The sequence below is a fragment of the Burkholderia sp. WTPI3 genome, assembly GCF_021483755.1.
Lineage (GTDB): Bacteria > Pseudomonadota > Gammaproteobacteria > Burkholderiales > Burkholderiaceae > Burkholderia.
This window is the reverse complement of sequence record NZ_JAGIXF010000042.1, coordinates 1-56,619: the sequence shown is the minus strand read 5'-3', so window position 1 is coordinate 56,619 and position 56,619 is coordinate 1. Positions and strand designations below refer to the sequence as shown.

Below are 56,619 nucleotides of genomic sequence, written 5' to 3'. Positions count from 1 at the left end.
CACCGGCTTCGCGTCGAGCCCGCCGTCGGTGCGGTACACCTGCAGGCGCGGCGACTCCACTTCGTAGCTGTCGCGGTTCAGTTTCGTCGGATTGACGACGCTGTAGATCTCCTTGCCGTCCGGGCTCAGCCCGATCGAGAACATCGCGCGCGCACGCTCGTTGCCGGCTTCCGCGAGATCCGCGTGGAACACTGTCTTGCACGAATCGAGATCGATGCCGTACAGGTCGCCGTAGTGATTGTTCAGCACGTAGGCGCGCGTATGGTCCGGGCTGATCTGGATCGTGCCGGGGCCGAACGCGTCGGGCAGCGTGCAGGTCTTCGCGATGCTGTCGGTGCCCGTGTCGATCACCGTCAGGTTGTTGGGATAGTTCGTGACGGCGAGGTACTCGTGTCCGGCCTGCAGCGGCGCGTCGGCCGCGGCCGACAGCGACGCGGCCGATGCGAGCGCGGCGGCGAGGAGCGCGCGGCTCAGGGGTGTCGTGAATCGCATGGAGAATCCTTGATCGGTGCCGGGTGGATCACTTGTCTTTGGGGAACACGCTGCCGAGCTGACGCCAGTCCGCGCCGGAATCGGCCGCATGCTTGTTCCAGTCTGGATAGGTGCTCATCATGTCGGGCACCTGCGCCGGCCACCAGCACGGATCGGAGCAGCCGTACAGGTCGGCTTCCATCGGCTGGCACAGCGACGCAACCCCGCCGAACACGTCCGTTTCCCAGCCGGGATCGGTCGTCGACGTGCAGCCCGCGACGGATGTCATCGCAACGACTTCCTCGAGGCGATCCTGCTGCACGGCCTCCTCGAGCTTTCTCGCCTTGTTGTTGAGCGGCTTCAGATGTTTCATGTCAGTTCGCCTTGCGCGGAGTGATGTGGTTGTCGATGAACGCCGGGTTGCCGGCGATGATCCGGCTGTAGACCTCGATACCGAAATCGATCCAGTCGCGCATCAGCTCGCAGTAGTGATAGGTCGGATGCGCGGGGTCGCCGTAGCGCGCGTAGCTCTCGTGATAGCAACCGCCCGAGCACAGGTTGCGGATGCGGCAGGTCTCGCAGCCGGTGCCGCTGCGATCGAGGCGTTGCGACAGGAAGTCGTTGAGCTGCGCCTGCGCGACGCCTTCGCGCACGTTGCCGAAAGTCGGCAACGTCGAGCCCGTGAAGCGGTGGCACAGGTTCAGGTCGCCCTTGTGATCGACCGCGAGCATCTTGAGCCCCGCGCCGCACGGCAACGACTTCTTGTGCCCTTCGTGCAGGTCGGTGATCAGCTGATGCAGGTTCGAGAAACCGATGTTCCGGTTCTCGAGCGCGGCGGCCAGGTAGCGGCGGCCGAGCGCCTTCATGTTCTCGAACACCTGCGCGAGTTCGGCCGGCTGCAGGTTGAACGTGTCGAGCTGCCCCGACGTGACCGGCGCGAAGCCGACTTCCGCGAAACCGAGTTCGTTGAACAGGTGATCCCAGATGCCTTCGATGTCGGTCACGCCGCTCGTGAGCGTCACGCGCGCGCCGACCGGACGGCTGCGATAGCGCTTGAGCAACATGTCGACCTTGCGGCGCACGACGTCGTAGGTGCCCGCGCCGCCGACCGTGCGGCGGTTCAGGTCGTGAATCGAGCGCGGCCCGTCGATGCTGATCGACAGCCCGAAGCGATGCGCGTCGAGCCAGTCGATGATGTCCTCGGTCAGCAGCGTCGCGTTGGTCGTCATCACGAACTCGACCTGCTTGCCGAGCGCGCCGAAGCGCAGCTCGCAATACTCGACCATGCACTCGATCAGCTTGCGGTTGCTGAGCGGTTCGCCGCCGAAGAACACGACCGTGTAGCGCGGCAGGTCGGGCGACTCCTTCAGCAGCATCTCGACCGACGCCTTGGCGGTGTCGATGTCCATCCGCCGCCCGGCGGACGGCGTGTCGAGGTCTTCCTTGTAGCAGTACGTACAACTCAGGTTGCAGCCGGTGTTCACGTTCAGCACGACCGTATCGATCGCGGTGCGCTCGACGCGCTTCACCGCGATCTCGGGTGTGAGCGGCGAGCCGTCGCTGACGACCTCGAGGGCCATCAGCTCGCCGAGCGTCTCGGCGAGTTCGCCGTGCGGCGAGCGGCCGGCCAGCCGCGCGAACAATTCGTCGGCCGTGCAGCTGCTCGCGCGCAGCGCGTCGATGATGTCGGCCGTCACGCGATCGGCCGCGAACAGCGAACTGCTCGGCACATGGAACATCAGGCGCTCGTCGTCGACGCGCACTTCGTGCACGTTACGTTCGACCACGTTCAGCAGGGCGCTCATCGGATTCTCCTTGCATTCGTCGGATTCGGACCGGGCCGCGTCGCAGCCCGGCGCAAAGGCATGCGGACCGGTCAGGGCAGCGGCGGATTGTTCCAGCGCTGCACCGCGACGATCATGTGCCCGGTGCCCGTCACCGTGCGCGAGCCGTCCGTCACCGTCGCGACGACGTTCAGGTTGCCCGTGTTGTTGGTGCCCATCCGGCGCGCGGGGTTCGGGCCCGCGTTGCCCGGCGTGAAGATGCCCGTCGACGCCTGCATCGTGCCGGCGAACTGCGTGTCGCGATCGCTCTTCGACTGATCGTCGAACGGTGCCACCGACCATTGCGCGGGCACGACGCCGATGCGGAACGGCTTGCCCGCGCCGTCGACGCCCCATGCCACCGCGTCGAAACGCCCTTCGACCTTCGGCGTCGATCCGCCGTTACCGCCGATGCGCGCAACCGCGAAGTCGGGCTCGACCTTCACGCTGCGGATCTCGCGATAGACCGCGAAGCCTTCCGCGTGCGCCGCACCGACGCGCACGCTGCGCGGGCCGGCCGTGCTGCCGTCGGCGGCCTTCACGCGCACTCGCACAAACTCCGGCGTGCGCTCGAGCACCGATGCGACGGTCACGCCGGCGCCGAACGCGGGCGTGCCCTGCAGGTTCGCGCCGACGATCGTCACGTCGGTCTCGCCGCCCGCCTTCACATACGCCGGCTGCACGGCGACGATCTGGGCGTTGCCGAGCTTCGCCGCATTGAAGTCGAGGCCGCGCTCGTCGTGCGCATCGTCGAACATCCGGCCGCGCAGCGTGCCGTCGCTCGCCATCAGCACCTGACGCATCGTCGTGTCGCCAACCTTCACGCTCGCGCGCCACTCGTAGCCCGTATAGAGCACTGCGGTGCCGGTGCCCGCGAGCGGGCTGCCGTCCGCGAAGCGGCCCTTCAGCTCGACGTCGAAGCGATCGCCCGCGCCGCCCTTCACGGTCATCGTGCCGTACGCGTCGCCCTTGCCCGGCATGTGGCCGCCGAAACTCCAAGTGCCGGCGAGCGCGGTTGCGGGCGGATGATGCTGCTTCCAGTCGTTCCACGCCTTGCTGTCGTACGGGTAGTCCTTCGCGAGCATCGGCGCCATTTCGGTCAGCGCGATCCTGAACCAGTCGCGGTCGCGGCCCATCGCCGAATACTCGATCGACGGCCACTGCCCGAGGTGGAAGTTCACGAGCTTGTCCCATTCGGCGACCGGGCGGCGCTGCAGCAGCAGACGCGCAGCCGAGTGGCAGCGCGCGCACATCTGCTTGAATTCCTCGTTGTTGACGGTCTCCTGCGTGTTCAGGCGGCGCTCGGGCGCATAGCGGAAATCCTTCGTCTCCGACGGCGCGAGGCCCTGCGTATCCGACAGATACTTCACGAGGATGCGGCGTTCGTCGTCGCTGATCGTGAGGCCGTGCATCGTCTGCATCCGCGCGATCGTCATCAGCCAGCCTTCCGGTGTCTTGCGCTGGTGGCTGATGCGGCTCCACGAATCCTTCGACTCGGCCGCGTGACAGGCCGCGCATGTCTGGCTCAGGATCGCGTGAGCGTCGCGCGGTGCCTGGGCCTGCGCCTGCACGGCGCCCGAGGCCAGCGCGAACGCACCGGCGGCCACGACGGCCGCGGCCGCGCGGGGCGGTCTGCTGCGTCGAATGAAAGTCTTGAACAAGGCTCTGCTCCTTTACGTGGGGTCTCGAATCGTCCGGCATGCAGCGCTGCGGCGCTTGTCTCATGCTCTTCAAGCACAGGCCGTGCCAATCGCTCGATCCGGGTCTGTCACAAGGAAAACACGCGCTTTTGCCGCCGAACGCTCGGGAAAATCCCGATTCAAACCGGCGCGCCAAATCGGCATTCGCGCGCCTTCGCGGCCGCTGCATCACGCCGGCCAACCGCGTGCGTGCCGCATGTCGCGTCTCACGTTGCATGCGAATTCTCAAATTGAGACGTCGCGCCGGGAACGCGGCGCACTGCCGATCGTGCGCGGCATCATCGACACGCATGCCGTGCGCCCCGCGCCGCATGGCGCGCGCGGCCCGCGTGCAGGCCGCACCGTGACCATTGGTACGGAAGCTGCTTTTCGCCTCGGCACCCGAACCCCGATGAGCGAGGAGCTTTCATGCCGGCAACGTTGTCGTTACTTCCGCAAACCCAGTCGTTCATCGCACGCGCGCCGTCGATGCTGATCGGCGATACGTGGCGCAGCGCCGAAAGCGGCGCCACCCTGGCCGTCCACAACCCCGCGACCGGCGACGAACTGTGTCGCGTGCCGGCGTCCGGCGCAGCCGACGTCGACCACGCGGTGCGCGCGGCGCGCCAGGCGTTCGACGATTCCGCGTGGAGCCGCATGCGGCCGCGCGAACGGCAGAACCTGCTGTGGCGTCTCGCGGATCTGCTCGAGCGCGACGCGCAGCAACTCGCCGAACTCGAGTGCGTGAACAACGGCAAGAGCGCACAGATCGCACGCGTGATGGACGTGCAGCTCGCGATCGACTTCCTGCGCTACATGGCCGGCTGGGCGACCAAGATCGAAGGCTCGACCGTCGACGTGTCGATGCCGCTGATGCCCGACAGCCAGTTCCACGGCTTCATCCGGCGCGAAGCCGTCGGCGTGGTCGGCGCGATCGTCGCGTGGAATTTCCCGCTGCTGCTCGCGTGCTGGAAGCTCGGCCCCGCGCTGGCAACGGGCTGCACGATGGTGCTCAAGCCCGCCGATGAAACGCCGCTCACCGCGCTGCGGCTCGCGGAGCTCGTGCAGGAAGCCGGTTATCCGGCCGGCGTGTTCAACGTCGTCACGGGCACCGGTGTCGAAGCGGGCGCGGCGCTCGCGCACCACCCCGACGTCGACAAGCTGACCTTCACCGGCTCGACCGAAGTCGGCAAGCTGATCGGCAAGGCCGCGATGGAATCGATGACGCGCGTGACGCTCGAACTCGGCGGCAAGTCGCCGACGATCGTGTTCGACGATGCGGACCCGGCCGTCGCGGCCTCGGGTGCGGCCACCGCGATCTTCTTCAATCACGGCCAGGTGTGCTGCGCGGGTTCGCGCCTGTACGTGCAGCGCAAGCACTTCGATCGCGTGGTGGGCGACATCGCGGGCATCGCGAGCAACATGAAGCTCGGCAATGCGCTCGATCCGTCGGTCGACATGGGCCCGCTGATCTCGGCGAAGCAGCAAAAGCGCGTGGCCGGCTACATCGAGCGCGGCCGCGAACTCGGCGCACAGCTCGCGTGCGGCGGCGAAGCGTATGGCCCCGGCTACTTCGTGAAGCCGACCGTGCTCGTCGACGTCGACCAGAAAGGCCCGCTCGTGCAGGAGGAAATCTTCGGCCCGGTGCTGGTCGCGATGCCGTTCGACACGATCGACGACGCGATCCGTCTCGCGAACGACACGCGCTACGGGCTCGGCGCGAGCATCTGGACCAACGACCTGTCGGCCGCGCACCGGATGATCCCGAAGATCCGCTCGGGCTCGGTGTGGGTCAACTGCCACAGCGCGCTCGACCCCGCACTGCCGTTCGGCGGCTACCGGATGTCGGGCTTCGGCCGCGAGATGGGCGCGGCCGCGATCGAGCACTACACGGAGTTGAAGTCGGTGCTGATGAACGTGTGATCGCGTCGCCGACGTGAGTCACGCTTGCGCCGCGCGGGGAGGTCGCGCGGCGCGCATGTTGCCCCGTGTTCGCATTCTTTCGCGCTGTTCCCCACCTATAACGACAAAGAGACACCTGATGCCCCGCCGCTCCGCTTCCCGCCGTACCTTCATGATCGCCGCCGCCGGCCTGCTGTCGGCCGCCGCGCTGCCGCGCGCCGCCTGCGCCGCGCCGGCGCTGCTCGACGAAACCGATCCGGCCGCGAAAGCGCTCGGCTATCGCACCGACGCCGCACACGTAGACCGCGCAGCGTTCGCGCGCTATGCCCCGGGCCAGGACTGCGGCCGCTGCAGCCTGTACCAGGGCAAGGCCGCCGACCCGAACGCGCCGTGCCCGCTGTTCGGCGGAAAACGGGTCGCGAACGGCGGCTGGTGCAACGCATACAACCCGCGGACCTGAGCGCCGCCGCCCCGCGAAATCCGCACCGCTCGCCCGCCATGCACGCCGCCCCGTCACGCTCGCCGAAGACGGCCCCTCCGCGAGCGCGAATCGCCCGCATCGCCGCGCCCCGCCTGGGTCTTAGGTTTTTGACCGGATGGATTTATGCCCGGGCTTATGCCAGACTCGGCGGGCCTTTTTGCGTGCGGCCGCGCCGGATCGGACGGCCCGACATTCTCCTGAGGAGGGGCGACGTGCAAGACTACTTCCCTTCCGGCCAACGACTTCCGGACCGGCTGCAGGCAACCCGCCTGATTCGCGAACGACTCAGTTCCGACGGCGTGCTGCCGCAAGGCTGCCTGCGCATCGAAATCGACCAGTCATGGCGGCGCAGCCTCGGACACGGCGTGCGCTGGGACGACGACGCGCGGCTGAACCTGCATGAATTCTGCAATCTCGACGAGTTGCGCGACGCGAACCGCCTGCTGCTCGACGCAGCGGCACCCGAACTCGAGTTCCTCGCCGAGCGTTGCGGACGCGACGGCATGATCCTGCTGGCCGATGCGCGCGCAACGATCCTGTCGGTCGACGGCAACGCGAGCCAGCTCGCCGCGCTCGGCATCGGCGACATTCGCGCCGGCGCGAGCTGGTGCGAATCGCTGCGCGGCACGAACGCGCTCGGCACCGCGCTCGTCGAAGGCCGCGCGGTCGCGATCGACAGCGGCGAGCATTTCCTCGGCCGGCTGAGCCGCTTCTCTTGCCGCTCGCTGCCGCTGTGCGATCCGCACGGCAAGCCGATCGGCGTGCTCGACCTCACGCGCGAAGGCGAGCTGCCGCTCACGCTCGACGGGATGTCGATGCTGATGAGCGCGGCAGCCACGCACATCGAGACGCGCCTGTTCGATGCGTATTTCCCCGAGCACGTCGTGCTCGTCTTTCATCCGCGCCGCACGTATCTCGGCTCCAGCTGGAGCGGCGTGCTCGCCGTGTCGGAAGACGGGCGCATCGTCGCCGCGAACGCACATGCGTGCGAGTTGCTCGGCGCCGCGCGCGACGCACTCGTCGGCCGCCGCTGCGAAAGCGCGTCGCTCGCGCGCACGCCGTCGTTCGTCGCTTTCGCCGAGCAAGGCGGGATGCTGCGCATCGAAGGCGTCGACGCCGCGTTCCACTGCAAGGCACTGCGCCTGCCGCGCACGATGGCCGTGCCGGCCGGACGCGAACGCGTATCGGCACAGGCAGCCAATGCGCGCGGCGAAGCCGGCACCCAGGCGCTCGCGGCCCTCGCCGGCCGCCAGCCGCGCCTGTTGCGCGCGCTGACGATGGCGCGGCAAGGACTCAACAACGGGCTGCCCGTGCTCGTGCAGGGTGAAACCGGCACCGGCAAGGAGGTCGTCGCGCGCGCGCTGCACGATGCGAGCGCGCGCGCCGGCAAGCCGTTCGTCGCGGTGAACTGCGCGTCGATCCCCGAAGGGCTGATCGAGTCGGAGCTGTTCGGCTATCGCGACGGCGCATTCACCGGCGCACGCAAGGGCGGGATGACGGGCCGGCTGATGCAGGCGCACGGCGGCACGCTGTTTCTCGACGAAATCGGCGACATGCCGCTGCACCTGCAGGCGCGCCTGCTGCGCGTGCTGCAGGAACGCAAGGTCGCGCCGCTCGGCGCGGGCGACGAGCAGGCCATCGACATCGCGGTGATCTGCGCGACGCACCGCGACCTGCAGACGATGGTGCGCGACAAGAGCTTCCGCGAAGACCTCTACTACCGGATCCACGGCGTCAACGTGCTGCTGCCCGCGCTGCGCGAACGCGACGACGTCGACCTGATCGTCATCGCGCTGCTCGCGCGACTCGGCGCGCCGCACGTGAGCATCGACGCGGAACTCGCCGACGTGTTCCGCCAGCATCGCTGGCCCGGCAACATTCGCCAGCTCGAGATGGTGTTGCGCACGGCGCTTGCGGTGCGCGACGAACACGACGACGTGCTGGGCCTCGATCATCTGTGCGACGGCTTCATCGACGGCGCGTGCCCGTCGCCCGATGCGTCGTTCGGGCTGATCCGCCGTCACGAGGACGACCTGATCCGCGAATCGCTCGCGCGTCACGACGGCAACGTCGCGGCCGCCGCGCAGACGCTCGGGATCAGCCGCGCCACGCTGTACCGCCGGCTCAAGCGGCTGCAATCATGACGGGGCGCGCACGTTCGTCCGCTGCTTGCCCCACGGATCGATCGCGCCGATGCTGAAACTCGTCCTGCGTTTCGTGAAGACCGACGACCGCGTGCAACTCGCGCGCGCGCTCGGCTGGCTATACGGTTTCGTGCGGCCGCACCGGCTTGCGATCGCGGGCCTGCTCGCGTTGTCCGCCTGCGCGTCGCTGCTGGCGCTCGCGCAGCCGTGGCTCACGAAGGAGCTGATCGACCGCGGGCTCGTCGGCAAGGATTTCCGGATGCTCGTCGCGATCGCGTTCGCGATGGTATTCGCCGGCTTCGTCGGCACGCTGCTCGGCGGCGTCAACCGCTACCTGCATACGCGGCTGTCCGGCCGCGTGCTGTTCTCGCTGCGCAGCGCCGTCTATGCGCATCTGCAGCGGCTGTCGCCGTCGTTCTACGGGCAGCGCCGCCTCGGCGACCTGCTGTCGCGCCTCGATGGCGACGTGGCCGAGATCCAGCGCTTCGCGCTCGACGCGCTGTTCTCCGCGGTATCGAACGTGATCGGGCTGGTCGGCACGCTCGCGCTGCTCGTGACGCTGTCGTGGAAGCTGTCGCTGCTCGCGCTGCTGCTGATTCCGTTCGAGATCCTGTGGCTGCGCACGATGCGCCGCAAGGTCGAACGCGATGCGCGCTCGGTGCGCGAAGGCGCGGCCGACGTGTCGTCGTTTCTCGTCGAGACGCTGCCCGCGATGAAGTTCATCCAGGCGGCCGGCCGCCAGCGTGCGGAACAGGCGCGGCTCGACGGCCTCGGCGATCGCTACATGGAGCGCCTGCTGAAACTGCAGGTCACCGAATTCATCACGCAGTCGGTGCCCGGCACGCTGACGTCGCTGTCGCGCGCCGGTGCGTTCATCGTCGGCGGCTACTGGGTGATTCGCGGCGACTGGCCGCTCGGCTCGCTGATCGCGTTCTCGAGCTATCTCGGGATGGCGATCGGCCCCGTGAAGAGCCTGCTCGGGCTCTACGTCGCGCTGCAGCGGATGACGGTCAGCCTCGGCCGCGTGATGGAACTGCAGCGCGCGCCGGTGGCGGTGCAGCCGCCGGCTGTCGTGCGCGAGCTGCCGCCGCGCGGCGACCTCGAATTCGTCGACGTGTGGTTCGCGCACGACGCGCGCGCGCAGCCGGTGCTGCGCGGCGCCGCCGCGCGCGTGCCGGCCGGCAGCAAGGTCGCATTGTCGGGACTGTCGGGCAGCGGCAAATCGACGCTGATCGACCTGATGCAGCGCTTCTACGATCCGCAGCGCGGCAGCGTGCGCATCGACGGCGTCGACCTGCGCGACGTCGATCTCGACGCGCTGCGCCGCCACGTCGCGGTCGTCAGCCAGGACATCGTACTGTTTCGCGGCAGCCTCGCGGACAACATCCGTTACGCGGCGCCGAACGCGACCCGCGAAGACATCGCCCACGCCGCGCGCGCCGCGCACCTCGACGAACTGATCGCGACGCTGCCGGGCGGGCTCGACGGGCCGGTCGGCGAGCGCGGGCAACAACTGTCCGGCGGCCAGAAGCAGCGCATCGCGATCGCACGCGCGCTGCTGCAGGCGCCGGCGATTCTCGTGCTCGACGAGGCGACGTCGGCCGTCGACGAAGCGACCGAGCGGCAGGTCATCGCGCAGATCGACACGCTGTTCGGCGATCGCACGCGCATCCTCGTCAGCCACCGCGCATCGACGCTCGCCGGCGTCGACCTGCATTTCGAGCTCGCGGACGGGCTACTCGCGCGGCGCACGCACCGGAATGCCGCGCATGCGTGACGATGCAAGCGTGCGCGTCGGTGTCGTCGACAGCGGCTATCCGCCGTCGCTGAGCGCGCGCGTGGCCGAGGCACGGCGCTTCTCGCTCGACGAAGCGTCGGTGCCACGGGCCAGCGCCGCCGAGCCGGACCGGCTCGGCCACGGCAGCGCGATCTGCGCGACGATCGCGGCCGCCGCGCCCGATGCGGCGCTGATTGTCGCGCAGGTGTTCGACGCGCGCGGCGTGACGAGTGCCGCGCAAATCGCGCATGCGATCGACTGGTTGCTGACACAACGTGTCCGCGTGATCAACCTGAGCCTCGGCGTGCGCGCCGATCGCGACGCGCTGCGCGATGCGTGCGCGGCGGCCGTCGCGCAACGCGTGACCGTGTTCGCGTCGAGCCCCGCGCAAGGCGCGCCGGTGTTTCCGGCCAGCTATCCGGGCATCGTGCGCGTGACGGGCGATGCCCGCTGCGCGCCGGGTCAATGGTCGTGGCTCGACAGCGCACAGGCCGATTTCGGCGCGGTCGTCTCGAGCGGCGCACCGCACGCGCCGGCCGGCGCGAGCATCGCGTGCGCGGCGCTCAGCGGCCATGCGGCGCGCTGGTTCGCGCGTCACCCCGACGCGGATACCGCCGTGCTCGTCGCGCATCTGCGCGAACACGCAGCCTACCTCGGCGTCGAACGGCGCACCCGCGCATCGTGAAGCGCACGCCGATCGCCGTGCTCGGTGCAGGCCCGGCGGGCGCCGCCGCCGCGCTCGGCCTCGCGCGGCTCGGCTATCCGGTCACGGTCGTCAGCGAATGGCGGCACTTCGATGCGGTCGAAGGTGTGTCCGATCGCGTGCTGCAAGGGCTGCGCCATGCCGGGCTCGTGCAGGCGGCCGCGTGCGCGCTGCCTTCGTGCGCGCGCACGACGCGCTGGAACGGCGACACGCGCACGCTCAATCACGAACACCTGATCGACCGCCGCCGCTTCGACGAAGCGTTGCGCCGCGATCTCGCCGAAGCGGGTATCGAGGTACGCGAAGCGACGGTGCGCGCGGTGCAGACCGACGGCGACGGGCATGCGATCCGCATCGATACGCCAGCCGGCACCGACACGCTGCACGCGGCGTTCGTCGTCGAGGCGCGCGGCCGACTCGCGCCGCTCGCGCGCGACGCGATACGCGGGCCGCAAACGCTGAGCCTGCTGAACGTGTGGCAAGGCACGCCCGGCGATCCGGCATCGGCAGTCGAGAGCCTGCCCGACGGCTGGGCGTGGATGGCGCGCCTGCCGGACGGCCGCTGCTACTGGCAGGCGACGCTCGACGTGGCAACCACGACGCTGCCGCCGCGCGACGCGCTGCCCGCGTGGTGCGCGACGCTGCGGCGCACGCCGCTCGCACGCGACTTCCTCGGGAGCGATGCCGGCGACGATGCACGTGTGTTCGCACGCACCAGCAGCGCGACGCTGTGCGGCGACACGGGCGGGGCGAACTGGCTGCGTATCGGCGACGCGGCGATGGCCGTCGATCCCCTGTCCGGCAACGGAATCTTCCAGTCGCTGTCGTCCGCGCTGCAGGCGCCGGCCGTCATCCATACGTTGCTCGCGCATCCGGAGCGCGAGGCACTCGCACTGCGCTTTCACGAGCGGCGCGTCACCGCGCTGTTCATGCGTTTCGCGAGAATCGGCCGCGACTTTTATGCGCTCGATACGCAATGGGCCGATCGGCCGTTCTGGCAGGCCCGCCGCGGGTGGCCCGACGATGCACCGTCGCATCGCACGCCCGATTTCGGCGCGCTCGCGATCGAGCGTGCGCCCGTGATCGACGGCGATACGATCGCCGAAGCCGACGTCGTCACGAGCCCCGACCAGCCGCTCGGGATCTGGCATCTGCAAGGCATCGCGCTCGCGCCGATCGTCGCCGCGCTGCGCGAGCAGTCGGCCGCGCAGGTGCTGGCGCGGTTCGCACCGCCGCAGGCCGCGCTGGTGCGGCGCTGGCTCGAGACGCAGGGCTATCCGTTCTCGCGCGCGTAACGCACGCTTTCCGCCCTTCGTCGCCCCGCTTCGCCATTCCGTCACGCCGCGACGCGCATGTCGCCTCAGGCGTGCTTTCGCGCGCACGATTCCTCTAAGTCGCATGTCGCGTCTCAAGTTGAGACGCGACATGCGACACGCGATGCGAATTGCTACGCGATCGATACGCGATCCGGCCTGAATCAACCGCATCGCTCAATGAAATGGAACGCAGCCCGCGCGTGGCGGTCCTGAAACGGGTGATGGCATGCCATCTGCTTATCGAAGGTCACGCGCCGCACACGTCGCGCGCCGGACCATCGACCGTTTCATCTTTCGAGCCCGCATCCCACATGAAAAAGACACCCCTCATCCTGTCGGCAGGATTCCTGATCGGTTGCGCGAACGCGCATGCACAAAGCTCCGTCCTGCTGTTCGGCGTCCTCGACGAAGGCATCAACTACACGAACAATGTCGGCGGGAAGTCGTCGTGGCAGATGGCGAGCGGCGATCTCGCGACCAGCCGCTGGGGCATCAAGGGCGACGAGGATCTCGGCGGCGGACTGCACGCGATCTTCGACCTGGAAAGCGGCTTCGCGGTCGAAAGCGGCCAGCTCGGCTATGGCAACCGCCTGTTCGGCTACCAGTCGTATGTCGGGCTGCAGTCGGCGCGGCTCGGCACGCTGACGCTCGGCCGCCAGTTCGACACCGTCGCCGACACGATCGGGCCGTTGACCGCGAACGGCAGCTGGGCCGGCTTCCTGTTCTCGCATCCGCTCGACAACGACAACACCGATGCGTCGTTCCATGCGAACAACGCGGTGAAGTACACGAGCCCCGCGTTCGGCGGATTCTCGGGCACCGTGATGTATGGGTTGAGCAATCTCGCGGGCGGCTTCGCGCAGAACCGGATGCTCGGCGTCGGCCTGAACTACACGTACCAGACGCTGTCGGTCGCCGCCGTCTACGAGAACATGTCGAACCCGGGCACCACGGCGGGCGGCGCACTGACGCCGGACGACACGGATTTCGTCGCGGGCAACCAGAAGATCTACGGCATCGGCGTGAACTACGGAATCGGTGCCACGACGCTCGGCGCGGTGTATTCGCACGTGAACGTCGGCCAGCCCGACGCGTCGATCTATGCCGGCAGTCTCGGCCTCGCCAATGCGCGGCTCACGTTCGACAATATCGAAATCAACGCGAAGTACAACGTCACGCCGGCCTTCCTGGTCGGCGGCATGGTCACGTACACGCGCGGCGGCCTCGATCAGGCGGGCGTGAAGTCGTCGCTGCACTGGAACCAGTTCGGCGCGATGGCGCAGTACATGCTGTCGAAGCGCACGTCGGTCTATACGCAGGTCGCTTATCAGCTGGTGGGCGGCAGCTCGACCGGCACGCCACTCGACGGCGCGCTCGTGCCGGGTTCGCCCGGCGCGTCGTCGAACGGGCACCAGATCGTCGCGCGCGTGGCGCTGAATCACACGTTCTGAGCGTTCGTGCCGCGCGCCGGGCCGTGCCGCACACGGCTGCGGCACGCGGCGCTCAGAAGCCCTGCATCGTCACCGTCGGATCGACGACCAGATGGACGACGCCGTAGATCACCGCGCCGACCAGCACCGCGAGCACGATCGCGACGAACGGCAGCATCGTGAAGTTGACGTTCGCGAGATCGGACGCGTGCGCCTTGCTGTTGCGCACGCCGAAGAAACTCCACAGAACCAGGCGGATCATGCTGAACAGTTTCATGATGCTGCTCCTTTTCTCTATCGGTTGACGCTATCGTCGATCCGACAGGCATCCGGAAAAAGAAGCAGTTGCGCGCGGTTTTTGCGCAGCACGGGCTGTGCGACCGCGTGTCGCATGGCGTCAGCACCGAGACGGCGCGCGCGTCAGAGATCGAGCACGAGCGGCTCCGTGGCCCCTTGCGCCGGCTGCGCGACACACAGCAGCGCGCAGCCCGGCCCGACCGGCGCATCGTGCGTCTGCACGTAGTCGACCGCGCCGGACAGCACGCGCGTCGCGCACGCGCCGCACGATCCGGACCGGCATTCGGACGGCACCGCGACCCGTTGCCCTTCGGCGAATTCGAGCAGCGTGCCGTCGGCAGGCGTCCATCCGGCATCGCGCGCCGAGCGGCGAAACACGACGGGCACGCTCGTCGCCGGCAACGCCGCTGCCGTGCGGGCCGAGCTGCGCGTGACGCTCGACGGCCCGAACGCCTCGAAGCGGATGCGTTCGTCCGGCACGTTCAGCGCGCGCAGTCCTTCATACAAATCGCGCATGAACGCGGACGGCCCGCACAGATAGAAGTCGTAGTCGTCGAGCGGCAGGATCCGCTTCAGTTGCGCGATGTCGATGCGGCCCGGCCGCGCCGCGCCGTCGCGTTGCGGGTGGCTGTCGAACCAGTGCAGCGCGACGCGTGCGTCGGTATCCGCGATGCGTGTCAGCGCTGCGGCGAACGGCCGGTCCGCCGTGTCGCGTGCGCCATGCACGAACACCACGCGGCGCGACGGTGCATCGTCGGCGAGCGCGCGGCGCAGCATCGCGATCATCGGCGTGATGCCGATGCCGGCCGAAACCAGCACGGCCGGGCGCGGGCTTGCAACGTCGAACGTGAAACGGCCGCGCGGCATCTGCGCGTCGAGCGTCATGCCGGCCTGCGCATGGTCGTGCAGCCACGCCGACACACGCCCTTCCCGCTTCACGGTGATCCGGTAATCCGCGCCGCCGGGCGCATCCGACAACGTATAGCTGCGGATCGCCGGCGCATCGTCGCCGGGCAGCACGACCCGCAGCGTCAGGTGTTGCCCGGCCTCGTATGCGGGCAGCGCGCCGCCGCCGGCCGGTTCGAAATGGAACGAGCGGATCGCGCGCGCTTCGTCGACGATCTTCGCGATGCGCAACGCTCGCCAGCCGGAGGCCGATGAGGATACGGCGGACGGCGATACCGCAACCGCTCCCGCATTCGCCGCCATCGCCGCAAACTGCGGTGCGCGCTCGACCGCCGACCACCGGAACGGCAGCACGCCCGGCGTGCGCCGCACTTCGCGCACATGAAACCGCACGACGCGCTGCGCGCCGTCGAACGACGCGACGAGCGGCCCGTCCCACACGATCTCCGCATCCGCGGCGACATACACGAGGTCGCCGCGGTCGAAATCGACGAACAGCAATCCGGCGCGCGGATCATGCCGCAGGTTGCCGAGCGTGTTGAAGAAGCGGTTGCCGCTGAAATCCGGCGTCGTCAGCGTATGCGCATCGTCGACGCGCACGAAGCCCGGCATGCCGCCGCGATGCGACACGTCCGCGCCGCGCGCGGCGCCCGCCCCGGCCGACGTGTTCGCACTCGCGACGAAGAACGTATCGGCATGCGCAAGCAGCGCGCGATCCGCGTCGTTCAGCCGGTCCGAGACGCCGGATGCCACGATCTCGGCCGACGCACCGCCTTCGCGCCGCACGAACGTCGGCGTACGGCCCTGGATGTACTTCGCGCAATTGCCGAAGCTCTGCTCGACCGCGATCGTAAGCGCGCCGCCGTCCACCGCGCGCACGACGCCATTCACGCGATTGCGCCGGCGCGTGTCGAACTCGATCCCAAGCCCGCCGAGCGGCGCGCCCGGCTGCCACGCACCGCTCAGCGGATCGCCCGGCAACGCGTCGCCGCCGATGCGCAGCGTGCGCGCATCCGGCGTCGTCACGAAACCCGGCATGCCGACCCGCAGCGTCGCCCACGGCTGTCCATGCGCATCGACGCCGCCGAGCACGAAGAACGGCAGCTGACCGAAAAACGTCCGGTGCTGCTCCGGCATGAACCGCCGGATCCCGCGCCGGCCGGCCGCGTCCGCGGCCTCCGTCACGCCCGCGCGCTGCTGCACGGCGAGCTCGCCCGCATGAAACGGCGCATCGTCCCATTCCCGGCCCGGTACGGCGGCGGTCGGCGCGTTCATCGCGTTCTCCCGAAACAGGCGTGTGGCGGCCGCGCCGCGTCAGGCGGCGAGCAGGCCGGCGCGGGTCGGCGGCATGCCGACGAAGCCCGGCAACGCCTCGACGCGCGCGAGCCACGCGCGCACGTGCGGATACGGCTCGAGCGATACGCCGCCCTCCGGCGCGTGCGCGATGTACGTGTACGCGGCGATATCGGCGATCGTCGGCTGCGCGCCGGCGGCGAACGGCTTGCCGGCCAGCTCGCCGTCGATCACGGCGAGCACCTTGGCGGCCGTGCGCTTCGCCGCGTCGTGATCCAGCGCCGCGCCGAACACAGTGACGAGCCGCGCGGCGGCCGGCCCCGACGCGATCGGGCCGGCCGCGTACGACAGCCAGCGCTGCACGGCTGCCGCGCCAGGCGCGTCGTCGGGCAGCCAGTGCGCGTCGCCGTAGCGCTTCGCAAGATAGACGAGGATCGCGTTCGAATCGGCGATCACGGTGCCGTCGTCGTCGATCACGGGCACCTGCCCGAGCGGATTGAGCGCGAGGAACGCGGGCTCGCGCTGCGCGCCGGCCGCGAGGTCGACGTCGACGATCTCGCATGGCAGCCCGAGCAGCGCCAGGAACAGCCGGGCCCGGTGCGCATGCCCCGACAGCGGGAACGAATAGACGCGAATCGGACGGGCGGGCTTGCTGACAACGGACATGGAAGGTCTCCTGAATCTCGCGCCGCCGGTAGTCGGCGACGAACGGCCCCAGCGTAGCGCTCGCCGTTCACGCGCAGAAGACGGATAATCGCGGAAATATTATCCGCTCCCATAGGACAATCGACGATGGCCGACCTGCGCGACGTGAACCTGAACCGGCTGGCGATCTTCGTCGCGGTGGTCGATGCCGGCTCGCTGACGGCCGCGGCCGAACGGCTCGGCCTCGCGAAGACGGTCGTCAGCACGCACATGCAGCGCCTCGAATCCGAGGTCGGCGCGAACCTGCTGGTGCGCACGACGGGGCGGCTGAGCGTGACCGATGCGGGGCGCGCGTTCTACGACGCGTGCCGCGACATCGTGCGCGCGACCGAAAGCGCGCTCGACGCGGTGTCGTCCGACGCGGGGCCGCTGCGCGGCACGCTGCGGGTCAGCGTGCCGATCGACTACGGCGCGCTGGTCGTCGCGCCGGCCATCGTCGCGCTGCGCGACGCGCATCCGGGGCTCGACGTCGAGCTGATTGCGAACGACCGTGTCGTCGATCTGGTCGCGGACAATCTCGACGTCGCGATCCGCATCGGCCGCCTCGCGGATTCGAACTATCGCGCGGTGCAGTTGGGCGAGTACGAGAAATGGCCGGTCGCGAGCCCGGCGTTCGTCGCACGGCACGGGCTGCCGCGCGAGCCGGACGCGCTGGCCGCGCTGCCGTTCGTGATGCTGTCGACGCTGCCGCGTCCGCACACGATCGAACTCGACCGTGCGGGCGGCGGCCATGCGTCGGTGCGCTGCGTCGCGCCCGTCGTGTCGAATACCGCGACCGCGTGCCGCGCGATCGCGCTCGCGGGCGGCGGCTTCGGGCTGCTGACGGATTTCTCGATCGCGGACGACGTCGCCGCCGGCCGACTCGTGCGGCTGCTGCCCGCGTGGCGCTCGGCGCCGGCCGGAATCCATGCGGTGTATCCGTCGACGCGGCTGCCGTCGCCAAAGGTGCGCGCGTTCATCGACGCGATGAAAACGCGGATCGCCGAAACGCGGCCGGGCGCACCGGCAGGCCGGGCGCAATCGAAACGCACGGCCCGCTGAAAGCCGGCCGCCGGATGCGCCGGGCGCTTCCGGCACACCGCATTTCAACGCGCCTTCAACTGCTTTTCACCGGGTTTCCACGCCCGAATTAATCACCCCATTTGTTCACAAAAAATCTCATATTGATTTTAGAGATTTTTGACTAACCTTATTCCCGGTAATACGCTGAATTGCGTTTACCGGAACGTTTCAATTCTCCGCTTCATTCCAATCAAGGAGTTTGAAAATGCAAACCGCCGCAATTTCATGGGGAAGCACGCCGTCGATCCGCGTCTACACGGCCAACGGCAACAAGATCACCGAACGCTGCTACGACGGCCAGAACTGGTACACCGGCGCGTTCGCCCAGGCGGGCGACAACGTCTCGGCGACGTGCTGGCTGGTCGGCAGCGCCGTTCACATCCGTGTGTACGCGACCAGCGGAGGGTCGACGACCGAGTGGTGCTGGGACGGTGACGGCTGGACCCGCGGCGGCTATACGGGCTCCTGATCCCGCCCGCCGGCGCGACACATTTCGCGCGCAACGACGGAGCAACGTCGATTTTCATTGACGTTGCACCGTCGTTTTTCGATCGAATTACAGATTATCGATTAATTGCTGAAAGCCAGAATAATTGAATAATTTAAATGATGAAGATTGCGTGACATCCTGCACCCTGCCGATATCGTTCCATACCCGATAATTACCAAAACAAATCCCGGGAAAATTCACGGAAGCGATACGCGAATCGAGGCGCCGCAAGATGGCCCGGCTGTTTCAGGGCCGCCGTTTCGGAGCCTGGGCACCCGGTCGGTGGCGCGCGCTACGCCTGCTCGCGCAGCGTCCCCAGCAGCACCTTCCTGCAACTCGCGACCATCTGTGCCTCCGGATCGCGATAACCGGTGAGCAGCCACGCCGCGCCGACGTTCGTCATCGCACCGACGAGCGCGAGCCCGATCAGCCGCTGCTCGGTGCGCTCCGCGGGCGTAACGGCCTCGCGTGCCGCGCCGATCGCCATGATCAACTTGCCGAAGTCGATCAGCATCCGCTGGTAGGTCATGTCGGTATCCGCACTGACGCCCATCACTTCGAGCAGCAGCACGCGCGCCGCGCACGGGTCGCGCAGGAAACCGAAGAACGCGGCGAGCCCCGCGTCGACGCTCTCGCGCAGATCGCCGCCGCGCTCGGCCACCGCGCGCGCGACCGCGTCGTGCAACTGCTGCGCGTGATGCAGATAGGTGCAGCGCAGCAGATCCTCGGTACTGTCGAACGCCGCGTAGAAATAGCGATCGTTGAGCTTCGCCTCCTGACAGATCGACCGCACGGTCGCCTTGCGGAACCCGACCGTGCCGAACACGCGCGTCGCCGCGCGAATCAGCGCATCGCGCCGCTCGGCGGCCCGCACCTCGGGCGCCACGCCGCCGTACGCCCGCCCCCGCTTTTCCGTTTCGAGTGCTTTCTCCATTTCGCTATTTGACATCAGGACACCCGAAAACTAAAGTGGTGACAAACAACACCACAATAGACGCGCCGCCGGTGCAGCGCAAGCGGGAACGGGAGGAACGACACATGAAGGGTTTTTCCGGCAAGGTCGCCGCGATCACGGGCGCCGGTTCGGGCATGGGCCGCAGCCTCGCGGTCGAGCTCGCGCGGCGCGGCTGCGAGGTCGCACTCGCCGACGTCAACGACGTCGGGCTCGCCGGCACGGCGGCCGCCTGCGCGCGGCACGGCGTGCGCACAAGCACGCGGCGGCTCGACGTCGCCGATCGCAACGCGGTGTTCGCGTGGGCCAATTGCGTGCGCGCGGAACACGGCAAGGTCAACCTGATCTTCAACAATGCGGGCGTGTCGCTGGCCGCGAGCGCCGAGACCGCGCGCATCGCCGATCTCGAATGGATCGTCGGCATCAACTTCTGGGGCGTCGTGCACGGCACGCAGGCGTTCCTGCCGCATCTGCGCGCATCGGGCGACGGGCATGTGATCAACACGTCGAGCCTGTTCGGGCTGATCGCGATGCCAACCCAAAGCGCGTACAACGCGACCAAATTCGCGGTGCGCGGCTTCACCGAAGCACTGCGCATGGAACTCGAGCTCGACGGCGCGCCGGTGAGCGCGACCTGCGTGCATCCGGGCGGCGTTGCGACCAACATCGTCGATGCGAGCCGCGTCGACACCAGCATCCATGCGCTCACGGGGCAGGACGAAACGACCCATCGCCGCCAGGCGAACCGCCTGATCAACGCGACGACGGCCGACGATGCCGCACGGCAGATCCTCGCCGGCGTCGAGCGTAACGCGCGCCGCGTGCTGGTCGGCGCCGATGCGCGCCGTCTCGACAAGATCGCGCGCCTGCTCGGCGCCGGCTACCAGCGGCTGATGCTGCGCCACGTGCGCCGCGCCCGTGCGCGCAATCTCGAACGCGCGCCTGCCCCGGCCGCGCTCCCGACCACGCCGACCAAGGATCCTGCATGACCTCGACCACGACCGACCGGCGCGATGCGCCGCCCGCCCGCGGCGACAGCCGCGACCTCGACGTGCTGATCGTCGGCGCCGGCCTGTCCGGCATCGGCGCCGCGTATCACCTGAAGAAGCGCTGCCCGCATGCGAGCGTCGCGATCGTCGAGGCGCGCGATGCGATCGGGGGCACCTGGGACCTGTTCCGCTATCCCGGCGTTCGTTCGGATTCCGACATGTTCACGCTCGGCTACAGCTTCCGCCCGTGGCACAGCGACAAGGCGATCTCCGACGGCCAGACGATCCTCGACTACATCCGCGACACCGCGCGCACGTATGGCATCGACAAGACGATCCGCTACGGCCAGAAAGTCGTCGCGGCCGACTGGGATTCGAATCGCGCGCGCTGGACCGTGCGTGTCGAGCACACGCAGGACGGCTCGCGCGACACGCTCGTCTACACGTGCCGCTTCCTCTACATGTGCAGCGGCTACTACGACTACGACGGCGGCTACCTGCCCGACTGGACCGGCATGGAATCGTTCGAAGGCCGCATCGTGCATCCGCAGCAATGGCCGAAGGACCTGTCGTACGCGAACCGGCGCGTCGTCGTGATCGGCAGCGGCGCGACGGCCGTCACGCTGGTGCCGTCGATGGCGACCGATGCGAGACACGTGACGATGCTGCAGCGCTCGCCGACCTACATCGTGTCGCTGCCGGCCCGCGACAGGATCGCGAACGCGTTGCGCCGCGTGCTGCCGTCGCAGCTCGCGCATCGGCTCGTGCGCGTGAAGAACGTATTGCTGACGATGTACCTGTACAACGTGTCGCGCCGCAAGCCCGAGCGGACCAAACGGTTTATCATCCGTGCGGCCGGCAAGCAGCTCGGCGCCGACTTCGACGTCGCGAAGCACCTGACGCCGCGCTACATGCCGTGGGACCAGCGCGTGTGCCTCGTGCCGAACGGCGACCTGTTCAAGTCGATCCGCGCGGGCCGCGCGTCGATCGTCACCGACGAGATCGAACGCTTTACGCCGACCGGCCTGAAGCTGAAAAGCGGCCAGCAGCTCGACGCCGACGTGATCGTCACGGCTACCGGGCTGAAGGTGAAGATGCTCGGCGGCGCACGCGTCACGGTGGACGGCCGCCCGGTCGACTTGCCGCAGACCGTGTCCTATAAAGGCATGATGTACAGCGACGTGCCGAACCTCGCGTCGTCGTTCGGCTACACGAACGCGTCGTGGACGCTGAAGGCCGAGCTGATCTCGCGCTACGTGTGCCGGCTGCTGAACCACATGCGCGCGCACGGCTACGACACGTGCGTGCCGCGGCTCGGCGCCGGCGATCTCGGCGACGTGCCGGCCGTGAACCTGAGCTCCGGCTACATCCAGCGCGCAGCCGGCATCCTGCCGAAGCAGGGCCACCGCAAGCCATGGAAATTCCACCAGAACTACGTGCTCGATCTCGCATCGCTGAAGTTCAGCGGACTCGCCGATTCGGCGATGCATTTCGAACGCCGCGCGCAAGCCGGCCCGGCCGCCGCGCCGGTTGCCGAACCCGTACTCGAAACCCGTTGAGGCCGACATGAGCCATACGCTCCATCTGATCCAGAACGTGCTGCTCGGTGTCGTCGCGGTGCTCGCCGCGCTCGCGCTGTTTTCCGGTTACGTCGCGAGCCGCGTGACGCGCGCGTTTCCGCCTGAAGGCCGCTTCGTCGACATCGGCGGCGACCGCCTCCATTACGTCGAGTACGGCAGCGGCCCGCCGATCGTGTTCGTGCACGGGCTCGCAGGTCAGTTGCGCAACTTCGCGTACCTGCCGCTCGCACGGCTCGCGCAGCAGCATCGCGTGATCCTCGTCGACCGGCCCGGCGCCGGCCGCTCGCTGCGCGGCGCCGGCTCGCAGGCGAACGTGTTCGCGCAGGCCCGCACCATCGCCGCGTTCATCGACGCGCTGAAGCTCGACCGCCCCGTGCTCGTCGGTCACTCGCTCGGCGGCGCGATCGCGCTCGCCGTCGGCCTCAACCATCCCGAGCGCGTGAGCCGGCTCGCGCTGATCGCGCCGCTGTCGCACGAGCAGAGCGAGCCGCCGGGGCCGTTCAAGCCGCTGATGCTGCCGTCGCCGCTGGTGCGCCGCTTCGTGTCGTGGACCTTCGCGATCCCGCTGACGATCCTGACCGGCCGCAAGGCCGTGCAGCAGGTGTTCGCGCCGGAGGACGTGCCGCGCGACTTCCCGGTCAAGGGCGGCGGGCTGCTCGGGCTGCGCCCGCGCGTGTTCTACGCGACGGCGACGGACCTGCTGTCGGCGCCCGTCGACCTGCCCGCGATGACGCGCCGCTACGCGGAACTGTCGTTGCCGGTCGACGTGCTGTACGGCCGCGCCGATCCGATCCTGAACTGGCGCGACCATGGCGAGGCGCTCGCGAAGAAGTCGGCGCGCGTGCGGCTGAAGGTCGTCGAAGGCGGGCACATGCTGCCCGTCACGATCCCGGAAGCGACGGCGGACTGGCTGCTCGAAGTCGCCGCCGAGCCGGTCGATGCGGCCGCGCAGGGCGCGCACGTCGGGCATTGACCGGCAACGCGCGCCGGGGCGCTGCAGCGGTGTGACGGGGCGCGTGTGTGGCCTCGTTCCTTCCTCTTCGCGACAGGCAAGCGGTTGTATCGAGCGTCCGGCGGCACTCGGCACGTCGTCGGCAGCGGCCGCCGCGATCGACGGTGCGCTTCGATCAGGCTTCGTCGTCGGGCAACGACAGCCCGAGTTCCGCGATCACCTCGCGCGCGCGGCGGAACGCCTCGACCGCGGCCGGCGCGCCCGCGTACAGCGCACTGTGCAGCAGCACCTCGCGGATCTCGACGAGGCTCGCGCCGTTGTTGAGCGCGCCGCGCACGTGCCCCTTCAGTTCCGTGCCGCGGCCCAGCGCAGCCAGCATCGCACAGGTGCAGAGGCTGCGCGTCTTCAGGTCGATCCCGCCGCGCTGCCACGTGCTGCCCCATGCATGTTCGTTCAGCCAGTTCTGCAGCGGACGCGAAAAGCCGTCGAGATCGCGCATTGCACGCTCGACGAACGCTTCCCCCATCACGTCGATGCGCCGCGCCTTGCCCTGCTCCCTGTCCTGTTCGCTCATGTCCGTGTCCTGTTCGATGTCGTGGCCGCTCGCGCGTCGCACGCGGCCGGGCGGGTTCGGATCATGTTCGCGGGACGCGGGCGTTTCGTCAAAGGCGCGGTGCCCGGTTCGTCGCGACCCGGCCGGGCGCGAGTCGAACGCTACGTAACATCCTGGCGCGCGTTACGGCGCCCATCGGGAACACCGCTGCGACCGCACCGGCGGAACGTGCCTGCGCGTCTCGTGAAATCTTCAAATCGCCGTTTAAATCGCGCCTAAATTCCCGATTTCCGCAACAAAGCACCCGAGCGTTCCATGAAAGCTGTCATGGCGCGGAATTTGCAGTTCTGGCTTGGCACACTTCCAATGTCGAGGCCAACATGCACCAACACTTAATAAAGAAGACGACGGTATCGCTGGCTGTCTTGTCATTGCTCACGCTGTACGGCTGCGGCTCCGTCGACGGGCCGACGACGCCGCCGACGATCAAGCCGAGCACGTCGGGAACGGGGGGTAGTTCAGGGACGTCGGGTACTTCCGGCACCTCGGGCACTTCCGGCACCTCGGGCACCTCGGGCACCTCGGGCACTTCCGGTACCTCGGGCACTTCCGGCACCTCGGGCACTTCCGGCACCTCGGGTACTTCCGGCACCTCGGGTACTTCCGGTACCTCGGGCACTTCCGGTACCTCGGGTACTTCCGGTACCTCGGGCACTTCCGGCACCTCGGGCACTTCCGGCACCTCGGGCACTTCCGGCACCTCGGGCACTTCCGGCACCTCGGGCACTTCCGGCACTTCCGGCACTTCCGGCACCTCGGGTACTTCCGGCACCTCGGGTACTTCCGGCACCTCGGGCACTTCCGGCACTTCCGGCACGTCGGGTACTTCAGGCTCCGGCGTCACCCCGCTCGGCAACGTCCTCCAGAAAACCGGCAACCTCGTCACGTCGCTGGGCACGACCGTCGTCAACGGCGGCTCGCAAATCGGCGGCGTGCAGATCCCCGGCACGAACCCGACGACGGCCACCAGCGTCGGCAACGCGGTCGCGAGCCTCGGCAACGGCGTGCAGTCGCTCGGCAACGGCGTCGCGGCCGGCCTCGGCTCGATCGGCGTGTCGGCGAACCCGCTCGGCCCGACGCTGACGTCGACCACCGGCCTGCTGACCGGCGCCGGCGGCGCCGTCAACAACCTCGGCGACGCAGTGAAGAGCCTCGGCTCGGGCCCGTTGTCGCCGCTCTCGCCCGTGACGACGCTCGTCGGCGATCTCGTCAACACGGTCGGCGGTGCGGTCAACTCGACCGCATCGGGCCTGAACACCGCGCTGAACAGCACGCCGGTCCAGCAACTCGAGACACAGGTCGGCAAGGTGATCAACCCGATCACCAACACGCTGACCGGCGGCGTCACGACGCCTGGCGTCACGCAGACGCTCGGCGACGCGACCATGCTCGGCGGCCCGCTCAGCGGCCTGCTGGGCGCGCTCGGCGGCGGCCTCGGCCTCGCCGGCTCGAAGATCGGCGGCGCCACGGGCAACCCGGTAGGCGACGGCCTTGGCAACAACGTGGGCCAGCTCGGCAACACGGTGACGTCGGCGGGCGGCCTGCTGACCAGCGGCAGTTCCAGCAGCGGCACCAACCCGCTCGCCCCAATCACGGGCCTGCTCGGTTCGCTGACGGGCGGGCTCGGCGGCCTCGGTTCGAGCGGCACCGGCGGCACGAGCGGCACCAGCGGCGGCCCGCTCGCACCGATTACGGGCCTGCTCGGCTCGGTGACGGGTGCGCTCGGCGGCCTCGGTTCGAGCGGCACGGGCGGAAGCAGCGGCACCAGCGGTTCGGGCGTTGGCGGCCTGCTTGCGCCGGTCACCAACCTCGTCAACGCGCTGACGCCGCTCGGCGCAAGCCTCACCGGCACGGTCACGACGCCGGGCGGCAGCCTGACCGGCAGCCTCGGCGGCGCGCTGACGAACGGCCCGATCGGCACGCTGACCGGTGCGCTCACGACGCCGGCCGGCGGTGCGGGCGCCATCGTGACGGCCAGCCCCGGCGGCGCGACCGGCACGGTGACGACGCCGGCCGGCAGCGGCACCGTCACGGGCGGCCTCTCCGGCAGCTCGAACGGCGGCGCTGCGGGCGGCGCGGCCAACCTGCTGTCGCCGGTGACGAACCTGCTCGGCGGCCTGCTCGGCGGCACCACCAAGAAGTAACGCTTCACGTATCAGAACCACAGGCCAATGGCCGGGCGCATACCAATCCAATGCCCGGCCAGCGGCCGGCGTCACCCCGCCGAAGCGGGGGACGCCGGCCAATATCCCGACGAGGATCCGATCATGAATTCCACGCTCGACGGCATCGCTGCGGTCCAGGACCGCCCGCCCCGTTCCGCCACGCCATTTCGCGCGGGCCTTCTCGGCATCACGGCCGGGCTCTTCGCGCTGTGGGTCACGCGCGACCACCCGACGCTCGACGCGGCCACGCGCGCGGTGATCGCGAGCCTCGCGATCATCGGCACGATCGCGCTGCACGAAATCTTCATCTCGCGCGTCTACCTGCGCCCGAGCGCCGGGCTGTCGCGGCAGGCCGTGCGCCCGCTCGCGCTGGCCCGCGTCGCGACGCGGCTCGGCGCGCTCGCGTCGATCTACGCCGGCATCGGCGCGATCTACTGGCTGCTGCCCGAGTATCACGGCGTGTTCTACCTGCCGTTCTGGTCGCTGCTGCGCTCGCTCGCGCCGTACGTGATCGTCGCCGCGCCGTTCTATTTCGCGTGGATGGATCGCCACCAGCGCGAAACCGACGACGCGTACCTGCTGTGGGGCCGCTTCCTGTTCCGCCGCGAGAAGCCCGCGAGCTGGCAGCCGGTGCGCGAAATGCTCGCCGGCTGGGGCGTGAAGGGGTTCTTCCTGCCGCTGATGATCGTCTACCTGTCGAAGGACGCCGATCACCTGAGCGCCTCGCTCGCGCACGCGGTGAACGCGCCGATGACGCTCGCGACCTTCGTGTTCCTGTACGACCTGTCGTTCACGATGGACCTGATGTTCGGCACCGTCGGCTACCTGTGCACGTTCCGCATCCTCGACAGCCACGTGCGCACCGTCGAGCCGACCACGCTCGGTTGGGTCGCCGCGCTGATGTGCTATCAGCCGTTCTGGTCGCTGATCTCGAACAACTACATCCGCTACGAAGGCACGCTGTTCTGGGACAACTGGCTGCTGTCCGCGCCGACGCTGCGCGTGATCTGGGGCGCGGTGATCATCCTGCTGCTGATGACCTACGCGCTGTCGACGATCTCGTTCGGGCTGCGTTTCTCGAACCTCACGAACCGCGGGATCATCACGTCGGGCCCGTACCGCTTCACGAAGCATCCGGCGTACATCACGAAGAACCTTTCGTACTGGATGGTATCGGTGCCGTTCGTCGAGCCGCTCGGCTGGCAGGTCGCGCTCATGCACTGCGCGGGGCTCGTCGCGATCAACCTGATCTACTACACGCGGGCGAAGACGGAAGAACGCCATCTGATGCGCGATCCGGACTATCGCGCATATGCGGAATGGATCGCGCAGCACGGGCTGTTTGCGCGGATCAGGCAGGCGTTCGGGGGGCGGCAGGCGGCGTGAGGCGACGACGGGCGGCCGGATGACCGAATGGCCGGACGGTCGACACACACGCTGGGCATCGCGTCGTCGCCCTCCGTCGCGCCGCTTCGACACGGCGATTGCGACGCCCACGCCGACGCAGGGACCGCGAGCGTACCCGTGCCGCCGACGCTCGGGCTCCGGACGCGGTAGAACAGCGCGTGCCCCGAGCCCGCCCCGCGCCTCACGCCGCGCGCGCACCGATGCGATAATCCGTCCGGTCCGCGCGACGCCGCCGCGCATTCCGCCAACCGATACGCTCTCCGATGTCCACCGAACCCCGAACCGATTCCGAGCGCCGCATCGACATCGTCGCGTTGTGCGGCAGCCTTCGTGCGCAGTCGTACAACGCCGCGCTGCTCGACGCGGCCGCGCGCGTCGCACCGCGCGGCATGCACATCACGCGCTTCGATCGCCTCGGCGAATTTCCGCTGTTCAATCCCGATGCCGAATTTCCGTCGCCGGCCGCGGTCCGCGACCTGATCGAGCGCCTGAACGCCGCCGACGGCGTGCTGATCTCGAGCCCGGAATACGCGCACGGCGTGACGGGGGTGATGAAGAATGCGCTGGACTGGGTCGTCGGATGCGAAGCCGTCGTGTACAAGCCGGTCGCGGTATTGAATGCGTCGCCGCGCGCAACGCATGCGGACGCGGCGCTGCGCGAGACGCTGTCGGTGATGTCGGCGCGCATCGTCGAACCTGCGTCGATCGCGCTGCCGATCCTCGGCAGCCAGCTCGATGCGGCCGGTATCGCCGCGCATCCGCCGTTCGCATCGGCGCTAGCCGATGCGTTGCACGCGCTGCGCGCGGCGATCGACATGCAGCCGCCACGCAACTGACGACGCGCGTTATCGCGCCCTGGGGCGCGTGGTCTTGCGCGCCGGCTTCGGCGATTTCGCCGGTTTCGCGGCCTTCGCGCGCGGCGCTTCCTTCTCGGGTTGCGCGCCGCCGCCGGCCAGATCCTCGAGCCACGCGAGCGCATCGATATACGACAGGAATTGCTGCAGGTATTCCGGCGACAGCTCGCGCATCGTCGCGAGCGACCGGTGCACGAGGCTGTTCGAATTGAGCGGCCCCGCGTTGCGCGGCACCTGGTCGAGCGACTGGCGATACTGCTGCTCGGTGCGCACCTTCGACCATATCGTGCGGAAGTAGTCGATCAGTTCGGGATCGAGTCCGCGCCGGTCGGCCTGCGCATCGCGCGCGAGACGCTCGACGAGGCCGCCGAGCGCGCCGCGCGGGGGCATCTGCGCGGTTGCTTGCACACTCTCGCACGCAGTCGCCGCGTCGTCGGCCCGCGCGACGATCTCCGCAAAACCGTCCAGCAGCGTCGCGAGACGCGCATCGAGCAACGCGCGCGCATCGCCTTCCAGCGCGGCCACGCGCCTTTCGAGCGCGTCGAGCCGATGGAAGCGCACCGGGTCGAGCCGATCGGCGCCCTGCTCGCGCCAGGCGTCGAGCATTGCGCGTACCTGCGTCGCGTCGCCCGTCACTTCGCACGCCCTCCGTTCGACGCGGTCTTGCGCGGCACCGGCGCGATTTCCACGCGGCGGTTCTTCGCGCGGCCTTCATCGTCCGCGTTCGAGCTGACCGGCTGTTCGGAACCGAACGCGGCCGCGAACACCGACGATGCAGGCACGCCCGCATCGATCAGCGCGCGCGTGACGGTCAGCGCACGCTTGGCCGACAGTTCCCAGTTGTCCGCGAACTGGCGGTTGCCGGCGCGCACTTGCTGATCGTCGGCGAAGCCGCTGATCATCAGGATCTCGTCGCGCGTCTTCAGGTACGCGGCCAGCGGGCCGGCCAGCGTCTTCAGCAGATCGCTGCCCGCGGGCTGCAACTGATCGGAATTCAGCGCGAACAGCACGTTGCCGCTGATGCCGATGCGGCCGTTCACGAGCGTCACGCGGCCGGCCGCAAGCGGCCCGGCGAGCGCCTGTTCGAGCGACTTGCGCTGCTGCGCCTCCTGCTGACGCGCACGCACGGCCTCCTCGAGCTTCGACGTGAGCTGCAGCTGCATGCCGATCACGCCGACGAGGATCAGCACGAACGCACCGAGCAGCACCGACATCAGGTCGGCGAACGCGGGCCACACCGGCGCGGAAGGCGCGCCGTCGTCGATTTCGTCGTGCATGCGTTACGCTCCGACCGATGCCCGCCGCCCGGCGAGATGCTGCAGGTCTTCGACGATCTGCTTCTGCGACATCATGCTCAGGTCGATCACCTCGCGCGCCTGCGCGACGTAGTACTCGAGCTGCTCGTCGCTGCGCGCGAGCGATTTCTCGAGCGCGGCCTCGATGCGCTGCAGATGGGTCAGCAGCTTGTCGTTCGACTCGCCGAATACCTGCACGGCCGCGCCGAACGCATCGCCTAGGCTCGCGACCTCGACGGCGCCCGCCGTCACCTGCGCGGCGACCGAATCGAGCTTGCGCGTTTCGGCATCGACGGTGTCGTTGAAGCGCGCGCCGACGCGATCGAGCAAATCGGCCGACGTGCTGACGAGTGCGTCGATCGCGGTGCGTTGCTCGGTCGACGCGTGGTTGACCGCGCCGAGCAGCGTTTCGAGCGTCGCGAGCAGGCGGCCGCGCTCCTCGAGCATCTCGGTGTCGCGCACCATGCTGTCGGACAGGCGCTGGCGCAGCTCGGCGACGACGTCGGCCGCGGCCTTCGGTGCTTCCGACGCAGCCTGCACGAGGCGCGAGATTTCGTTGATCGTATCGCTCGCATGCACCTGCGCCTGCGCGGTGATGTCGTTCGCGGTGCGGGTCAGCGTGTCGCAGATGTCCTGCTGGCGCGTTTCGGCCTGCGCGCTCGTCCGCGCCCATTCGTCGCGCAGCGCGGCAGCCATCGCGGCGAGCGAGGCGTTCCAGGCGGACAGACGCGCTTCGTCGCGTGCGGCCAGTTGCGCTTGCAGACCCGTGTGCGAATCGCGGATCGTCGACAGCAAATCGTTCGAGCGTTGCTCGAAGGTCGCCGCCTGTGCGGTCAGCTCGCGGGTGGTCTGCGCGAGGGCGTCGCAGATTTCCTGCTGACGGCCTGCGCTATGCACGCCTGCGCGTTGCCATTCGTCGCCAAGCTTCGTCGCCATTTCCGCGAGCGAGGCGTTCCACGTCGACAGACGTTCTTCGTCGCGTGCGGCCAGTTGCGCTTGCAGGCCCGTGTGCGAATCGCGGATCGTCGACAGCAAATCGTTCGAGCGTTGCTCGAAGGTCGCCGCCTGTGCGGTCAGCTCGCGGGTGGTCTGCGCGAGGGCGTCGCAGATTTCCTGCTGACGGCCTGCGCTATGCACGCCTGCGCGTTGCCATTCGTCGCCAAGCTTCGTCGCCATTTCCGCGAGCGAGGCGTTCCACGTCGACAGACGTTCTTCGTCGCGTGCGGCCAGTTGCGCTTGCAGGCCCGTGTGCGAATCGCGAATCGTCGACAGCAGGTCGTTCGAGCGTTGTTCGAACGTCGCGGCCTGTGCGGTCAGCTCGCGGGTGGTCTGTGCGAGGGCGTCGCAGATTTCCTGCTGACGGCCTGCGCTATGCACGCCTGCGCGTTGCCATTCGTCGCCAAGCTTTGTCGCCATTTCCGCGAGCGAGGCGTTCCACGTCGACAGACGTTCTTCGTCGCGCGCCGCGAGTTGCGTTTGCAGGCCCGTATGCGAATCGCGGATCGTCGACAGCAAATCGTTCGAGCGTTGCTCGAACGTCGCCGCCTGTGCGGTCAGCTCGCGGGTGGTCTGTGCGAGGGCGTCGCAGATTTCCTGCTGACGGCTTGCGCTATGCGCGCCGGCGCGCTGCCACTCATCGCCGAGCTTCGCGGCCATCGCGGCAAGCGAAGCGTTCCACGCGGACAGACGCGCTTCGTCGCGTGCGGCCAGTTGCGTCTGCAGGTCCGCATGCGACTCGCGCATCGACGCAAGCGTCGCGCCCGAGTGCCGCTCGAACGTCGCGGCGGCTTCGCCCAGCGCGCGTGCATGCTGGCCGGCCAGCGTCTCGCCGACCTGCTCCTGACGTGCAAGCGCGTCGCGCCACGCATCGGACAAGCGGGTTTCGGTCGATTCGAGGCGCGTCGCGACGCCGTCGAGCAGGTCCGTCGAGCGCTGTGCAAAAGTGTCGGTGAACTGGCCGAGCGTCGTCTGCAACTGCTGCGCGACGGCGTCGCCGGCCCGGCGCTGCGCGTCGATCGCGCGGTTCCAGACGGCCGTCACGTCGCCGGTGGTCTTCTCGAAGCCGTCGGTCAGCCCGTCGAGCTGGCGCTGCACGGCGCCCGTCACGGTGTCGCGCAGCGCGGCCATCTCCTGCGCGAGCCCGGTCATCGTCGCCGCGACGACCGGCTGCAACGCGGCCCCGGCCACGCGCGCGCTTTCGGCCGCGCTCTCCTTCAATGCGTCGCCGACGTTCGACGCGAGGCCCGCATACGCACGCTCGGTGCGCTCGAAGAACGCCTGCTGGCTTTCGATCTGGCGGTCGTGCAGCGCGACGCTGCGCGCCTCGAGCGTCGCCATCATCGTCTGCAGCCGGTCGACCAGCGCCGGCATCACGTCGGCCTGGCGCTGCAGCAGCCGGAACGATTCGTCGCGCTGGTGCGCGGACGAATGCACGCGCAGCGTCGTCGCGATCTTCGCGTCGAGCTGCTGGCCCGCGTCGATCCGCTCGCGGCGCACGAGCGCGGACAACAGGCCGAGCATCGCGGATGTCGCCACGCCGGCGATCGACGTGCCGAACGCAAACCCGAGCCCCTTCACCGGCGCGATCAGCGATGCGCGGATCGCGTCGAGATCGGTCGCGCTTTCGAGCGCGGCGCCCGTGCCCTTCAGCGTGACGACCATCCCGAGCAGCGTGCCGAGCATGCCGAGCAGCACGAGCAGGCCGACGAGATACGGCGTGAGCGCCGGGCCGGGCAGCGCGACGCGCGCGCCCTCGACACGTGCACGCACGGCGCCGCGCAGGCCCGGGTGCAGCGTATCGAGCCACGTGTCGAGCCTGGCGGGCGGCTCGGTCAGGCCGGCCACCGCGTGCGACAGCGTGGCGGTCGCCTGGCGGTAGCGTTGCAGCTCCCACGCACCGGCGACGTAGCACGCGCCGATCAGCAGCGTGACGGCCGCCGCGAGCGGGTTCGACGCGGCATAGCCGGCGCCGATCCAGCACACTGCGAGCAAGCCGGCGATGAAGACAACGAGATCGAGACGAATTCTGGACATAGCGTATTGATTAGCAGGTACGAAGGGCCGCGAGCAGCCCGTCTACCGTTTGAAACCGGACTTCGAGTTCGGCGAGCAGGATGCCTTGCATCTCGTCGCGGAACGTGTCGAGCCACGTGCCGGGCACGATCGCCGCGGCGGACGGCACATCGGCCGCGGCCGCACCATCGCCATCGGCCGCTGCCTGCGCAGCGGCGAGCGCCTGCCGCTCCGCGTCGCGCAGCCGCTCGAAACGCGTGCCGAGCAGCGCGGCCACGGCGGACAGCAAGCTGCGCTCGCGGGCGCCGAGCACGCGTTCCATGATCGCGTCGAGCGCCGCGAGCCGCGCCATTCCGGACGAGCGCGCGGCGAGCGCGACCCGCAGGCGGCCGCGCAACTGGCCGATCGCGGTCTCCATCTCCTGTTGCAGGGACAGACAGCGTTGACGGAAGTCCGCGAAATCGGCCGTGTCGGCAGGTGGCGGCGGCATCTCGCCGGGGCGCCGCCGCGTGCGCGGGCGATTGGCGGTCGTGATCGCCTGCGCGAGTTCGTGGCGCACGCGCGCGTAGTCGCGCTCGGCGTCGTAACCACGCACGCCGGCCGCGACGCCGGGCGGGCTCGCACTGAGCGCGGACGACAACGTGATCGCGTCGGTCCAGCCAAGCCACTGGCTCAGGCGGTCCGACAGCGTCTGCCGTGATTCCGCGACGTCGGCATCGGTCAGGCGCGCGAGCAGCCGGACGAGCGTCGGACCGCTCAGCGCCGGGCGCGGGGGAGCTTGCACCATGCTGCAAACCGTCAAAAAAGGCAGCAGTTTACACGTCGTCGGGAGGTCGACCGCCAGAATCGGGGAAGCGGCCGGATTCGGCATACCGCGCAACGGGCGCGAATGCCCGCCGCACAAGGCTCGCGGGTCGACGGTGGGGGTGTGGAGTGTGCCGGTGCGATGCAGGCGACGCCGATGGCCGCCTGCCGAAACTGCTCCGCTATCGCCGCGGCCCACGGTCGGCATGGCCGGCGACGTTCGCTGAATCAGGATTCGGTCACCCGCGTGCGACGCCCGCGCGGCACCCGCCGGGGAGATGCGTGCCCGAGGCAGGCCGCCGCGGCGGGGGGCTTGCCGGGCACGTCATCGGCCATGAAACAAACCGGGCATCCGCCCGGCGATACCGCCGTCGCCGTCCGTCAGATGCCCGCCTTCGGCGCGTTCAGGATCAGCCGCAACCCGAGCAACGTGATCGCGCCGGCCGCGACGCGGTCGACCCACTTCTTCGCGCGCAGGTAGAGCTCGCGCGGACGGCGCGTGGAGAAGCACAGCGCGACGATCGTGTACCAGCCGAATTCGACGCCGAACACGAGCGGCGGCAGCGCCAGGTAGCACCACAGCGGCGGATGCTGCGGCAGGAGCGCGGCGAAGATGCTGCCGTACCAGATGGCCGTCTTCGGGTTGCTCAGCTGGGTCGTGAGGCCCGTCCAGAACGACTTGCGCGCGCTGCCGGCGACGCCGGCCTGCGGATCGTCCATCGCGATCGGCCGGTCGGCGCCGCGCCAGATCTTCGACGCCATGTAGATCAGATACGCGCCGCCCGCCAGCTTGAGCCCCACGTACAGCCATTCGACCGCCTGCAGCAGCGTGTAGAGCCCGGCCAGCGCGACGCCGCCAAACGCGATCCCGCCGACGCCCATGCCGAGCGCGGTGGCAAGCCCGTCGCGGCGCGACAGCCCGATCGAGTTGCGGGCCACCAGCACGAAGCTCGGGCCCGGAATCATCGCGCCAAGCCACAGCGCGGCCAGAATGGCGAGTACGGCAGCCGATGCAGTCATCGAAGTCTCCTGGAACAGTGACGCCGATGCGCCGGCGCCTGCGCGTCGTTTCCCGACGGTGAGGCCGATGATTCTGGCACGCTTCGCGGACCACCGAAAGCGTCCGCGCGCTGTTATGCTGGCTGCCGTTCCCGCCCTCCCGCACCGCCGCCATGATCGAGATCCGCGCCGCCCGCTATCCGGACGATGCCGCCGCCGTCGAAGCGATCTTCCGCGAGTACATCGCAAGCCCCGCCGTCAGCCTCGCGTTCCAGGACTACGAGCCCGAGCTCGCCGCGCTGCCGGGCAAATACGCGACGCCGCGCGGGCAACTGCTGCTCGCGTGGCACGGCGAGCGCGCGGTCGGTTGCGCGGCGTTTCGCGAAATCGACGCGGCAACGTGCGAGATGAAGCGCGTGTACGTGCGTCCCGAAGCGCGCGGACTGAACGTCGGCCGCCAGCTCGTCGAACGGCTGCTGCACGATGCGAAGGCGGCCGGCTATGCGCGGATGTGTCTCGACGTGCTGCCCGAGTTCGTCGCTGCAAGGCAACTGTATGCATCGCTCGGCTTCACGCCCGCGCCGCCCGTCGCGTTCAATCCGGTGCCGGGCACCGAATTTCTCGGCAAGGCTCTGTGATGGGTGCGGTGCGCGCGCCGGCCGCGGCGGTTCGCCGGGCTCTCGTTCCGTTTTTCGCCGCGTGGTGCTGCCATGCACACGCGGCCCCGCCACTGCCGCCGTCGGTCGCCGCGCAACTGCCGGCCGGCTACCTGCCGTTCGTCGCGCAGACGGGGCCGGCGCTCGCCGACGGGCGGCACAGCCTGCTCGTCGTCGTGCATCGCGCGGTGGATACGCGCGAGCGGCCGTCGCCGCGCCCGTTGCTCATCTACGAGGAACAGGCCGACCACACGTACCGGCTCACCGCGCGCAACGACAGCGTCGTGCTCCACGCGAACGACGCGCTGCAGTGCGACCCGTTCGATCCGGAAGACGCCGCCGACGGCGGGATCGCGGTGAAGGGGCGCTATTTCACGGTGCAGAACGACGTCGCGTGCGGGCAGCACTGGAGCGACTACGTGACGTTCCGCTACGACCCGCGCACGCATGGTTGGGTGTTCGCCAGCCAGATCTACACCGAATCGTTCCCGCTCGAGCCCGACAAGCCCGATTTCGTCAGCTCGGTGCGCGCCGATGCGCACCGGCCGGTGTCGTTCAGCCAGTGGCAACGCAAGGAATGAAGACTGCGCGCGGCGCGTTGTAATGCCGGCGCCGGCGCCTTCCTTCAACGCGATACGTCCCCGCCGCGCCGCACTCGCGAGCGCACGCCAACGGGTCTACCATAGGCGCTCGTCGCCGTTCGGGCGCGCCGGCGCGGCATGCGGCTTGCGCACGCCCCCTTCCCACGTTGAACCCGCGCAGGAGGACGTCATGACGCAACACTTCGACGCGATCGTCATCGGCACCGGGCAGGCCGGGCCGCCGCTCGCCGCGCGGCTCGCCGGCGCCGGCATGAAAGTCGCGATCGTCGAGCGCGGCCGCTTCGGCGGCACCTGCGTCAACACCGGCTGCATCCCGACCAAGACGCTGATCGCGAGCGCTTACGCCGCGCAGCTCGCCCGGCGCGCCGAAGAATACGGCGTGTCGGCCGGCCCCGTGAGCGTCGACATGAAAGCCGTGAAGGCGCGCAAGGACCGGATTTCCGGCCGCTCGAACCACGGCGTCGAGCAATGGGTACGCGGGCTCGACAACACGACCGTATTTCAGGGCCATGCCCGCTTCGAGCGCGCCGACGCGGTGCGCGTGGGCGACGCGCTGCTCGAGGCGAACCGCATCTTCGTCAACGTCGGCGGGCGCGCGCAGATTCCGCAGATGCCGGGGCTCGACTCGGTGCCGTACCTGACCAACTCGACGATGATGGACGTCGACTTCCTGCCCGAGCATCTCGTGATCATCGGCGGCAGCTACGTCGGGCTCGAATTCGGCCAGATGTATCGCCGCTTCGGCTCGCAGGTCACGATCGTCGAGAAGGGCGCGCGGCTGATCCATCGCGAGGACGAGGACGTATCGCAAGCGGTGCGCGAGATTCTCGCGAACGAAGGCATCGACGTGCAGCTCGACGCGAACTGCCTGAACGCGCGGCGTGACGGCGACGGCATCGTGGTCGGTCTCGACTGCACGGGCGGCGGCCGCGAAGTCGCGGGCTCGCATCTGCTGCTCGCGGTCGGCCGCGTGCCGAACACCGACGATCTCGGGCTCGAGCGGGCCGGTGTCGCGACCGATGCGCGCGGCTACATCACAGTCGACGAACAATTGCGCACCAGCGTGCCCGGCATCTGGGCGCTCGGCGACTGCAACGGGCGCGGCGCGTTCACGCACACCGCGTACAACGACTACGAGATCGTCGCGGCCAACCTGCTCGACGGCGATCCGCGCAAGGTATCCGATCGCATCGCCGCGTACGCGATGTACATCGATCCGCCGCTCGCCCGCATCGGCATGACACTTGCGGAAGCGAGGCAGACCGGCCGTCGGCTGCTGGCCGGCACGCGCCCGATGACGCGCGTGGGCCGTGCCGTCGAAAAAGGCGAGAGCCAGGGCTTCATGAAGGTGATCGTCGACGCGGACAGTCACGCGATTCTCGGCGCGGCGATCCTCGGCGTGACGGGCGACGAAGTCATCCACGGGATGCTCGACGTGACGGCCGCGGGCGCGCCGTATACGACGATCAGCCGCGCGATGCACATCCACCCGACCGTGTCGGAGCTCGTGCCGACGTTGCTGCAGGATCTGCATCCGGTCGGGTGACGACAGCGACAGGCGGCTCGCGCGCGCCCCGTCAGCCTTCGAAATACCGCGGCCGGTCGATGTCGGCGACCAGGCCCGGCTGCCGCGGTGCCCAGTCGAGCCACGCACGCGTGCGCTCGCTCGTTGCGGGCGCATCCATCCCCGCGAACATCGCGAACCAGCCGAAGTGTTCGCCGGCCTGCTCCGCCGATTTCGCGACCACCGGGACGTCGAGCCTGCGGCCGATCACTGCCGCGATCTCGCGGAACGGCACCCCCGTATCGTCGACCGCGTGATAGCGCGCACCGGCCGCACCGCGTTCGACCGCGAGCCGGTACACGCGCGCCGCATCGAGCCGATGCACGGCCGGCCAGCGGTTGCCGCCGTCGCCGACGTAGACCGATGCGCCCTTTTCCCGCGCGAAAGCAATCAGGCGCGGCACGAAGCCGTGATCGCCGTCGCCATGCACGGACGGCGGCAGCCGCACGACCGACGCATGCACGCCGCGCGCGTGCAGCGCGACCGCCGTCGCCTCCGACGCCCGCGGATAGACCGCCGACACCGGCACGTGCGGATCGTCCTCGGTCGCCGCGCGGCCGGGCGCGACGAGCGCGAGACCCGACGTCACGATCAACGGACGCGCCGAGCCCGCGAGCACGTCGCCGATCGTTTCGATCGCGCGGCGGTCGAGTTCGCAGTTTTCCGCGAAGCGCGAGAAGTCGTGATTGAATCCCGTGTGGATGACCGCGTCGGCGGCTTGCGCACCGCGCGTCAGGCTGTCGTGATCTTCCAGCGATCCGCGCTGGACTTCGGCGCCCGCGGCCGCGACCGACGCGGCGGCCGCGTCGGAACGCGCGAGGCCGAGCACCGAATGCCCGGCCGCCAGCAACTCGGCGACGACCGCGGAACCGACGAACCCCGATGCTCCCGTAACAAAGACACGCATGTTCAGCACCTCCGGATGAAATGGAGGGATTACTATCTGTCGACCGCCGCGCGCAGTGAAGACGTGACGGTTTACCGGTAAACGAACCAACAGGCTATGGCAGACGCACCCGACAACCTGCTCGGCGCGTACCTTCGGGACCGCCGCGAGAAACTCGACCCGGCGGCGCTCGGGCTGCCGGCCGCGCGCCGCCGCACGCCGGGCCTGCGGCGCGAGGAAGTCGCGCAGCGCGCGCACGTGAGCGCCGCGTGGTACACGTGGCTCGAACAGGGGCGCGGCGGCGCGCCGTCCGCCGACGTGCTCGACCGGCTCGCCCGCGCGCTGCTGCTCAACGACGCGGAGCGCGAGCATCTGTTCCTGATCGGCCTCGGCCATCCGCCCGAGGTGCGCTATCACGCGAGCAGCAGCGTGACGCCGCGCCTGCAGCACGTGCTCGATTCGCTCGACGCGAGCCCCGCGATCATGCGTACCGCGACGTGGGACGTCGTCGCATGGAACGACGCGGCAGCCGCGACGCTGACCGACTACGCGACGCTGCCGCCGCCCGCGCGCAACATCCTGCGGCTGATCTTCGTCGACGCCGGCGTGCGCGACGCGCAGCCGAACTGGGAGCGCGTCGCGCGGTTCGCGGTGGGCGCGTTTCGCGCCGACATCGCACGCGGCGGCGCGACGCGGACCGTGCAGGCGTTCGTCGACGAGATGCGCGCGACGAGCGCCGAATTCGACGCGATGTGGCGCGACCACGACATCCGTTCGCACGACGAAGGCACGAAGGAAATCCGTCATCCGCAGGCCGGCCGGATCGCGCTCGAATACTCCGCATTCTCGGTGACCGGCCGCCCGGACCTGAGCCTCGTGATCTTCACGCCCGCGTCGGCGGCCGATCGTGCGCGGATCCAGACGCTCGTCGCGGCGCGGAAGCAGGCCCCTGCCGCATAGCGCCGCGCGAAACCGCACGCCCCGCGGGCCGCTTCCATCCGGCCCCGTAACACCGCGCCAATCCATCGCATTCCGCACTGATACCCAGTCGAATATTTAATTTTCCCCTGGCGGGGCGCGCCTTTACCCTTTCGGCATCGCATCACAGGGCCTGCGGCCCACCCTGGAGCATTCCGTTGACCGACCCTGGCACCGCCCAAGCCGTTCCCCGCCCGCACGCAGCTTCCGCGTCCTATGGCGCGCTCGCGCTGCTGGTGCTGGCCGGCCTCAACCTGCGTCCGTTCCTGACCGCGTTCGGCCCCGTGCTCGACCTCGTGCGCGCCGACACGGGCCTCGGCTTTCGCGCGGCCGCGCTGCTGACCACGCTGCCGTTCGTGCTGATGGGCGTCGTGGCCGGCATCGGCGTCGGGCTGGCGCGCCGCATCGGCGAACAGCGCGCGCTGACCGGCGCGCTGGCGCTGATCGCCGCCGGTTGCACCGCCCGCCTGTGGACGGGCAGCAGCACCGGGCTGATCGTCACGGCGATCGCCGCCGGCGCGGGCGTCGCGGTGGTCCAGTCGCTCGCGCCGGGCCTCGCGAAACGCTGGTTCGTCGACCGGCTGCCGCTCGCGATGGGCCTCTATTCGGCCGCGCTGGTCGGCGGCGGCGCATTCGGCGCGGTCGCGAGCCCTTGGCTCGCCGCGCACGGCGGCTGGCATCTGTCGCTCGCCGTGTGGGCCGTGCCCGCCCTCGTCACGCTCGCGCTGTGGCGCGCGAAGGCGCCGCACGACACCGCGCATGCGGCAGCGGTATCGGCGCCCGTCGCCGCGTTCGCGCGGATTCCGCGCGCATGGCAGCTCGCGCTGTTCTTCGGCCTCAGCAACAGCGGTTACGCAAGCCTGGTCGCGTGGCTGCCCGCGTTCTATCGCAACGTCGGCATGAGCCCGCAGGCGAGCGGCAACCTGCTCGCGTGGATGGCGCTGTTCCAGGCGGCCGGCGCGCTCGCGATGCCGATGCTCGCGAAACGGGCGCACGATCGCCGCCCGGTGCTGTGGCTCACGCTCGCGCTGCAGACGGCCGGCTTCGTCGGCTTCGCGACGATGCCTGCACTCGCGCCGTGGGCGTGGGTCGCGAGCGCCGGCCTCGGGCTCGGCGGCTTCTTCTCGATGAGCCTGATCGTCACGCTCGACCACCTGCCGGATGCGCGGCTCGCTGGTGCGCTCGCCGCGTTCGTGCAGGGCATCGGCTTCCTGACCGTCGCGTCGAGCCCCTGGCTGATCGGCTGGCTGCGCGACGCGGGCGGCGGCTTCGCGGTCGCGTGGTGGATGCACATCGGCGTGATCGCCTCGATGGCCGCGTTGAACGCGACGTTCTCCCCTGCCGGCTACCGGCGCAGCATGGCGCGCATCACCGGCGCCTCGCACTGAACCGGATTCCCTGACCCGGACGGACGCCGGCATCGTCCGGCGACCGGCCACCGCCCGCTGCACGGCCGGGCGCGGGCGGTCACGCCAATCGGCCGCAGTATCGCTTCACCTCAAACAAAACCAGCCGGTAAATGGAGACAACCATGAAAAAGCTCGTCATGGCCGTCGCGCTCGCGCTGACGGCAGGCGCCGCAGCCGCGAAGGACCCTGCCGTCCTGCGCCTCGGCGTCGATCCCAGCTATGCGCCGTTCGAATCGCTCGCGCCCGACGGCAAGCTCGTCGGCTTCGACATCGACCTGGGCAACGCGATCTGCGAACGCATGAAGGTGCGCTGCGTGTGGGTCGAGAATGCGTTCGACGGGATGATCCCCGCGCTGAAGGCGCGCAAGTTCGACGGCGTGCTGTCGTCGATGAGCGTGACGGAGAAGCGCCTCGCGCAGATCGCGTTCACGGACAAGATCAACAACGTGCCGCCGCGGCTCGTCGCGCGGCGCGGCTCGAACCTGCAGCCGACGCCCGCGTCGCTGGCCGGCAAGAGCGTCGGCGTCGAGCAGGGTACGACGCAGGAAACCTATGCGCGCACGTACTGGGAACCGAAGGGCGTGATCGTGCGCACGTACCAGACGCAGGATCTCGTCTACCAGGACCTGCTGTCGGGGCGGCTCGACGCATCGCTGCAATCGTCGGTACAGGCGGACCTCGGTTTCCTGAAGACGCCGAAGGGCGCGAACTTCGCGTTCGCGGGGCCTGCGCTGCACGATCCGAAGACGCTGGGCGTCGGCTCGGCGATCGGCATGCGCAAGGACGACGATGCGCTGCGCATGCAAATCAACCAGGCGCTCGCGAGCCTGATTCAGGACGGTACGTATCAGCGGATCGCGAAGAAGTATTTCTCGTTCGATATTTACAACTGACGAACGCGAGCGGAAGACGCCGAGCGGCGTCGTGCGCGCACGCACGACGCCGCTTCTTCGTTCGTCGTTTCAGGTAGTCGAGCCGTCGAGGCCGTGCGGCCGTGCATTACGCCGCCGTCGCCAGCAAATTCGTTGCAAACGACTTCGCATGCGCGACGGCCTCTTGTGCATCGGGGAAGACGCCAAGCTCGTCCCAGTGCTCTTCGGCCGCGTAGGTTCCCTTCACCGCGAGCGCGCGCTGCACGCGCAGCTGCGCCGCATATCTGCCGTCGTCCAGCGGTCGGGCCACCGCGATGATCCGGTGCGGCAGACTGGTGCCCTCGGGCTGGACCAGCTCGACAGGGCCGCCGACTGCGCCGATATCCTTCAACGCGTTCCTCGTCTTGCAGTCCGGGCAGTAGAAGCACCAGCCCGGGTCCTCCTGGCGGGACCTGACCTGCCCTCGAGCCAGCACGGCACGGCATTCAACGTTTTCGCAGATGAACGGCATGGCAATCTCCGAAGTTGTTTGACGGAAATCCTAGCATGTCCGTCGGCGCTCAACCATCCGCATTGGCCGTGCCGGTGCGTCGGCCCGGCATGCCGGTCGGCGCATCGTCGCAGCTTGCGATCGCCTTGCGCCACGCGGCGCGTTCGACCGGACACGGGCGCTCAGACGTCGTAGCCGGCATTGCGCATCAACTGGCGCGACACGTCGCCGCGCGCGCCCTCGGCATCGTATTGCGCGCGCAGCCTCGCGTCCGCCTTGCGGGACACGCCGCGGGACATGGCCACAACGATCCCGAAAAAGGCGGCGACAAAGAAAACGATCAGCATCATGTTGCTCCTGACTGGCCGGACCGGAGAGGGCCACGACGTTGGCGGCGGCCTGCCTCGGCAAGCCACGCCGGTGGCGCCTGATGCCGCGCTGCGCGCTATCCGGTCCCGGAGGACAATACCCTCGCGCACATCCGTCAGAGGGGGGTCGCCATGATCAAGTTCCAGCCCGACGGGTGGCATACCGTTACGCCGCGTATCGTCGTAAGCGATCCGAAAAATCTCGTCGACTTCATCAAAGCGGTGTTTCCGGCGCAGGGCGAATGCCGCGCGGGACTGCCGGCCGAAATCAGGATCGGCGATTCGGTCGTGATGGTCAGCGGCGGCGACGGGCTCCGCGATCCGATGGCGGCGTTTCTGTACGTCTATGTCGAGGACGTCGATGCGACCTATCGGCGTGCCGTCGCGGCCAGCGCCGTGTCGCTCGAAGCGCCGGCCGACATGCCGTACGGCGACCGGCGAGCGATGGTGAAGGATGCGTGGGGGAACATCTGGCAGATTGCGACGCACCGGCGCGATCTGTCGGTCGACGAGATACGTGCGCGGCTGGCCGACGGCGGGTAGTCGATGATCCGGCAAGCTGCGGACAGCTTTCAACCTCCACGTCGCCACCGGGTTTCATCAATCCGGCTGAATGCTTTTAGTCAGCGTCTCGATGGTCAGGCCGGCGTCGCGTGGAATACCGACGCCTGCGTTTATCGGGTACCCCGTCACGTGCCCCGTTCGCACATAGCCTCGTCGCAGGTAGAAATCGATCAGTTCACGGCGCGCCGACAACACTGTCATGACCGCCTTCGCGAGATGCCAGCGGCGACTCGCGAATTGCTCGGCCTCGTTCAACAACCCCTTGCCGAGCCCGCGATCCTGCGCGGAGGGCGATACGGCCAGCGTGCCGATATACGCGGTGTCGTCGTTCGCGCGCACTTCTATGCATCCGGCCAGCGCGCCGCGCGTCGCCGCGACGATCAATACCGAATCCTGCGCCTGCAACGTTTCGAGAAGTTGCACCGGCCCGATGCGCGCGCCATCGACGAGCGCCGCTTCGTGCGTCCATCCGGCCGCGCCGGCAGCGGGACGGTAGGCCGCGTTGATCAGTTCGACCAGCGCATCGACGTCGTGTTGCGTCGCGAGCCGGTAGTTGACGGCATCGGTCGAACCTGTTGTCTTGCTCATTGCAACCGCTCCGTTCCTGTTGTCGGTTTTCATCGTGAAGATCCGGCAGCGTGCTCATGCTCGAGCCACGCTGTCGAGCACTGTCGGCAATCCGTCGGCGCGTGTCAACCGCGCGGCCGCCGATCCGGCGACGGTCAGCCCGGTGTCCGGCATCGATCCATCGCGGATGGCGATGAATCCCGCGGTCGGCTGTTTCTCCGAACTGCGCGCGAAGGCGGCCGTGCTGTTCCCCGCATACCGGCACGCGATCGACGCGCTGGAATCTTGAGGAAATGGGAAACCAAACCACTGTCGCCGAGACGACGACAAACACCATTGCGGAATCGCAGACGTTCGCGGATGTTGACCTGCGACCGATCTGCGCGAACATGGCCGACTCGGAATTTCAGGCTGCTGGGGAGGGGCCGCTTATCCATATCGCGAACGGCGCTACGGGCCGGAAATCAAAAGCCCGCCGCCAGACCGGGCTTCGTTCATACTGCCGTCGCGAACTTCACGGCGTTCGCGGCAAACTCGTCACCGCGGTCGAGCGCGTCAATACGATCATGAACGAAACCAGCATCGCATTCGACAAGCAATCGTCGGGCATCAAGCCTGCCGATACCTCACCGCGCGGCCGGTCGCTCAGTAGCGACTGCGCCCCCACAGCGTCTTCGGCTCGTCGAGCAGATGACGCAACCCGCTGCGCTCGATCATCAGATCGGCCACTTCGCTCACGCGCTCGAGAATCTCCCCTTCGTCGACCGACAACACGCGTCGATCCTCCATCAGCACCCGGCCGCCGACCATCGTCATGCACACGTCGGCGGCGTTCGCAAAACACGTCACGCGATACACGGGCATGTTCATCGGCATCATGTGCGGGCGGAACAGGTCGACGAGAATGACGTCCGCGAGCTTGCCGACTTCGAGCGAGCCGATCTCGCGATCGAGCGACAGCGCCTTCGCCGCGTCGATCGTCACCATCTCCAGCACCTTGCCGTGCGGCAGCACGTCCGGATCGCGGAAGTGACGGCGGTGGTAATGCATGCACTGCCACATGTGACGGAACATGTCGTAGCCGCGATCGGGTGCCGCGCCGTCCGACGCGATCGCCACCGTCACGCCCGCATCGATCAGCTCGGGCACCGGGCAGCGCCCGATGATCGACATGATCGCGCTCGGGTTGTGGATGATCGCGGTGCCGGTTTCGACGCACGCGGCGATGTCGTCGTCGGTCAGGTCGATGCTGTGCGACATGAACGACGTCGGGCCGAGCAACCCCAGCTCGCGATGCGCGAACGCGAGCGTGCCGGCGCGGTGGCCATCCTGCGTGAAGGTCAGGCCGCGCTCGCGCGCCAGCGCGCCGTAGCGGGCCGCCTGGTCGCGGAAATCGCGTTCGTATTGCGCAAGCTCCGGGTCGTGCTCGGACGCGTACACGGGCAGCGTCAGCGCGATCCGGATCCGGCCGTCCGCATCGCCGTGGCACGCGTCGACGATGTCTTCGCATACGCCGTACATCGTGTCGAAATCGATGTCGCGCGTGTCGCTGCCGTCCGGCGCATGGCGCGTGTACGCACGCGGTGCGGGCGGCCGCGACGGGCCGACCGCGACGATCGAACGCGTGCCGGTGCGCACCACCGCATCGCAATGGCGTCGCGCGTAGACGGGATCGTCGACGCGCATGATCGAATTGCCGCCGCCGAGCAGCGACACGCCTGTCGTCACGCCGGCCTTCAGCCGTTCGAGCGCCGCGAGATGCGATTCGGTTTCCCAGAACGCTTCGTCCGATGCGCGCGTATAGATCGTTTCGGCCGCGGCCGACCAGGCATCGCCGTCCGCGCCGCCGATCGTGCGCAGCATCGCGTGGCCCGCGTGCGCGTGGGAATCGATCAGGCCCGGCAGCACGGCCTTGCGGCGTGCATCGATCGTGCGCGCGGCACGGTAGCGTGCCTGCAATTCGGCGGTGTCGCCGACGGCGACGATGCGATCGCCGTTGACGGCCACCGCGCCGTTCTCGATCACGCGCCGCTGCGGGTCCATCGTGATCACGCAGCCGTGTGCGATCAGGGTGTCGATTGCTTCGCGTTTGTCCTCGGTAGTCATCGCTGGATGTCCTGTCCTGATTCGAAATGATGCGGGTGCCGCCGCATGGAAAAACCGCCGTGCGGCAGCCCGGCGGCCTGGCGACTGCACGCCGCACGGGTTGTTACGCAGAGCGGGCCGGCGCGGCGATCCGCGCCTTCAGCTTGCGCTGCGCCGCGCTGATCGCGATGAATACCACCGCGTTCACGGCGAGCGCGACGAGCCCGGGGTTGATCGACGTGATCGTGCTCGATGCGCCCGGGAACAGCGACGCGAGCGTCACGCCATAGTAGTTGGTCATCGCGATCACGATCGCGCCGGCGACGATCCCCGCGAACGCGCCTTCGCGCGTGCCGAACGGCCGCTTCAGGAAGCTCGACGCGAGCATCGGCACGAGCTGCGTCAGCAGGCTCGACGAGAAGATCGCGAGCGTGACGAAAGTCGCTCCGCCACGCAGCACGAAGTACACGACCACCAGCGTGAAGATCGGCAGTGCGATCCGCGCGACGCGCGTCACCTCGCGGTCGGTCGCATGCGGCGCGAAGCCTTCGCGGTAGATGTTGCGTGCGATCGTCGTCGATGCGTTCAGCATGATCAGCGAGCCCGGCACCAGCGCGGTCAGCAGGCCCGTGCCGCCGACGATGCCGACGAACCAGGCGGGGAACGTCTGCTTCACGAGACGCAGCAGCGCGAGATCGGTCTGCGCGCCTTCGAGCCCGTGCACCGTCATCACGGCCGCGAAGCCGACGAGGAACAGGAACGCGATCAGCACCTGGTACAGCGGCATCAGGATCACGTTGCGGCGCAGCGCGCGTTCGTCCTTCGCGACGTAGATCGCGGTGAAGCCGTGCGGATACAGGTAGTAGCCGAGCGACGTGAGCAGGATCGTCGAGTTGTACCAGTTCAGGTTGAAGCCGTGCTCCGGCATGCGCAGCAGCTCCGGATGCGCGGCGTCGATCTTCGCGAACATCTCGCCGAGGCCGCCGTAGTAATGCATCGGCAGGTACAGGCCGAGAAAGATCGCGATCGCGAGGATCAGCACGTCCTTGAAAATCGCGATGCTCGCCGAGCCGTGGATGCCCGACACGACCATGTAGACCGCCATCAGCGTCGCCGCGATCCAGATCGCGGCCGCTTGCGGAATCAGCCCGTACGACATCTCCGACACGATCACGCCGAGGCCGCGCAGCTGGATCATCAGCAGCGACACCATCGCGAACACCGCGACGATCGACACCAGCACGCCGATCGCGCGGCTGTCGTACTTCGCCGCGAAGTAGTCGGCGAACGACACGAGCCCGCGCGCCTTCGCGTAGCGCCAGATCGCCGGCAGCATCCAGTAGCCGATCACGAACGCGAGGCAGCCGTACGACAGGATGTAGAACGCGGGCACGCCCTTGCTGTAAGTCCAGCCGCTCGCGCCGAGGAACGAGAACGTCGAGAACGCCTCACCGGCCATCAGCAGGAACGTGAGCAGCGAGCCGAAGCCGCGTCCGCCGACCGCCCATTGCTCGAGCGTGAGCTTGCGGCCGCGCCGCGCCATCACGCCGATCGCGAGCGCGAACACGGCGAACGCCGCGATGATGACGATCGATGCGTTCATTGCGAGTCTCCCGTGCGGCCGTCACGCGCCGTGTCGCGCTCGTCGAGGTGGAACAGGATCGCGAGGATCGCGGCGGTCGCCGCCATCCAGGCCAGGTTCCAGACGAGCAGGAACGGCAGCCCGAACAGCAGCGGCCGCACCTCGGCAATCGAGCCGCCCGCATACATCCCGGCGAACGGCAACGCCGCCAGCAACAGTTTGAGTTTCATGTGTGTCTCCTCCGGAAGACGCGCGAACGCGTCGGAACATCAGAACTTCTGGCGAATGCCGACCACCACCGCCACTTGCGACGTCGTCGACGACGGGCTGTCGGTGCCGTCGATCCACGCGCTGCCGACACCCGACGACGCCTTCTGGTAGAAGCCGTTCACGTACACGTCGGTGCGCTTGGACAGCAGGTATTGCACGCCGGCCGACACCTGCTGATAGTGGCCGCCGTCGTCGCCGCGCGCGACCTGCGTGTACGTGTAGCCGGCCGCGGCCATCAGCGCGGGCGTGATCATGTAGCGCAGGCTGCCTTCATAGTTGTTGAAGCGCAGCGCGCCACCCGTCGCCTGGCCGAAGTTCGAGCCCGTGTACAGCAGCCCGAGCGTCGCCGGCCCGATCGCGTAGCTGCCGCCCGCGCCCCAGATCTGCTGGCGCACCGCGCTCGACAGGCCGGCGCCGAACACCGACGCCGAGGCGGGAAAGTAGTTGTCCGATGCAACGGCACCCGCAGCGCTCGCCGCCGGGTGATTCATCCGCGCATACGCGGCGCCCGCATTCAGCGGCCCGTTCGCATACGTCACGCCCGCGCTCCAGCTGTTGTCGTTCGCGAAGCCCGTCGAGTTCGAGAACCCGTACATCAGGTTCGCCTGCAGGCCGGCGATCGTCGGCGACACGTACTTGACCGCGTTGTTGGTGCGGAACGTGTTGTTGATGTCGTCGTTGTCGAACGGGTGCGTCGAGTACTGCGCGAGGAAGCTGCTCATCTGCAGCGAGCCGAGGATGTCCTGCGTCGAGTTGTACTGGCGGCCGAGCGTCACCGCGCCCCAGTTCGCGCCGCTAAGGCCGACCCAGGCGGAACGGCCGAACATCCGGCCGCCCTGGCCGAGCGCGCCGTTCGCGACGTTGAAGCCGTTCTCGAGCCGGAAGTTCGCCTGCAGGCCGCCGCCGAGATCCTCGGTACCGAGCAGGCCCCAGCGCGGGCCCGATTCGTTGCCGCCCGTGAACTGCCACAGCGCGTGGCCTTGCGCGTTGTTCGTGTAGGTCACGCCCGCGTCGACGATCCCGTACAGCGTCACCGACGACTGCGCATGCGCGGCGCCTGCCAACAGCATCGCGATGGCCGCGCTCATGCACGCGACGCCCGTGTCCCTGCCCATCATTCGCACCATCTCCGTCACCTCCTCTCCAAACCTGTCTGTCGATGTTGTGTTGTGTTTTGTGGATCCTGTTCATACGCGCCGGTCAGCTTGTATAGACAGTCGCTGGATGTTATCCAGCCACAACCGCATCAAGAAATGAAATGTTCAACTGGTCGACAGTTGAAAATCGAATGGGAGATTCGTGACGGAGGGACGAGTGCGGCAAGTGCGCACCGCAAGAAAAACGAAAGGTGGCAGGCCGGCTGGACGGGGCGCGTTTGCTTCGACGTGAATGGCGCGCGTAAGCAAGCTGACGAACTGGCAATGCGCGGCGATGCGCGCGACGGCTATGCGGTTTTCCCGGATAGACCGTGCATCGGGCGCCGCAGCGCGGCGTCGAACGGATTCGTGCGCGGGCCGATCGCATCGGCCTGCCGCCTGAGCAGTTCGACGACCATCGGCATCCGGTCGTCGCCGAGGCGCGACGCCAGCGTGCCGACGCTCAACGCGCCGACCGGATAGCCGGTGCGATCGAGGATCGGCACCGCGACGCCCGCCATTCCGTCGAGCACGCCGCTGTTGCGGCCCGCGTAGCCGAGTTGCCGCACGCGTTCGATCTCGGTGCGCAGGTACACCTCGTCGAGCACGCCGTAGCCGCGAATGCGCGGCACGTTGAAGCGGATCACTTCCTCGCGCTCGGCTTCCGGCAGGAACGCGAGGATCGCGAGGCTGCCCTGCCCGACCCCCAGCGCAATGCGCCCGCCGATGTCGCCGGTAAACGACCTGATCGGGAACGGCCCTTCGCACAGGTCGAGGCACACGGCGTCGAAGCCGCTTTTGACGAGCAGGAAGATCGTCTCGCCAAGGCTCGCGCACAGCCGCAGCAGCGCGGGGCGGCACAGCGTGCGCATGCTGCTCGGATTGCCCGCCAGCGCGGCCAGCGCGAAGAAGTCGACGCTCAGCCGGTACAGCTTCGACTGCTCGTCCTGCTCGACCATCCCTTCCGCGATCAGCGACTGCAGGATCCGGTGCGCGGTGCCCTGCGTGAGGCCGACGGCCTTCGCGAGATGCGTGACCCGCACGCCGTCCTGCTGCATGCCGGCCAGCGCGCGCAGGATCGCGAACGCCCGCTGCAGCATGCCGGCGCCCGGCGCACCGGCGGTCTCGGCCGCGTCCTCGTCCGGGTGCGGCGCGTGCGCGGCCGGCGACGTTCCGCGCGAACGGGATTCTTGCATGCTGGCGCTCCTCGCTGATTTCATTGAACGGAATATGGTAGTCGCCATTGTCCTCGCGTCGGCGCCTGCCGGGCATCCGGGTGTCCACGGGATTGACGGGCGCAATTCGCAACCTCGGTGGCCCTCATCCAACGGAACGATTTCCACGCGTCCCGACAATAAATTCCATTCATCGGAATTTTCTGAAAATTCATCCCGATGATCAGAATTCGAAATTGACGCTCCGAAATATGGCTGGCTAGAGTCCGCACCAATGACACACCGGCGATCCGGTGTGCGAACCCGGAGTTCCCCATGTCGTTTCTCACGCTTACGGATCTGACGAAATCGTTCGGCGGGCTCACCGCCGTCGCCGACGTCAACCTGTCGGTCGAACAAGGCGAATTCGTCTCGCTGCTCGGTCCGTCGGGCTGCGGCAAAACCACGACGCTGCAGATGATCGCCGGCTTCGTCGAGGTCACGCGCGGCCGCATCGCGCTCGACGGGCAGGACATCACGCACATGAAGCCGAACCGCCGAGGGCTCGGGATCGTGTTCCAGAGCTATGCGCTGTTTCCGCACATGAGCGTCGCCGAGAACGTCGGCTTCGGCCTGGACATGCGCGGCGTCGACAAGGCGGAACGCGCGGAACGCATCCGCGCGGCGCTGTCGCTCGTGCGCCTCGATGCGCTCGCGCACCGCTTTCCGCGCGAGCTGTCCGGCGGCCAGCGGCAGCGCGTCGCCATTGCGCGCGCCGTCGTGATCGAGCCGCCGGTGTTGCTGCTCGACGAGCCGATGTCGAATCTCGATGCGAAGCTGCGCGAGGAGATGCAGTTCGAACTGCGCGCGATCCAGCGCAAGATCGGCACGACGACAATCATGGTCACGCACGATCAATCGGAGGCGCTGTCGATCAGCGACCGCGTGGTCGTGATGGAAGCCGGCCGCATCACGCAGACCGACACGCCGTACCGCGCGTACGAACGCCCCGGGAACCGCTTCGTGTCGCAGTTCATCGGCAAGGCGAACCTGCTGCCCGGCACGATCGTCGCGCACGACGGCGACACGATCCGCATCGACCTCGGCCATGATCTCGCCGAGACGGGACGCGCCGCGCACCTGCCGGCGCACGAGCGCGACATGCGCGTCGGCGACGCCGTGTCGGTGTGCATCCGCCCCGAGAAGCTGCGGCTGTGCGCCCCCGGCGCCGGCCGCTTCGCCGCGACGGTCTCGAGCCGCTTCTTCCTCGGCAGCCAGTGGCTGTATCGCGTCGACAGCCCGCTCGGCGAAGTGCTCGTGTGCTGCCAGAACGAAGGCGCGGAGCCGCTCGATGAAGGCATGCCGGTCGGCGTCGACTGGCACAGCGACGCAGTGCGCGTGATGCGCCGGGAGGCCTGAATGCGACCGCCTCCCAGCCCGCTTCCGACCGACGGCGCACCGGGCAGCCTGGCGCAGCCGGCCGCGGCCGATGCCGCACCGGCGCGCGCCGCGGGCCGCCGCGCGCCGAACGCGACGTGGCGCGCACATGCGCCGCTGTGGCTGATGTGCGCGCCCGCCTTCGCACTGTTCGCCGCGCTCGTGCTCGTGCCGCTCGCGATGACCTTCGCGCTCACGTTCTATCGCTTCGACCCGGCCACCGGCCCGATCGCCGCGCTCCAGTTCGGCAACTACGCGGAAGTGCTCGGCTCGTCGTACTTCCACACGATCTTCGCACGCACGTTCGGCATCGCCGCGCTGACCACCGCGATCTGCGTCGCGATCGGCACGCCCGAAGCGTACGTGCTGTCGAAAATGCGCGACCCGTGGCGCTCGCTGTTCCTGCTCGCGATTCTCGCGCCGCTGCTCGTGTCGGTCGTCGTCCGCGCGTTCGGCTGGAGCATGCTGCTGAACACGGGCGGACTCGTGAACCAGGCGCTTGGGCTCGTCGGCCTCGGCCCGTACAAGCTCGAATACACGACTTTCGCGATCGTGATCGCACTCGTGCACGTGATGCTGCCGTTCATGGTGATCCCCGTATGGACGGCGCTGCAGCGGCTCGATCCGCAAACGGAGCACGCGGCCCTGTCGCTCGGCGCATCGCCGTTCACGACGCTGCGCCGCATCGTGGTGCCGCAGCTGATGCCGGGCGTGCTGTCGGGCAGCCTGATGGTGTTCGGGCTGTCGGCGAGCGCGTTCGCGATTCCCGGCCTGCTCGGCGGACGCCGCCTGAAGGTCGCGGCAACCGCCGTCTACGACGAATTCCTCGGCTCGTTGAACTGGCCGCTCGGCGCGACGATCGCGGTGCTGCTGCTGGTTGCGAACCTGATCGTCATGCTCACCTACTACCGCGTGCTTGAACGCCGCTACGCGCGCAGCCTCGGAGGCGCTTCCCGATGAGAAAGAACGGCCCCTTCGCCCTCGCGTTCCACACGCTCGTGATCCTGTTCGTGCTCGCGCCGCTCGTGATCGTCGTGCTCGTCGCGTTCACGCCCGACGAAACGCTGACGCTGCCGACGCACGGACTGTCGCTGCGCTGGTTCCGCGCGATCCTCGACTATCCCGACTTCGTCACCGCGTTCTTCAACAGCGTGAAGCTCGCGCTCGCGTCGGCGACGCTGTCGCTCGCGATCGCGCTGCCCGCCGGCCTCGCGATCGGCCGTGCGGCGTTTCCCGGCCGTGCGTTCCTGAACGGCCTGCTGCTGTCGCCGCTCGTGATCCCGGGCCTCGTGCTCGGCATCGCACTGCTGCGCTTCTTCGCGCTGATCGGCGCAACCGGCTCGTTCGCGTGGCTGGTGGCCGCGCACATGGTCGTCATCACACCGTTCGTGATGCGGCTCGTGCTCGCGTCGGTCGCCGGCCTCGACCGCAGCGTCGAGCAGGCCGCGTGCTCGCTCGGCGCCGACCCGTGGACGACGTTCCGCCGCATCACGCTGCCGATGATCGTGCCCGGCATCACGGGCGGGTGGCTGCTCGCGTTCATCAACAGCTTCGACGAACTGACGATGTCGATCTTCGTCACGTCGCCGCAGACGGTCACGCTGCCGGTGCGCATGTACATGTACGCGACCGAATCGATCGATCCGATGATGGCGTCGGTATCGGCGCTCGTCATCTTCATCACCGCCGGCGCGATGCTGCTGCTCGATCGCGTGTACGGCCTGAACCGCATCCTGATCGGCCAACATTGACGATGACTTCCGTTTCCCGCCCAACCGATACCGTGGACGACGGCGCGCAATTCGTGCGCGTCGCCGAACGCGAGCGCGCCGCCGTCGCATTCGTGCTCGACGGGCGTCCCGCGCAGGCGCTCGCCGGCGATACCGTGCTCACCGCGATCCTCGTCGCGCAACGCCGCGTGCGCGCCAGCGAATTCAGCGGTCAGCCGCGCGCCGGCTTCTGCCTGATCGGCGCGTGCCAGGACTGCTGGGTGCGCACCGAAGTCGGCGCCCGCGTCCGTGCATGCTCGACGCCGATCGCCGACGGCATGCGCATCCTCACCGGCGCACCGTGCGCCGTCACCGGAGACGCATCATGAGCGGCGCGGCGCAACCGGTGATCGTCGGCGCGGGACCGGCCGGCGTGCGCGCGGCCGAAGCGCTCGTCGACGCGGGGCTGCGCCCCGTCGTGATCGACGAAAACGCACGCTGGGGCGGCCAGATCTACCGGCAGCCCCCCGCCGGCAGCGCGTTCGTGCGCGGCAAGCGCGCGCTGTACGGCTTCGAGGCGGCGAAGGCCGACGCCGTGCATCGGGCGATGGCCGCGCTGCTGCCGCACGTCGACTACCGGCCGAACACGCTCGCGTGGGCATGCGGCGCGGGCCGTGTCGACACGCTGCAGGACGGCCGCGAAACAACCGTCCCGTTCTCGCACCTGATCGTCGCGAGCGGCGCGACCGACCGCATGCTGCCGGTGCCGGGATGGACGCTCGCGGGCGTCTACACGCTCGGCGGCGCGCAAGTCGCATTGAAGGCGCAGGGCTGCGCAATCGGCCGGCGCATCGTATTCGCGGGCACCGGGCCGCTGCTGTATCTCGTCGCGTATCAGTACGCCAAGGCCGGCGCGCAGGTCGCGGCCGTGCTCGACACGAGCCCGCTGCGCCAGCAGGCCGCCGCCGCACCCGCGCTACTGCGCATGCCGTCGACGTTCGCGAAGGGGCTCTACTACATCGGCTGGCTGCGCGCGCACGGCGTCGCGATCGAAACCGGCGTCGTGCTCGAACGCGTACTCGGCGAGCGGCACGTGACGGGGCTCGCGTGGCGGACGGCCGACGGCGATGCGGCCCCGCGCATGATCGAATGCGACGCGCTCGGGCTCGGCTTCGGACTGCGCTCGGAAACGCAGCTGGCAGATCTCGCCGGCTGCCGGTTCAGCTTCGATCCGCTCAACCGCGCATGGTTGCCCGAACGAGACGCGGCCGGCCGCACGTCGGTGCGCGGCGTCTACGTCGCTGGCGACGGTGCCGGCATCGCCGGGGCCGATGCCGCGGAGGCGTCCGGGCGACGCGCGGCGCTCGCCCTGCTCGACGATGCCGGCATCGCGGCGCCCGCGCCGGCCGGCAAACCCGACGCCGCCACGCTGGAACGCACGCTCGCACGGGTCGGCGCGTTCCGCGCGGGCCTCGAGGCGGCGTTCGCGCCGCCGGCCGGGCTTGCCGCGCGCTGCCCGGACGACACGATCGTGTGCCGCTGCGAAGAGATCGACGCCGGCGCGCTGCGGCGTTGCATCCGCGCCGGCGAAGCAACCGAACTCAACCGTCTGAAAGCGCTCACACGCGCCGGCATGGGCCGCTGCCAGGGCCGCATGTGCGGCGACGCGACCGCGCTCGTGCTGGCCGCCGAAACGGGCCGCCCGCTCGCGGACGTGGGCCGGTTGCGCGCGCAACCGCCGGTGAAGCCCTTCCCGATCTCCGCCGCGCTCGCGGGCGACGATGTCGCGGCGATTCCCGACGAGGCGCGCGATGAGTGAGATCCGCCATTACGACGTCGCGATCGCCGGCGGCGGCCTCGTCGGCGCATCGGCCGCGCTGGCGCTGACGCGGCGCGGCCTGCGCGTCGCGTTGTTCGAGCGTCGCGACTGCGGCGCGCAGGCGAGCGGCGTGAATTACGGCGGCGTGCGCTGCCAGGGCCGCCCCGCCGAGCAGTTGCCGCTCGCGCTGCGTGCGCGGCGCATCTGGGACCGCCTGCCCGAGCTGATCGGCATCGACGGCGAATTCGTCGTGTCGGGTCATTTGCGGCTCGCCCGCAGCGATGCCGATCTCGACGCGCTCGATGCATACGCGACGCTCGCCGGCGAGCACGGCCTGCCGTTGCAGGTGATCCGCGGCGACGCGTTCCGCCGCCGCTACCCGTGGCTCGGCCCCGCCGCGCTCGGCGGCTCGCTGTGTGCGAGCGACGGGCACGCGAACCCGCGCATCGTGTCGCCCGCGTTCGCTCGCGCGGCCCGCGCGGCCGGCGCCGAGGTCTTCGAACACACCCCCGTCGACGACGTCCGCCACGACGGCACGCGCTTTCACGTTCAGGCGGGCGCTCGCGCCTGCACCGCGACCTGGCTGATCAACTCGGCCGGCGCATGGGCGAACACGATCGCCGAACGCTTCGGCGAAGCCGTGCCGATGGAGGCGATCTACCCGAACATGTGGGTGACCGAACCGCTGCCGCCATTCATCGTGCACAACCTCGGCGTGTACGGAGGCGGCGTGTACGCGCGGCAGGTCGCGCGCGGCAACTGCGTGATCGGTGGCGGGCGCGGCCGCGGCGACGGCGAGTTCGGCCAGCCGTCGGTCGATACGACGCGTGCGGTGATGCGAGACGCGTGCGCGCTGCTGCCCGCGCTGCGCGACGCGCTGCTGATCCGCACGTGGAGCGGCGTCGAAGGCTGCACGCCGGATCACAACCCGGTCATCGGCGCGAGCCGGACCACGCCGAACCTGCTGCATGCATTCGGTTTTTCCGGCGGCGGCTTCCTGCTCGCGCCGGGCGTCGGCGACGTGCTCGCCGATCTCGTCACGACCGGCGAAACCGCCACCCCGCTCGATGCATTCTCGATCGGCCGCTTTGCGCCGCAAGCTGCGCCGACCGCCCCCTTCCGTCAAGAGGAGACCCAAAGATGAAACTGCTCGGAACGATCGCGGCGGCTGCCGCCCTCTGCATCGCTGGCGCCGGCGCGCCCGCGTTCGCGCAAACGAAGACGATCTACGTCGGCATGAACGGCGGGCCGATGGAAAAGGCCTACACGAGCCAGGTGCTGCCCGACTTCGAGAAGGCGAACGACGTGAAGGTCGTCGTCGTGCCCGGCACGTCGTCGGACGTGCTCGCGAAGCTGCTCGCGAACCGCAACAAGCCGCAGATCCACGTCGCGTTTCTCGACGACGGCGTGATGGCGCGCGCGGTCAGTCTCGGCGTGTGCCAAAAGCTCGACGATTCGCCGGTGCTCAAGGAGCTGTACCCGTTCGCGCGGATGAAGGACGACGTCGGGGCGGGCGTGCAGCTCGGAATGACCGGCATCGCGTACAACAAGAAGCTGTTCGCGGAGAAAGGCTGGGCGCCGCCGACGTCGTGGATGGATTTCGCCAATCCAAAATACAAGGGCAAGGTCGTGTTCCAGTCGGCATCGAGCAGCACGTTCGGGCTGCACGGGTTCCTCGCGATCAACCGGCTGCTCGGCGGCAACGAACAGAACGTCGAGCCCGGCTTCAGCAAGTGGGCGAGCACGGTCGGGCCGAACGTCGTCGAGTACATTCCGAACTCGGCGAAGATTTCCGAGATGGTGCAGACCGGCGAGGCCGCCCTGTTTCCGCTGACGCCGACCGGCGTCGGCGACCTGCAGGACAAGGGCATCCCGGTCGCGTATGCGAACCCGAAGGAAGGCCCGGTGCTGCTGCTCGTCGACCTGTGCGTCGTCGCGAACAATCCGGACCCGCAGCTGGCGCAAAAGCTCGCGCAGTTCCTGCTGTCCGCGCCCGCGCAGACGAAGGCCGCCGAGGCCGGCAAGCAGATCCCGACCAACCGCCTCGCGAAGATGCCTGCCGCGATGCAGCAAAGCCTCGGCAACGTCGACGATCTCGTACGCAAGGTGACGGTGGTCGACTGGACCGCGATCAATGCGCACCGCGCGCAGTGGGATACGCGCTGGAACCGGCAGATCGAGCGGTGACGCGGTGCGGCGCGAGCGGGCACGGCCGCGCGCGCCGCGACCATCATCAGCCGGAGTGATGACACCCCCCTTTTTCTGCGGATTTGACCGGGGCCGGCAGGGCCGACAACACTAGCCCGCAGTGCCGCATGGATCCGAAAGACGGCACGCGCCCGCCCCCTTCAGAGTCCGCTCCTATTCACA

53 protein-coding genes (1 of these 53 only partly in view) are annotated in these 56,619 nt (G+C 68.9%); 30 read left to right on the top strand and 23 right to left on the bottom strand.

Annotation, left to right across the window (positions count from 1 at the left end):
• The 4 genes from peaD to peaA all read right to left on the bottom strand — a co-directional run.
• Positions 1–492 carry the 5' end (the start) of a quinohemoprotein amine dehydrogenase subunit beta gene (peaD, locus tag J7024_RS22080; protein ID WP_124830802.1) on the bottom strand. 627 nt of this gene lie to the left of the window's left edge, so 492 of the gene's 1,119 nt are visible here — the first part of the coding sequence; the start codon lies at positions 490–492; its stop codon lies off the left edge, out of view.
• A gap of 28 nt (positions 493–520) precedes the next feature.
• Complete coding sequence (gene qhpC / locus J7024_RS22075; RefSeq protein ID WP_096505727.1) at positions 521–844, bottom strand: quinohemoprotein amine dehydrogenase subunit gamma; 324 nt, start codon at positions 842–844, stop codon at positions 521–523.
• 1 nt (position 845) lies between these two features.
• Positions 846–2,276 carry a quinohemoprotein amine dehydrogenase maturation protein gene (gene peaB / locus J7024_RS22070; protein WP_124830801.1) on the bottom strand — a complete coding sequence of 477 codons (1,431 nt, stop codon included), beginning with the start codon at positions 2,274–2,276 and terminating at the stop codon, positions 846–848.
• Between the two features lie 71 nt (positions 2,277–2,347).
• A complete protein-coding gene (peaA, locus tag J7024_RS22065) occupies positions 2,348–3,955 on the bottom strand; it encodes a quinohemoprotein amine dehydrogenase subunit alpha (protein WP_234745501.1) in 1,608 nt (535 codons plus the stop codon).
• A 447-nt stretch (positions 3,956–4,402) separates the two neighbouring features.
• On the opposite strand from peaA, the gene J7024_RS22060 reads away from it, so the two are divergent.
• The 7 genes from J7024_RS22060 to J7024_RS22030 all read left to right on the top strand — a co-directional run bounded on the left by J7024_RS22060 (position 4,403) and on the right by J7024_RS22030 (position 13,747).
• On the top strand, positions 4,403–5,896 hold the full coding sequence (locus J7024_RS22060) for an aldehyde dehydrogenase family protein (protein ID WP_124830799.1): 1,494 nt from the start codon (positions 4,403–4,405) through the stop codon (positions 5,894–5,896).
• Between the two features lie 118 nt (positions 5,897–6,014).
• Positions 6,015–6,335: a high-potential iron-sulfur protein gene (locus tag J7024_RS22055; RefSeq protein WP_124830798.1), complete on the top strand. Its 321-nt coding sequence runs from the start codon at positions 6,015–6,017 to the stop codon at positions 6,333–6,335.
• Positions 6,336–6,568: 233 nt separating this feature from the next.
• Positions 6,569–8,500: a sigma-54-dependent Fis family transcriptional regulator gene (locus tag J7024_RS22050; protein WP_124830797.1), complete on the top strand. Its 1,932-nt coding sequence runs from the start codon at positions 6,569–6,571 to the stop codon at positions 8,498–8,500.
• 49 nt (positions 8,501–8,549) lie between these two features.
• Positions 8,550–10,277: an ABC transporter ATP-binding protein gene (locus tag J7024_RS22045; RefSeq protein ID WP_124830796.1), complete on the top strand. Its 1,728-nt coding sequence runs from the start codon at positions 8,550–8,552 to the stop codon at positions 10,275–10,277.
• Complete coding sequence (gene qhpE / locus J7024_RS22040; protein ID WP_124830795.1) at positions 10,270–10,962, top strand: subtilisin-like serine protease QhpE; 693 nt, start codon at positions 10,270–10,272, stop codon at positions 10,960–10,962. Before J7024_RS22045 ends, qhpE begins: the two co-directional genes overlap by 8 nt.
• Positions 10,959–12,275, top strand: a complete 1,317-nt coding sequence (gene qhpG / locus J7024_RS22035) for a flavin-dependent monooxygenase QhpG (RefSeq protein WP_234745499.1) — start codon at positions 10,959–10,961, stop codon at positions 12,273–12,275. Before qhpE ends, qhpG begins: the two co-directional genes overlap by 4 nt.
• 332 nt (positions 12,276–12,607) lie before the next feature.
• Positions 12,608–13,747: a porin gene (locus J7024_RS22030; protein WP_124830793.1), complete on the top strand. Its 1,140-nt coding sequence runs from the start codon at positions 12,608–12,610 to the stop codon at positions 13,745–13,747.
• Positions 13,748–13,799: 52 nt separating this feature from the next.
• On the opposite strand, the gene J7024_RS22025 is transcribed toward J7024_RS22030, so the two are convergent.
• From J7024_RS22025 to J7024_RS22015, 3 genes are all read right to left on the bottom strand, one after another.
• Positions 13,800–14,003, bottom strand: a complete 204-nt coding sequence (locus J7024_RS22025; protein WP_096505755.1) for a DUF2970 domain-containing protein — start codon at positions 14,001–14,003, stop codon at positions 13,800–13,802.
• Between the two features lie 143 nt (positions 14,004–14,146).
• Positions 14,147–16,204: a pyridoxamine 5'-phosphate oxidase family protein gene (locus J7024_RS22020; protein ID WP_124830792.1), complete on the bottom strand. Its 2,058-nt coding sequence runs from the start codon at positions 16,202–16,204 to the stop codon at positions 14,147–14,149.
• A 39-nt stretch (positions 16,205–16,243) separates the two neighbouring features.
• Complete coding sequence (locus tag J7024_RS22015) at positions 16,244–16,888, bottom strand: glutathione S-transferase family protein (protein ID WP_124830791.1); 645 nt, start codon at positions 16,886–16,888, stop codon at positions 16,244–16,246.
• Between the two features lie 126 nt (positions 16,889–17,014).
• Between J7024_RS22015 and J7024_RS22010 the strand changes: the two genes are divergently transcribed.
• Positions 17,015–17,968 carry a LysR family transcriptional regulator gene (locus tag J7024_RS22010; protein ID WP_234745496.1) on the top strand — a complete coding sequence of 318 codons (954 nt, stop codon included), beginning with the start codon at positions 17,015–17,017 and terminating at the stop codon, positions 17,966–17,968.
• A 169-nt stretch (positions 17,969–18,137) separates the two neighbouring features.
• Positions 18,138–18,458, top strand: coding sequence for a fucose-binding lectin protein (locus J7024_RS22005; RefSeq protein ID WP_260435149.1), 321 nt, complete (start codon positions 18,138–18,140; stop codon positions 18,456–18,458).
• A 313-nt stretch (positions 18,459–18,771) separates the two neighbouring features.
• Here the strand turns inward: J7024_RS22005 and J7024_RS22000 are convergent, their stop codons facing one another.
• The gene (locus J7024_RS22000; RefSeq protein WP_234745495.1) at positions 18,772–19,413 is read right to left on the bottom strand and encodes a TetR/AcrR family transcriptional regulator; all 642 of its coding nucleotides are present in this window, start codon (positions 19,411–19,413) and stop codon (positions 18,772–18,774) included.
• Positions 19,414–19,517: 104 nt separating this feature from the next.
• Here J7024_RS22000 and J7024_RS21995 point away from each other — a divergent pair, with 104 nt between their 5' ends.
• Genes J7024_RS21995 through J7024_RS21985 form a run of 3 tightly spaced genes read left to right on the top strand, consistent with a single transcriptional unit; the run spans position 19,518 to position 22,973 of the window.
• Positions 19,518–20,420 (top strand): SDR family NAD(P)-dependent oxidoreductase, encoded by a 903-nt coding sequence (locus J7024_RS21995; protein WP_124830788.1) that lies wholly within the window; start codon positions 19,518–19,520, stop codon positions 20,418–20,420.
• Positions 20,417–21,979 carry a flavin-containing monooxygenase gene (locus J7024_RS21990; RefSeq protein WP_199569040.1) on the top strand — a complete coding sequence of 521 codons (1,563 nt, stop codon included), beginning with the start codon at positions 20,417–20,419 and terminating at the stop codon, positions 21,977–21,979. The genes J7024_RS21995 and J7024_RS21990 overlap by 4 nt, the downstream gene beginning before the upstream one ends.
• A 7-nt stretch (positions 21,980–21,986) precedes the next feature.
• Entirely contained in the window at positions 21,987–22,973 is a 987-nt protein-coding gene (locus tag J7024_RS21985) for an alpha/beta fold hydrolase (protein WP_124830786.1), read from the top strand.
• Positions 22,974–23,127: 154 nt separating this feature from the next.
• Here the strand turns inward: J7024_RS21985 and J7024_RS21980 are convergent, their stop codons facing one another.
• Positions 23,128–23,526, bottom strand: coding sequence for a carboxymuconolactone decarboxylase family protein (locus tag J7024_RS21980; protein WP_175858890.1), 399 nt, complete (start codon positions 23,524–23,526; stop codon positions 23,128–23,130).
• A gap of 359 nt (positions 23,527–23,885) precedes the next feature.
• Here J7024_RS21980 and J7024_RS21975 point away from each other — a divergent pair, with 359 nt between their 5' ends.
• The 3 genes from J7024_RS21975 to J7024_RS21965 all read left to right on the top strand — a co-directional run bounded on the left by J7024_RS21975 (position 23,886) and on the right by J7024_RS21965 (position 27,973).
• Entirely contained in the window at positions 23,886–25,709 is a 1,824-nt protein-coding gene (locus J7024_RS21975; protein WP_234745493.1) for a collagen-like triple helix repeat-containing protein, read from the top strand.
• Positions 25,710–25,832: 123 nt separating this feature from the next.
• Positions 25,833–27,116 (top strand): isoprenylcysteine carboxylmethyltransferase family protein, encoded by a 1,284-nt coding sequence (locus J7024_RS21970; RefSeq protein WP_124829931.1) that lies wholly within the window; start codon positions 25,833–25,835, stop codon positions 27,114–27,116.
• 284 nt (positions 27,117–27,400) lie between these two features.
• Positions 27,401–27,973 (top strand): NADPH-dependent FMN reductase, encoded by a 573-nt coding sequence (locus J7024_RS21965; protein ID WP_124829930.1) that lies wholly within the window; start codon positions 27,401–27,403, stop codon positions 27,971–27,973.
• Between the two features lie 9 nt (positions 27,974–27,982).
• Here J7024_RS21965 and J7024_RS21960 read toward each other — a convergent pair whose 3' ends face one another.
• The 5 genes from J7024_RS21960 to J7024_RS21940 form a co-directional block, all read right to left on the bottom strand.
• The gene (locus tag J7024_RS21960) at positions 27,983–28,627 is read right to left on the bottom strand and encodes a DUF2894 domain-containing protein (RefSeq protein WP_124829929.1); all 645 of its coding nucleotides are present in this window, start codon (positions 28,625–28,627) and stop codon (positions 27,983–27,985) included.
• Positions 28,624–29,268, bottom strand: a complete 645-nt coding sequence (locus J7024_RS21955; RefSeq protein WP_124829928.1) for an OmpA family protein — start codon at positions 29,266–29,268, stop codon at positions 28,624–28,626. The genes J7024_RS21960 and J7024_RS21955 overlap by 4 nt, the downstream gene beginning before the upstream one ends.
• Before the next feature lie 3 nt (positions 29,269–29,271).
• Positions 29,272–32,319, bottom strand: a complete 3,048-nt coding sequence (locus J7024_RS21950) for a DUF802 domain-containing protein (protein WP_234745490.1) — start codon at positions 32,317–32,319, stop codon at positions 29,272–29,274.
• A 10-nt stretch (positions 32,320–32,329) separates the two neighbouring features.
• Positions 32,330–33,085 (bottom strand): DUF3348 domain-containing protein, encoded by a 756-nt coding sequence (locus J7024_RS21945; RefSeq protein ID WP_175752001.1) that lies wholly within the window; start codon positions 33,083–33,085, stop codon positions 32,330–32,332.
• Between the two features lie 398 nt (positions 33,086–33,483).
• Positions 33,484–34,122, bottom strand: a complete 639-nt coding sequence (locus tag J7024_RS21940; protein ID WP_096500028.1) for a LysE family translocator — start codon at positions 34,120–34,122, stop codon at positions 33,484–33,486.
• 152 nt (positions 34,123–34,274) lie between these two features.
• Between J7024_RS21940 and J7024_RS21935 the strand changes: the two genes are divergently transcribed.
• The 3 genes from J7024_RS21935 (at position 34,275) to J7024_RS21925 (ending at position 36,905) form a co-directional block, all read left to right on the top strand.
• Entirely contained in the window at positions 34,275–34,739 is a 465-nt protein-coding gene (locus tag J7024_RS21935) for a GNAT family N-acetyltransferase (protein ID WP_124829925.1), read from the top strand.
• Complete coding sequence (locus J7024_RS21930) at positions 34,739–35,338, top strand: hypothetical protein (RefSeq protein WP_261323825.1); 600 nt, start codon at positions 34,739–34,741, stop codon at positions 35,336–35,338. The genes J7024_RS21935 and J7024_RS21930 overlap by 1 nt, the downstream gene beginning before the upstream one ends.
• Before the next feature lie 190 nt (positions 35,339–35,528).
• On the top strand, positions 35,529–36,905 hold the full coding sequence (locus J7024_RS21925) for an FAD-containing oxidoreductase (protein ID WP_124829924.1): 1,377 nt from the start codon (positions 35,529–35,531) through the stop codon (positions 36,903–36,905).
• Positions 36,906–36,936: 31 nt separating this feature from the next.
• On the opposite strand, the gene J7024_RS21920 is transcribed toward J7024_RS21925, so the two are convergent.
• Positions 36,937–37,830: an SDR family oxidoreductase gene (locus J7024_RS21920; RefSeq protein WP_124829923.1), complete on the bottom strand. Its 894-nt coding sequence runs from the start codon at positions 37,828–37,830 to the stop codon at positions 36,937–36,939.
• A gap of 96 nt (positions 37,831–37,926) precedes the next feature.
• Between J7024_RS21920 and J7024_RS21915 the strand changes: the two genes are divergently transcribed.
• From J7024_RS21915 to J7024_RS21905, 3 genes are all read left to right on the top strand, one after another.
• Positions 37,927–38,769, top strand: a complete 843-nt coding sequence (locus tag J7024_RS21915) for a helix-turn-helix transcriptional regulator (RefSeq protein ID WP_124829922.1) — start codon at positions 37,927–37,929, stop codon at positions 38,767–38,769.
• A gap of 176 nt (positions 38,770–38,945) precedes the next feature.
• Positions 38,946–40,175, top strand: a complete 1,230-nt coding sequence (locus tag J7024_RS21910) for a cyanate transporter (RefSeq protein WP_124829921.1) — start codon at positions 38,946–38,948, stop codon at positions 40,173–40,175.
• Positions 40,176–40,318: 143 nt separating this feature from the next.
• Positions 40,319–41,089 carry an ABC transporter substrate-binding protein gene (locus J7024_RS21905; RefSeq protein WP_124829920.1) on the top strand — a complete coding sequence of 257 codons (771 nt, stop codon included), beginning with the start codon at positions 40,319–40,321 and terminating at the stop codon, positions 41,087–41,089.
• A 106-nt stretch (positions 41,090–41,195) separates the two neighbouring features.
• Here the strand turns inward: J7024_RS21905 and J7024_RS21900 are convergent, their stop codons facing one another.
• Both J7024_RS21900 and J7024_RS21895 read right to left on the bottom strand, forming a co-directional pair.
• Positions 41,196–41,579, bottom strand: coding sequence for a hypothetical protein (locus J7024_RS21900; RefSeq protein WP_124829919.1), 384 nt, complete (start codon positions 41,577–41,579; stop codon positions 41,196–41,198).
• A 161-nt stretch (positions 41,580–41,740) separates the two neighbouring features.
• Entirely contained in the window at positions 41,741–41,908 is a 168-nt protein-coding gene (locus J7024_RS21895) for a hypothetical protein (RefSeq protein WP_175751999.1), read from the bottom strand.
• 150 nt (positions 41,909–42,058) lie between these two features.
• On the opposite strand from J7024_RS21895, the gene J7024_RS21890 reads away from it, so the two are divergent.
• Positions 42,059–42,469 carry a VOC family protein gene (locus tag J7024_RS21890; RefSeq protein WP_124829918.1) on the top strand — a complete coding sequence of 137 codons (411 nt, stop codon included), beginning with the start codon at positions 42,059–42,061 and terminating at the stop codon, positions 42,467–42,469.
• A 57-nt stretch (positions 42,470–42,526) separates the two neighbouring features.
• Here J7024_RS21890 and J7024_RS21885 read toward each other — a convergent pair whose 3' ends face one another.
• Positions 42,527–43,078: a GNAT family N-acetyltransferase gene (locus J7024_RS21885; protein ID WP_175752003.1), complete on the bottom strand. Its 552-nt coding sequence runs from the start codon at positions 43,076–43,078 to the stop codon at positions 42,527–42,529.
• Here J7024_RS21885 and J7024_RS21880 point away from each other — a divergent pair.
• Entirely contained in the window at positions 43,071–43,346 is a 276-nt protein-coding gene (locus J7024_RS21880) for a hypothetical protein (protein WP_175752004.1), read from the top strand. The genes J7024_RS21885 and J7024_RS21880 overlap by 8 nt on opposite strands.
• Before the next feature lie 356 nt (positions 43,347–43,702).
• Here the strand turns inward: J7024_RS21880 and J7024_RS21875 are convergent, their stop codons facing one another.
• The 5 genes from J7024_RS21875 to J7024_RS21855 all read right to left on the bottom strand — a co-directional run bounded on the left by J7024_RS21875 (position 43,703) and on the right by J7024_RS21855 (position 49,326).
• Positions 43,703–45,163 (bottom strand): amidohydrolase family protein, encoded by a 1,461-nt coding sequence (locus tag J7024_RS21875; RefSeq protein WP_124829915.1) that lies wholly within the window; start codon positions 45,161–45,163, stop codon positions 43,703–43,705.
• Positions 45,164–45,266: 103 nt separating this feature from the next.
• Positions 45,267–46,745 (bottom strand): sodium:solute symporter family protein, encoded by a 1,479-nt coding sequence (locus J7024_RS21870; protein WP_234745487.1) that lies wholly within the window; start codon positions 46,743–46,745, stop codon positions 45,267–45,269.
• A complete protein-coding gene (locus J7024_RS21865) occupies positions 46,742–46,954 on the bottom strand; it encodes a DUF3311 domain-containing protein (RefSeq protein ID WP_175752015.1) in 213 nt (70 codons plus the stop codon). Before J7024_RS21865 ends, J7024_RS21870 begins: the two co-directional genes overlap by 4 nt.
• A gap of 39 nt (positions 46,955–46,993) precedes the next feature.
• Positions 46,994–48,121, bottom strand: coding sequence for a porin (locus J7024_RS21860; protein WP_124829912.1), 1,128 nt, complete (start codon positions 48,119–48,121; stop codon positions 46,994–46,996).
• Between the two features lie 317 nt (positions 48,122–48,438).
• The gene (locus J7024_RS21855; RefSeq protein WP_124829911.1) at positions 48,439–49,326 is read right to left on the bottom strand and encodes an IclR family transcriptional regulator; all 888 of its coding nucleotides are present in this window, start codon (positions 49,324–49,326) and stop codon (positions 48,439–48,441) included.
• Positions 49,327–49,620: 294 nt separating this feature from the next.
• On the opposite strand from J7024_RS21855, the gene J7024_RS21850 reads away from it, so the two are divergent.
• From J7024_RS21850 to J7024_RS21820, 7 genes are read left to right on the top strand one after another with little or no spacing between them, the layout of a single operon-like run.
• Complete coding sequence (locus tag J7024_RS21850; protein WP_124829909.1) at positions 49,621–50,703, top strand: ABC transporter ATP-binding protein; 1,083 nt, start codon at positions 49,621–49,623, stop codon at positions 50,701–50,703.
• The gene (locus J7024_RS21845; RefSeq protein WP_124829908.1) at positions 50,704–51,681 is read left to right on the top strand and encodes an ABC transporter permease; all 978 of its coding nucleotides are present in this window, start codon (positions 50,704–50,706) and stop codon (positions 51,679–51,681) included.
• A complete protein-coding gene (locus tag J7024_RS21840) occupies positions 51,678–52,472 on the top strand; it encodes an ABC transporter permease (protein WP_124829907.1) in 795 nt (264 codons plus the stop codon). Before J7024_RS21845 ends, J7024_RS21840 begins: the two co-directional genes overlap by 4 nt.
• 2 nt (positions 52,473–52,474) lie before the next feature.
• A complete protein-coding gene (locus J7024_RS21835; protein ID WP_124829906.1) occupies positions 52,475–52,819 on the top strand; it encodes a (2Fe-2S)-binding protein in 345 nt (114 codons plus the stop codon).
• Complete coding sequence (locus J7024_RS21830; RefSeq protein ID WP_124829905.1) at positions 52,816–54,249, top strand: FAD/NAD(P)-dependent oxidoreductase; 1,434 nt, start codon at positions 52,816–52,818, stop codon at positions 54,247–54,249. The genes J7024_RS21835 and J7024_RS21830 overlap by 4 nt, the downstream gene beginning before the upstream one ends.
• Complete coding sequence (locus J7024_RS21825) at positions 54,242–55,393, top strand: NAD(P)/FAD-dependent oxidoreductase (RefSeq protein WP_124829904.1); 1,152 nt, start codon at positions 54,242–54,244, stop codon at positions 55,391–55,393. The genes J7024_RS21830 and J7024_RS21825 overlap by 8 nt, the downstream gene beginning before the upstream one ends.
• Positions 55,390–56,436, top strand: a complete 1,047-nt coding sequence (locus tag J7024_RS21820) for an ABC transporter substrate-binding protein (RefSeq protein WP_124829903.1) — start codon at positions 55,390–55,392, stop codon at positions 56,434–56,436. Before J7024_RS21825 ends, J7024_RS21820 begins: the two co-directional genes overlap by 4 nt.
• Positions 56,437–56,619: the final 183 nt, after the last annotated feature.

Coding starts and splice junctions, on each gene's coding strand:
- qhpC (WP_096505727.1), bottom strand. CDS start 844: ATGAAACATCTGAAGCCGCTCAACAACAAGGCGAGAAAGCTCGAGGAG.
- peaB (WP_124830801.1), bottom strand. CDS start 2,276: ATGAGCGCCCTGCTGAACGTGGTCGAACGTAACGTGCACGAAGTGCGC.
- J7024_RS22060 (WP_124830799.1), top strand. CDS start 4,403: ATGCCGGCAACGTTGTCGTTACTTCCGCAAACCCAGTCGTTCATCGCA.
- J7024_RS22055 (WP_124830798.1), top strand. CDS start 6,015: ATGCCCCGCCGCTCCGCTTCCCGCCGTACCTTCATGATCGCCGCCGCC.
- J7024_RS22045 (WP_124830796.1), top strand. CDS start 8,550: ATGCTGAAACTCGTCCTGCGTTTCGTGAAGACCGACGACCGCGTGCAA.
- qhpE (WP_124830795.1), top strand. CDS start 10,270: ATGCGTGACGATGCAAGCGTGCGCGTCGGTGTCGTCGACAGCGGCTAT.
- J7024_RS22030 (WP_124830793.1), top strand. CDS start 12,608: ATGAAAAAGACACCCCTCATCCTGTCGGCAGGATTCCTGATCGGTTGC.
- J7024_RS22025 (WP_096505755.1), bottom strand. CDS start 14,003: ATGAAACTGTTCAGCATGATCCGCCTGGTTCTGTGGAGTTTCTTCGGC.
- J7024_RS22020 (WP_124830792.1), bottom strand. CDS start 16,204: ATGAACGCGCCGACCGCCGCCGTACCGGGCCGGGAATGGGACGATGCG.
- J7024_RS22015 (WP_124830791.1), bottom strand. CDS start 16,888: ATGTCCGTTGTCAGCAAGCCCGCCCGTCCGATTCGCGTCTATTCGTTC.
- J7024_RS22010 (WP_234745496.1), top strand. CDS start 17,015: ATGGCCGACCTGCGCGACGTGAACCTGAACCGGCTGGCGATCTTCGTC.
- J7024_RS22000 (WP_234745495.1), bottom strand. CDS start 19,413: ATGGAGAAAGCACTCGAAACGGAAAAGCGGGGGCGGGCGTACGGCGGC.
- J7024_RS21995 (WP_124830788.1), top strand. CDS start 19,518: ATGAAGGGTTTTTCCGGCAAGGTCGCCGCGATCACGGGCGCCGGTTCG.
- J7024_RS21990 (WP_199569040.1), top strand. CDS start 20,417: ATGACCTCGACCACGACCGACCGGCGCGATGCGCCGCCCGCCCGCGGC.
- J7024_RS21985 (WP_124830786.1), top strand. CDS start 21,987: ATGAGCCATACGCTCCATCTGATCCAGAACGTGCTGCTCGGTGTCGTC.
- J7024_RS21980 (WP_175858890.1), bottom strand. CDS start 23,526: ATGAGCGAACAGGACAGGGAGCAGGGCAAGGCGCGGCGCATCGACGTG.
- J7024_RS21975 (WP_234745493.1), top strand. CDS start 23,886: ATGCACCAACACTTAATAAAGAAGACGACGGTATCGCTGGCTGTCTTG.
- J7024_RS21970 (WP_124829931.1), top strand. CDS start 25,833: ATGAATTCCACGCTCGACGGCATCGCTGCGGTCCAGGACCGCCCGCCC.
- J7024_RS21965 (WP_124829930.1), top strand. CDS start 27,401: ATGTCCACCGAACCCCGAACCGATTCCGAGCGCCGCATCGACATCGTC.
- J7024_RS21955 (WP_124829928.1), bottom strand. CDS start 29,268: ATGCACGACGAAATCGACGACGGCGCGCCTTCCGCGCCGGTGTGGCCC.
- J7024_RS21950 (WP_234745490.1), bottom strand. CDS start 32,319: ATGTCCAGAATTCGTCTCGATCTCGTTGTCTTCATCGCCGGCTTGCTC.
- J7024_RS21945 (WP_175752001.1), bottom strand. CDS start 33,085: ATGGTGCAAGCTCCCCCGCGCCCGGCGCTGAGCGGTCCGACGCTCGTC.
- J7024_RS21940 (WP_096500028.1), bottom strand. CDS start 34,122: ATGACTGCATCGGCTGCCGTACTCGCCATTCTGGCCGCGCTGTGGCTT.
- J7024_RS21935 (WP_124829925.1), top strand. CDS start 34,275: ATGATCGAGATCCGCGCCGCCCGCTATCCGGACGATGCCGCCGCCGTC.
- J7024_RS21930 (WP_261323825.1), top strand. CDS start 34,739: ATGGGTGCGGTGCGCGCGCCGGCCGCGGCGGTTCGCCGGGCTCTCGTT.
- J7024_RS21925 (WP_124829924.1), top strand. CDS start 35,529: ATGACGCAACACTTCGACGCGATCGTCATCGGCACCGGGCAGGCCGGG.
- J7024_RS21920 (WP_124829923.1), bottom strand. CDS start 37,830: ATGCGTGTCTTTGTTACGGGAGCATCGGGGTTCGTCGGTTCCGCGGTC.
- J7024_RS21915 (WP_124829922.1), top strand. CDS start 37,927: ATGGCAGACGCACCCGACAACCTGCTCGGCGCGTACCTTCGGGACCGC.
- J7024_RS21905 (WP_124829920.1), top strand. CDS start 40,319: ATGAAAAAGCTCGTCATGGCCGTCGCGCTCGCGCTGACGGCAGGCGCC.
- J7024_RS21900 (WP_124829919.1), bottom strand. CDS start 41,579: ATGCCGTTCATCTGCGAAAACGTTGAATGCCGTGCCGTGCTGGCTCGA.
- J7024_RS21895 (WP_175751999.1), bottom strand. CDS start 41,908: ATGATGCTGATCGTTTTCTTTGTCGCCGCCTTTTTCGGGATCGTTGTG.
- J7024_RS21890 (WP_124829918.1), top strand. CDS start 42,059: ATGATCAAGTTCCAGCCCGACGGGTGGCATACCGTTACGCCGCGTATC.
- J7024_RS21885 (WP_175752003.1), bottom strand. CDS start 43,078: ATGAGCAAGACAACAGGTTCGACCGATGCCGTCAACTACCGGCTCGCG.
- J7024_RS21875 (WP_124829915.1), bottom strand. CDS start 45,163: ATGACTACCGAGGACAAACGCGAAGCAATCGACACCCTGATCGCACAC.
- J7024_RS21870 (WP_234745487.1), bottom strand. CDS start 46,745: ATGAACGCATCGATCGTCATCATCGCGGCGTTCGCCGTGTTCGCGCTC.
- J7024_RS21865 (WP_175752015.1), bottom strand. CDS start 46,954: ATGAAACTCAAACTGTTGCTGGCGGCGTTGCCGTTCGCCGGGATGTAT.
- J7024_RS21860 (WP_124829912.1), bottom strand. CDS start 48,121: ATGGTGCGAATGATGGGCAGGGACACGGGCGTCGCGTGCATGAGCGCG.
- J7024_RS21855 (WP_124829911.1), bottom strand. CDS start 49,326: ATGCAAGAATCCCGTTCGCGCGGAACGTCGCCGGCCGCGCACGCGCCG.
- J7024_RS21850 (WP_124829909.1), top strand. CDS start 49,621: ATGTCGTTTCTCACGCTTACGGATCTGACGAAATCGTTCGGCGGGCTC.
- J7024_RS21845 (WP_124829908.1), top strand. CDS start 50,704: ATGCGACCGCCTCCCAGCCCGCTTCCGACCGACGGCGCACCGGGCAGC.
- J7024_RS21840 (WP_124829907.1), top strand. CDS start 51,678: ATGAGAAAGAACGGCCCCTTCGCCCTCGCGTTCCACACGCTCGTGATC.
- J7024_RS21835 (WP_124829906.1), top strand. CDS start 52,475: ATGACTTCCGTTTCCCGCCCAACCGATACCGTGGACGACGGCGCGCAA.
- J7024_RS21830 (WP_124829905.1), top strand. CDS start 52,816: ATGAGCGGCGCGGCGCAACCGGTGATCGTCGGCGCGGGACCGGCCGGC.
- J7024_RS21825 (WP_124829904.1), top strand. CDS start 54,242: ATGAGTGAGATCCGCCATTACGACGTCGCGATCGCCGGCGGCGGCCTC.
- J7024_RS21820 (WP_124829903.1), top strand. CDS start 55,390: ATGAAACTGCTCGGAACGATCGCGGCGGCTGCCGCCCTCTGCATCGCT.